This is a genomic window from Salinicola lusitanus (genome assembly GCF_003206045.1).
In the GTDB taxonomy this organism is placed as follows: Bacteria; Pseudomonadota; Gammaproteobacteria; order Pseudomonadales; family Halomonadaceae; genus Salinicola; species Salinicola lusitanus.
The window spans coordinates 226,704-284,178 of record NZ_PZJM01000002.1; the positions used below are offsets into that span (position 1 = coordinate 226,704).

Genomic DNA, 57,475 nt, shown 5'->3' on the forward strand with positions numbered 1-57,475 from the left:
TCGCCGCCGCGGCAGCGGTGGCCGCCAACTCAGGCATGATGAGCGCGGCCGAGGCGCAGAGCTATCATGACCTGGTCAACATCGCCACGTCGCAAATCTCGATCGCCACGCTGACGACCGCCATCCTGGGGCCGATCGCCGTGATGCTGGTCGACCGCTGGCAGAAGAGACGCGGTATCGACGGCACCCTCGAGGACGAACCGCACCTTCGGGCCGGCGAGGAGCTGGGCACGGCGCGCGAGGGCTGAGCGACGCCACGTCGATATCGTGGCATGCTGAAAACCACGCGATTCCCCGACGGCGCGCCAGCGCCGTCAACCTGGAGCTCTCATGAAAATCTCTCTGCTCTACGGCAAGGGTGAGCTGGCACTCGACTTGCCGGACGACGCCTTCGTCGTCGAACCGCCGACGCAACACGCCATGATGGATCCCGCGGCCGGGGTTCGCGAAGCGCTCGACTCGCCGATCGGCACGCCCCCGCTCAAGGAGATGGTCAAGACCAGCGATACGGTCGCCATCGTGATCAGCGATATCACCCGGCCCACGCCCAACCATCTGCTGGTGCCGCTGCTGATCGAAACGCTCGATCACGTGCCGCACGAGAATTTCGTCATCATCAACGGCACCGGTACCCACCGCGACCAGACGGTCGAGGAGCTCCGCGGCATGCTGGGCGACTGGGTGGTGGACCACATCGAGATCATCAACAACCACTGCGACAACTACGACGAACTGGTCAACGTCGGCGACAACAGCTTCGGCTGCCCGTCGTGGCTCAACCGGCGCTGGGTCGAGGCCGATTTTCGCATCGTCACCGGCTTCATCGAACCGCACTTCTTCGCCGGCTTCTCCGGTGGCCCCAAGGGCGTGATGCCGGGCATCGCCGGTCTCGAGACGATCATGACCTTCCATAATGCCCGCATGATCGGCGACCCGCGGTCGACCTGGGGCAACATGGACGACAACCCGCTGCAGGCGATGACCCGCGAGATCAACGCGCTGTGTCCGCCGCATTTCATGCTCAACGTCACGCTCAATCGCGACAAGGCGATCACCCGGGTGTTCGCCGGCGACCTGACCGAGGCCCACCGTCAGGGCTGCGAGCACGAACTCGAACACGCGATGGTGAAGGCCGATCGGCGCTTCGACGTCGTGATCACCGGCAACTCCGGCTACCCGCTGGACCAGAACCTCTATCAGGCGGTCAAGGGAATGAGCGCCGCGCACAAGATCGTCAAGCGCGGCGGCACCATCCTGATGGCCTGCGAGTGCTCGGACGGCATTCCCGATCACGGCAAGTTCGCCGAGATCCTGGCCATGGCCGACTCGCCCCAGGCCCTGCTCGAGATGATCGAGGAGCCGGGGTTCGCCATGCTCGATCAGTGGCAGGTTCAGAAGCAGGCGGTCATCCAGAGCTGGGCCGACGTCATGCTCTACTCCACGCTGAGCGATGCCCAGGCGCGCGCCGCCCTGATGGAACCGGTCCACGATATCGCCGAGACGCTGCAGACGTTGAAGACGCGTTACGGCGAGGAGATGACCATTGCCGTGATGCCGCTGGGGCCGCTGACCGTGCCCTATGTCGATGAATGAGCGGCGACCACCACCTGACGGGAGGGAACCCATGACCTCGCTGGCCCGAACCGAACGGATCGATGCCTTGACCGTGGACGCGGCGTCGTCGCACTCGCCTGGCGTGCCGCTGACAGCCGATGTGGCCCAGGGCGCCGAGCTCGACGCCAAGCTCGAGCGGCTGCGCCAGGTGCTGCGCGAGATGGGCGACGTGGTGGTGGCATTCTCCGGCGGCGTCGACAGCACCTTCCTGCTGGCCATCGCGCTGGAGACGCTGGGCCGCGAACGCGTCCTGGCGGTGACCGCCGATTCGGAATCCTATCCGTTCGAGGAACTCGATGCCGCCCGCGACCTGGCCCGGCGCCTGGAGGCGCCGCACCGGGTCATCGAGACCTCGGAGATCGCCATTCCCGGTTACGCCGACAACGACGCCAACCGCTGCTACTACTGCAAGTCCGGCCTGTTCACCCACCTGGCGCCGATCATGGTCGATGCCGGATTCCACAATATCGTGTTCGGTCTGATCGCCGACGATGACGGTGAGCACCGGCCCGGTACCCAGGCCGCCCGCGAGTATGGCGTCCGCGGCCCGCTGCACGAAGTCGGGCTCTACAAGGCCGAGATTCGCGAACTCTCTCAGGCCATGGGCCTGCCGACCTGGAACAAGCCGTCGCTGGCCTGCCTGTCGTCCCGGGTCGCCTACGGCGAGCGCATCACGCTGGAGAAGCTGGAGCGGATCGCCGAAGCCGAGCGCCGCGTCAGAGCCCTGAACATCGGACAGCTCCGGGTGCGTCATCATGGCGAACTGGCCCGAATCGAAGTCGAGCCCCAGGACATGACGACGGTGCTCGCACACCACGACCGGCTGGTCGCGGAGCTCACGGCACTGGGTTATGCCTGGGTGACGCTGGATCTGGCCGGCTATCGCAGCGGCAGCATGAATCGGCTGCTGTCTTGAATCCGGATCGACAGGATAAGGCATGACCGAACGCTCCATCTCCGACCTGGGGTTCGCCCGCGTCGACCATGACCGTGAAGCCCGCAACGGTGTCCCCGAAGTCGTGTTCGGCGAAGGCAAGCAGGCCGACCAGATCAGCGCCATCGTCGGGCGCCTGATCGCTCGGCACCAGCGCGCGCTGGTCACGCGCGTCGACGCCGAACGCGCCGAGCGGGTACTACGGGACCATCCCCACGGCCACTACGATCCAATGAGCCGCTTGCTTTGCTGGGGCGCGCCCCCCAGGCGCCTTCCCGGGACCGTGGCAGTGATCTGTGCCGGCACCTCCGACCTGCCGGTGGCGGAAGAGAGCGCGGGCACCCTCGAATGGCTGGGGGCCGACGTCGCCCGACTCAACGATGTCGGCGTGGCCGGGATCGATCGACTGCTGGCCCACCGCGAGGCACTGACCCGGGCCGACGTGCTGATCGTGATCGCCGGCATGGAGGGCGCGCTACCCAGCGTGGTCACCGGGCTGGTCCGCAACCCGGTGATCGCGGTGCCGACCTCGGTGGGCTACGGCGCCAGCCTGCAAGGCGTCACCGCCCTGCTCGGCATGCTCTCGGCGTGTGCCACCGGCATGAGCGTGGTCAACATCGACAACGGTTTCGGCGCCGCCTGGCAGGCCGCCAGCATCCTTTCACTGCTCGAACGCGGCCCCGACCCGCGCTCCGCCAGCTTCGAGGGCAGCGCGTCCACCGCGCCGACCTCTCAAACCCAAGCCTCCACCGAGCCCCGGACCTCATGAAGACGCTTCATATCGACTGCACCTTCGGTATCGCCGGCGACATGCTGCTGGCGGCGCTGGTGGACCTCGGCGCCGATCTGGACGAGATCGCCGTGGCGTTGCGGCGCTTGCCGATCGATCCGTTCGCACTCGAGACCCGGCCGGTGGATCGTTGCGGTATCCGCGCGCGACTGCTCAGGATCGCGCTCGAGCCCGAGGGTCACGATCACTCCCACGGCCATGACCACCACGAGCATGCGCATGGCCACCGCCGGGCCGGTGACATTCTGGCGATGGTCGCCGATGCCGATCTGCCCCCTCGCGTGAGGCGCCGGGCGACGGCGATCTTCACCGCGATCGCCGAGGCCGAGGGGCGAATCCACGGCATCGACCCGGCCGAGGTGCATCTGCATGAAGTGGGGGCGATGGATTCGATCATCGATATCCTCGGCGTCTGCCTGGCGCTGGAAGCCCTCGATATCGAGACGATCACCGCGACCCCGGTGCCGGTGGGGTACGGCGTGGTCAGCATGGCCCATGGCCGCTTCCCGATCCCCGCGCCGGCCACGCTGGAACTACTCAAGGGCGTACCGCTGTCCCCCTTCGAGCCCGATGTCGCGGGCGAACTGACCACCCCCACCGGTGCCGCGTTCCTGGCAACGCTGGTGGAGTCGTTCCACCCCGCGCCATCGGGGACCCCGGTCGAGATCGGCTACGGGGCCGGCAACCGCGACTTCCCCCACCCCAACGTACTGCGCGTGATCTCGCTGGAAACGGTCGCACCGGGCCAGGGCAGAGAGACCATTGCCGTGCTGGCCTGCCAGCTCGACGACGTCACCGGGGAGCAACTGGGCCACCTGATGGGCGTACTGCTGGATGCCCGGGCGCTCGACGTGTTCTACACCCCGGTGACGATGAAGAAGTCGCGCCCGGGAACGCTGGTCACGGTACTGGCCCCCTGCCACGAAGCCGATCGCCTGGAGACGCTCATGCTGCGCCACTCGCCGACGTTCGGCGTACGCCGTCACCACACCACGCGACGCATCCTCGAGCGCCGGACCGAAACGGTGGAGACCCCATGGGGAAGCGTCCGGATCAAGATCGGTAGCCTGGACGGCGAAGAGATTAGGGTCGCGCCGGAGTATGAAGACCTGCATCGGATAGCACTGGCGCAGGGCTGCAGCTTGGCCGAGGCCCACGCCGTCGCATTGGCGGCTCATGATCAGCGGAAGCAGTCGCGGCCCGGACCGAACGACCTGCAATAATGATCGATTCGCTCACCCACTGATCATTTCCAGATCAGGGTATCGAGGCGGCCTCGTACCGGATATTGGTGAAATCCCGGAGAGCGCCACTTTAGTCGACTTGCCATTTATGATTGAAACGATCATTTTATGCGGCAAAATACTATCGATTCAATCACGAGCGATGACGCCAATGCTTCCCGATCGCCACTCTGATCCCACCAAGAGCCAGCTGACGTCGCTACTGATTCTGGCCGACGATCTCACCGGAACCGCCGACTCGGCGGTCGGCTGCACGCTGCTGGGCCTGTCCACCGAGGTCATGCTCTCTGCCACCGCCGTCAGTGGCTGCGATGCGGTCGCCATCGATCTCGACTCCCGCGCCTGCAGCGCTGAAGAAGCCGCGGAGCGACATCGCGCCTGCCTGACCCAGTGGAAGCATCGCTACCGCTATCTGTTCAAGAAGGTCGACTCGACCCTACGCGGCAATGTCGCCGCCGAGATCGCGAGCCTGGTGCCCAGCGCGGGCATGGCGATTGTCGCGCCCGCCTACCCGGCTACCGGCAGGACCACGCGCGACGGCCGCCAGTGGCTTCACGAGCGTCCGGTCGAAGAGACCGAAGTCTGGACCAACGAAGACATTGGCGGCCGCGCGGATCTGGTCGAGATGCTGGAGTGTGCCGAGCTGACGACACGCCGACTCGATCTATCGACGCTCCACGAAACGGACGCCGTGGTATCGGATACCTTGCGCCAGTATCAGCAGGAGGGCGTCCAGGCCGTGGTCTGCGATGCGCTGACGGCGGGCGACCTGGAGCGTGTGGCAATGCTTTCCGCGCCACTCGCCGGGGTGTTCTGGGTCGGCTCGGCCGGGCTGGGGCTGGCGCTACCAGGCGCTCTGGGTCTCTCGGGCCGGCCGCAGCCGGGCCCACCGCCGGTTCCGCGTCGACGCCCGACGATGATCGTGGTCGGCAGCATGAGCGGCATTTCACACGCGCAGGCCGATGCGCTGGTTGCCGCCGATCCCGCCCTGGAGGTGGTCGTGGTGGAAGCCGGCGATCTCTCGAATGGCGCGAGTGATGCCCCAGCCTCGCCCGCTCTGACCTCGCTTCATCAACGCATCCAGCAAACGCTGCAGGCCGGCAACGACATCATGGTTCGTCTGGCCCAGCCCGACAATCGCGATGCCGCGGAGGGGCCCAGACTCAGCCGCGAGCTCGGCGAGCTGCTCGCACCACACCTGGCGGCGCTCGATCGCCTGATCGTGACGGGCGGCGCGACCGCCCGGGCACTGCTGATGGCGGCGGATATCACCCAGCTCGGCCTCGTCGACGCGCCCGATACCGGAATGGCACGACTCACGGCGCCTCACCGCGGCCGGACGCTGGAGGTCATCACCAAGGCTGGCGGCTTCGGCGACACCGAAGCGTTCCAGCGAATCTGGCGCGACGCGGGACCTACCGCCCACGCTAGACCCGCCACCCGTTTTCGAGACACAGAGGATATGCGCATGACCGATCGTCCCATTATCGGCATCACCATGGGGGATGCCGCCGGTGTCGGGCCGGAAATCATCGTCAAGGCACTCGCCCAGGAGACGGTCCATGCTGGCTGCCGACCGCTGGTCATCGGCGATGCCGGTCGCCTGCGCCAGGCGATGGAGATCGTCGGCTCGCCGCTCGAACTGCACGCTGTCGAGACTCCGGCCCAGGCCCGCTTCGAGCCCGGCACGCTCGAGTGCATCGATCTCGGCCTGATTCCCGCCGACCTGCCCTGGGGCAAGGTCTCCAGCGTCGCCGGCGATGCCGCCTACCAGTACATCGCCAGGACCGTGGAGCTGATCGAGGCCGGCGAGCTCGATGCGATCTGTACCGCACCGCTCAACAAGGAGGCGCTACATGCCGGCGGGCATGTGTTCCCGGGGCACACCGAGCTGCTGGCGCACCTGACCGGTACCGAGGAAGTCTCGATGATGCTGGTGACCCCCAAGATGAAGGTGATACACGTCACCACTCATATCGGCATCATCGATGCGATCGCACGTATCGAGCCGGGGCTGGTCACGCGCACCATCGAACGCGCCCACGCAACGCTGGTCCGCGCCGGTCAGAACCAGCCGCGCATCGCGGTCTGCGGCATCAATCCCCACGCCGGCGAAAACGGCCTGTTCGGCTATGGTGAGGAGGAAGAGAAGATCGTTCCGGCCATCAAGGCGCTCCGCGAGCGCGGCTGGGACGTCGAGGGGCCGCTGCCCGCCGACACCCTGTTCTTCCGTGCCGGGCGCGGCGACTTCGACTGCGTGGTGGCGATGTACCACGATCAGGGCCATGGGCCGGTCAAGGTGATGGGACTCGAGGCCGGCGTCAACGTCACCGTCGGGTTGCCGGTCATACGCACCTCGGTCGATCACGGCACCGCCTTCGATATCGCCGGCAAGGGCATCGCCGACGACCGCAGCCTGATCGAAGCCCTGCGCCAGGCGGTCGAATTGGCGAGCCGTCACGGCGCCGAGACTTGAGCGACAGGGCGCCGTCGACAACGATCCATCGATACCCAGGAGAGACATATGCCGATCATCGGTTTTGCAGGACTCGGACTCATGGGCGCCGGTATGGCCGGCAACATCCTCAAGGCGGGTTACCCGCTCAAGGTACTGGCGCACCGCAATCGCCAACCCATCGACGACCTGGTCTCCAGAGGGGCCGCAGAAGCCGCCAATGCGGCAGCGCTGGGCGCCGAATGCGATATCGTCTTTCTGTGCGTGACCGGCGCGTCCCAGGTCGAGTCGCTGATCGATGGCGAGCATGGCATCCGCGTCGGGGCCAGACAGGCGGGACGCGACAACCTGGTCATCGTCGACTGCTCGACGTCCGAACCGACGCTGACGCGCAAGCTCGCCGAATCACTGGCCCAGGATCGCATCACACTGATCGACGCCCCGCTGGGCGGCATCCCGGCCCAGGCCGAGAGCGGCGAACTCCAGGCGATCATCGGTGCCGACCCAGCGACGCTCGAGCGAGTGCGCCCGGTCATCGAGACCTGGGCCGCCAGAATCATGCATGTCGGCCCGGTGGGTGCGGGCCATACCATGAAACTGCTCAACAACTTTCTGGCCATGGGCTACGGGGCGATCTTCGCCGAGGCGCTGACCATCGGTGCCAAGGCCGGCATCACGCCGCAGACCTTCGACAGCGTCATTCGCGGCTCGCGCATGGATAGCGGTTTCTACCGCACCTTCTTCCAGTACGTGCTGGAACGTGACCGTAATGCGCACCGTTTCACCCTGGCGAACGCCCACAAGGATACGCGCTACCTGGCCTCGCTGGCCGAAGCGATGAACGTGGACGCCGGCGTCGCCAGGGCCGTGCGCGACCTCTACGCCGGCGCCGAGGCCCAGGGCGATGGCGAGAAATACGTTCCCGAGCTCTCCGATATCGTTGCGGCGCGTCATCAGTTGTCTCTAGCCGACTGAGCGCCGCCACGATCCACGGTGGGGCGCGAGCCATAGCGATGGCACAATAGCCCGCGATCACTGGCCAGGAACAGGAGTCGAACCCGCCCAGGCGGGTTCGTTCGATTGCGGGGATACCTCCATGAAAGTCGCCAAACGCCGCCACGACATGCTCGAAGCCGTCCATGCCGGCATTACCAGCATCGAGGCCCTCTGCCGCCATTTCGGCATCTCCGAGGCGACGGCTCGACGCGACCTGGGCGCGCTCTCCGAACAGGGGCTGCTGGTTCGAACCTACGGTGGTGCGGCCACGACGATAGGCCAGCGCGAGCCCGAGCTGACACTGGAGCAGCGCCGCATGCGTCAGGGTGACGTCAAGGCGCGGCTGGCGGCGTGCGCGTTGGCGTGCATCGAGGATGGCGACACCCTGCTGCTCGATGGCGGCACCACGACGGCGGCACTGGCGGCTCGCCTCAACGAACGTCACGGACTGCATGTGGTCACCAACAATCTGGCCGCCCTGCCCTGGCTGACGCAGTTACCGGAGGGGCACACCACCGTGCTGGGCGGCGACCTGCGCGCCTCGAGCATGACCGCCTATGGCCCGCTGGCCCACGCGGCCCTCTCTCGCCTGACCGTCGATCGGCTGTTTCTCAGCGCCGACGGTGTCACCGAACTCGGGCTGTGCGAGGCCAGTCCGGAACAGGCCTGGCTCAAGGAGGCGATGATATCGCGTGCCGCCGAGGTCTACGTGATGGCCGATGCCACCAAACTGGGCCATGCCAGCCAGCAGCACTGGACGCCTTTCCCGCGGCAGTGGACGCTGATCACCGATGCCACGGACGAACGGCTGGAGACGTTTCGCGCACTGGGCGCCAGCATCAGGCACCCCGCCGCGGCAGAGCGCTGATCGCCAGGCCAGCGCCCTGCCACCCAGTGAAGACCGCAAACGCCGTGATCGATGTGTGCTGACGGGCCGGCGCCGGCCGGCATGGTGTCCGACCGGGATGGCGGGCACAATGAATGGCATTGGCGCCGCCGCGCCCAAGACCGACTTTGCCCGGAGCGCCCCCATGCAAACCGATACATCACAGGAAGCCAACGCGCCACTCGCGCGTTACATCGAACAGCTGCGTGCCATGGAGATCGACATCGAGGCGATGGACACCCACGCGGCACGCATACGCCAGGACCAGCTGGAGTTCGTGCTGGTCGTCGCCGCCGACGAGCCGGCGTTCTTCCAGTTGATGCTGCCCGGCGTGTGGCAGGCCGCGGAGACCACCACCCGGACGCTGTTACTGGAAACCGCCAACGAGGTGATGAATACCCTGAAGGCCGCCAAGCTCGTCGTGCACAACGAGGCCGTGCACGTCAGTGTCGAGCAGTTCGTCGAGGGGCCGGATCAGGGCGTTGCGCTGATCCCCGGATTGCTGGAACTCCTCAAGAGCGCAGTGGCCGAATTCCAGGAGCGTCTCGGCATGGGCGAGGCACCTCGCGTCCACTGATCGGGCCGGCGGCTTTCGCCCTTTCCGTCGCGCGCCTAGACTGCCTGCAACACATCCATTCCCACAAGGAGGTTCCCATGGCCGACACCACTCACTTCGTGGTCATCGCCGAGTTCCAGGTAAAGGCTGGGCAGGTACCGGCCTTTCTGGCGCTGGCGCACAACGATGCCAGCGAGTCGCTGGCCAACGAGGAGGGCTGCTTCGCCTTCGACGTGCTGACCCCGGAAGGCAGCGAGGACATCGTCGTGCTGCACGAGGTCTACCGCGATCGCGCCGCCTTCGAGCACCACACCCAGATGCCGCACTACAAGCCGTTCAAGGAAGGCTCCGCGCCGTTGCTCGCGGCCGACCCCTCGGTTCGGTTCTTCTACACGGCGGTCCGGCCAGGCTGATCGCGAGGACCACCGCCCGGCCTGCGGTTGCGCCAGCCTGTCGTGACAGCCCCTACACTCGACCTTTGTCGTACGCCATCCGCTGGTTCGTGGCCCGATCGCCGGGCTAGACTCGGCGATCCTCGAACCCCGGATGTCGCTTTCATGTCACTCCCCGCCTCTCCTGTCGTCTTCGGCCCCGAGCCGCTCTCCATCGATGCGATCGACGCGCTCTCGAAGCGTCGAGCGAAATCGTGCCTCGATGCCGATCCGCAATGGCGCGAGCGAATCGACCGGGGGGCGGCGGTCGTCGACGGCCTGCTCGACCGCGAGGGGCAGATCTACGGCATCACCACCGGCTACGGCGACTCCTGCGTCACCGCGATCCCCCTGGCCCAGGTGGCGGCGCTGCCGCGTCAGCTCTACACCTTCCACGGCTGCGGCCTGGGCCGCTTTCTCGAGCCCGAGGCGGCCCGGGCGGTGCTCGCGGCACGCCTGCAGTCGCTGTGCCAGGGCGTCTCCGGAGTGCGCTTCGAACTGCTCGAGCGGCTCCACGCCTGTCTGCGGGAGGACCTGCTGCCAAGAATCCCCGAAGAGGGCTCGGTGGGAGCCAGCGGCGACCTGACGCCGCTCTCCTACGTCGCCGCCATGCTCTGCGGCGAGCGCGAGGTGATCTGGCGCGGCGATGTCCGGATGGCGGCCGATGTCCACGCGGAGCTGGCCTGGGAACCGCTGACCCTGCGCCCCAAGGAGGCGCTGGCGCTGATGAACGGCACTGCGGTGATGACCGCGCTGGCGTGCCAGGCCTTCGTCCGCGCCGAGTACCTGCTGAAGCTCGCCACCCGCATCACCGCCCTCAATGTGGCCGCGCTGCGCGGCAATCCGGACCACTTCGGCGCCCGGCTGTTCGCCGCCAAGCCGCATCCCGGCCAGGGCCAGATCGCCACCTGGCTGCGCGCGGATCTGGAGAGCGAGACCGCCGCACCGCAGCAGCGCCTGCAGGATCGCTACTCGCTGCGCTGCGCGCCCCACGTGCTGGGAGTGCTGGCCGATAGCCTCGGCTGGCTGCGCGGCTTCATCGAGACCGAACTCAACAGCGCCAACGACAACCCGCTGATCGACCCGGACGTCGGCGACGTCATGCATGGCGGCCACTTCTACGGCGGCCATATCGCCTTCGCCATGGACAGCTTGAAGACGCTGACCGCCAACGTCGCCGACCTGCTCGACCGCCAGCTCGCGCTGCTGGTCGACAGTCGCTACAACCACGGCCTGCCGAGCAATCTCTCCGGCGCGCCGGCGGCCCGGGCGATGATCAATCACGGCTTCAAGGCAGTGCAGATCGGCGCCTCCGCCTGGGCCGCCGAGGCGCTCAAGGGCACCCTGCCGGCGAGCGTCTTCTCGCGCTCCACCGAGTGCCACAATCAGGACAAGGTGAGCATGGGCACCATCGCCGCCCGCGACGCCCTGCGCGTGCTCGAGCTCACCGAACAGGTCGCCGCGGCGACACTGCTGGCGGCGCTGCAAGGGGTGCATCTGCGCGCTGACCCGCTACCCGCGCCGCTGGCGGCGATGGTCGAACACCTGCGTGAGGATTTCGCCCCGGTGGCCGAGGATCGCGCCCTGGATGGCGAGCTGCGCCACTGCCTGACGCGGATCCGCTCACGCCACTGGCCGCTGTATACGTCCGCGGCCTGAGGCGACAGCGGTCGAACCGACCAGCCAATGGGCACTCAGCGTAGCGAGCGCCCAGGGCGGGCGCCGCTCAGAGGGTGTTTACAAATTCGACGAGCGAAGGCCAGACCGGGGCGCGTCGCCAAGGCAAAAATCGGCGAAAACGGACCGGGCTGACGCTCCAGTTTACGGGATCTACATGAGCCTTTTGACGGGGGCGCCGAGCTCGGGCTGGCGCTCCAGCCGACTTTCAACGCCGTATTGTCGAGCGCAGGCACTTTGTAGACACCCTCTCAGTTCACCAGACGCAGACACTGCCCCAGGTGGTAGAGCGAGAAGCCGCTTTCGTAGGCGGCGCTCCATAGCCCGCGCCCGCGTATGGCGCGGTAGGACTTGAGCGGCAGCGGCAGCAGGCTGTCGTCGCCACGGCTGAGATACTCGGCGAAGCCCTCACCCACCACCGTGCCGGTGGTGTTGCCACGGCCGTTGTAGCCGCAGGCGGCGACGATCCCGGGCAGCGGTTCGAACAGGCGCAGGGTGTGATCCGGGGTGAAGGCGACGCGGCCGCTCCAGGTGCACTCCCACTCGACCGGGCCCAGCTCGGGGAAGTAGTGGCCGGCGATGCGATCGGCCCAGCTCTTCAGGTAGACCCGTGGCCGCCCTTCGCCACGCCCCAGACTGCCCAGCACCAGCCGCCCGGCGGCATCGCGGCGAATGCTCGAGAGCACCGTGCGGGTATCCCAGGCGCCCTGGCGCTCGGGCAGGATGGCATCCGCCGCGGCCCCGGAGAGTGGACGCGAGGCGACCTGCATATAGTGGCCGGCGAAGAAGTGCTGGCGCGTCTGGTTCCAGCTGTCCTGGGCGTAGGCATTGGTGGCGATCACCACCCGATCGGCGGTGACACTGCCGCGGGGGGTGCTCAGGCGCCAGCCGTCACCCTCGCGCTGTATGCTCGACACCGGGCTGTGGGTAAACAGCCGGGTGCCCTGGGCCTGGGCGACGCGGGCCAGCCCACGGGTGTACTCGGCGGGGTTGATCGTACCGGCACGGCGGTCGCACAGCGCGGCGCGAATCCGCCGGGTCCCGGTGAGCCGTTCGCACGCCTCGCCTTCGATCAACTCGACCGGTGCCCCGCGTGCGACGAGCTGGTCGCGCCGCCGGGCCAGCTCGTCGCAGCCCTTGGCGTTGTGACCCAGGTGCAGGGTCCCGGTGCGCGTAGGATGACACTGGATACCATGGCGTTCGATCAGTGAGAACGCCTTGGCCGGGGCGCCGCCGAGTACCCGGTTGGCGCGCTCGCCGTCGGCCTCGCCGAGCGCCTTGACGATATCGTCCGGCGGCACCCACAGGCCGGCGTTGACCAGCCCGACGTTGCGTCCGGACCCCCCGGTGGGAATATCCCCCGCCTCCAGCACACACACCTCGGTGCCACCAGCGCTCAGATGCAGCGCCGTGGAGAGACCGGTGATCCCACCGCCGACGACGCACACGCGGGTGCGCAACGCGGTGTCCAGCGTCTCGGTGACGGGCGCCGGCTCCTGCGCACCCTGGGTCCATAGACATTGCTCTTGCATGACCGCTCCTCGCCTGAACGCTTGTCGCTCGCTGCTTTCCACCTGACTCACGGGGACACAGCCACTGTCAGGCTGGCCATGCCCCGTTTTCCCTCTCGACCGCCACCGATCGCACCTTGCCCGCTCAGGCCTCCGCCGGCGTCGCACTCCCGGACGACGACGCTACCCGGCCCGCCTGAGTGGCCTGGCGCGCTGGCGCGGACTCCCGCGGGACAAAGCGGCCGAGCAGTGCCCACAGCAGGCCGAACAGCGGCGACAGCCAGCAGGCAAAGGCGAAGGGCGCATAGAGCAGCGTGGGCACGCCGGTGGTGGCGGCGACGAAACTGCCGCCCATGTTCCACGGGATCAGCGGCGACAGCAGCGTACCGTTGTCCTCGATGGTGCGCGACAGCACCGAAGTGCGGTAGCCCAGCTGCTGGTACTGCCCATGGAGCAGCCGCCCCGGCAGCACCAGGGTGGTATAGACGTCGCCGACCACGGTGCCCACCGAGGCGGTGGTGACCGAACTGGTCAGTACCATGCTGAAGCGGCCACGCATCAGCTTGGCCAGGTGCAGCATGATCGCGTCGATGGTGCCGTAGGCTTCGAGCATGCCGGTGAAGCCGAGCGCGAACAGGGTGAGCGTCACCACCCAGGTCATCGACATCGCGCCCCCTTTGGAGAGCAGCGTATCCATCGCCGCGCTGCCGGTATCCGCGACGTAGCCGTTCTGCATCACGTCGAACACCGCCTGCACGTCGCTGCCCTGGAGCAGGATCGCAATCACGCCACCGAGCGCGGCACCGCCGAAGATGGTGGGGAACGGCGGAAATCGGGCCATCGACAGCGAGATCACCACTACCGGCGGGATCAGCGTGATCCAGCTCAGGGTGAAGTGCTCGGCCAGCGTGCGGCGCAACGTATCGATACCGCCGACGTCGATCAGCTGATCGGCGTAGCCGGCACCGAGCCAGGCGTAGGCCAGCAGCGCCAGCGTCATCGCCGGCACCGTGGTCGCCATCATGCTCTTGATATGGGTCCACAGGTCGGTCTCGCAGACCGCCGGGGTGAGATTGGTGGTATCGGAGAGCGGCGACATCTTGTCACCGAAGAAGGCCCCGGAGACCAGCGCGCCCGCGGTCAGATAGACCGGGATGCCGAGGCCATGGCCGATCCCCATCAGCGCCAGACCGACGGTGCCCACCGTGCCCCAGGAGGTCCCCACGGCGAGCGAGATCAGCGAGCTGATCAGGCAGGTGGCGACCAGAAACCAGCCCGGCGAGACCAGGTTGATGCCGTAGTAGATCAGCGTCGGCACCGTTCCCGCGAGAATCCAGGTACCGATCAGCATGCCCACCGCGAGCAGGATCAGGATCGCCGGCAGGCCGAGCTTGATCACCTTGAGCATCGAGGCCTCCATGCGCGTCCAGGGGATGCCGCGCAGGCGCGCGAAGAAGGCGCAGATCAGGATGCCGCAGGCGAGCGGAATGTGGGGCGTGAAGTCGCCGAAGACGAAGAACTGCGTCATCAGCAGCGCCACCGTGAGCAGTAGCGGCGCCAAGGCCATGGGCAAGCTGGGAATGGCGCCCACGCGAACGTTGTCACTCATCGACCTTCTCCCGGAGTTGTTATTGGTGCGCGTATCGGGGATCGCGTTGGAGACTGCGGAAAGGCGTGCCGGAGCGCAGGAGGGCGCTCCGGCGAGGCGTCAGTCGAACTTGATGCCCTGGGCCAGCGGCAGCTCGCGCGAGTAGTTGACGGTATTGGTCTGGCGGCGCATGTAGCTCTTCCACACGTCGGAGCCGGACTCACGCCCGCCGCCGGTCTCCTTCTCGCCGCCGAAGGCGCCACCGATCTCGGCGCCGCTGGGGCCGATGTTGACGTTGGCGATGCCGCAGTCGCTGCCCTGGTCGGAGACGAAGGCTTCGGCCTCGCGCACGTCGGTGGTGAAGATGCACGACGACAACCCCTGCGGCACGTCGTTGTTGAGCGCCAGGGCCTGATCGAAGTCGCGGTAGCCGAGCACGTAGAGGATCGGCGCGAAGGTCTCGTGCCTGACCAGTTCGTCCTGCTCGGCGACCTCGACGATCGCCGGCGAGACGTAGTAGCCATTGGGGTAGGTCTCGGCCAGCTGGCGCTCTCCGCCGAACACCTTGGCCCCCTGCTGGCGCGCCTTCTCCAGCACCGACTGCATCTGATCGAAGGCCTGGGCGTCGATCAGCGGGCCGACCAGGTTGCCCTGCATCGGGTCGCCGATGGTGACGTTGGCGTAGGCTTTCTTGATCCGCTCGACCACTTCGTCACGCACTGACTCGTGGACGATCAGGCGGCGCAGGGTGGTGCAGCGCTGGCCTGCGGTGCCGACCGCCGAGAACAGAATGCCGCGCACGGCCATGTCGAGATCGGCACTGGGGGCCAGGATCATGGCGTTGTTGCCGCCCAGTTCGAGAATGCTGCGGCCGAAGCGCGCGGCGACCCGGGGCGCGACTTCACGCCCCATGCGGGTGCTGCCGGTGGCGCTGATCAGCGGCACCCGCGGATCGTCGGTGAGGGCTTCGCCGGCCTCGCGCTCGCCGATGATCACTTGGCTCAGATCCTGCGGGGCGTCGTCGCCGAAGTCGGCCATGGCGCGCTCCAGCAGCGCCTGGCAGGCGAGCGCACACAGCGGGGTCTTCTCGGAGGGCTTCCACAGCAGGCTGTTGCCGCACACCAGCGCCAGCGCAGCGTTCCAGGCCCAGGGCGCGACCGGGAAGTTGAAGGCGGTGATCAGGCCGATCGGCCCCAGCGGATGCCAGCTCTCGCGCATGTGGTGGCCGGGGCGCTCGGAGGCGATGGTCAGGCCGTAGAGCTGGCGCGACTGACCCACGGCGAGATCGCAGATATCGATCATCTCCTGGACCTCGCCCAGCCCCTCCTGCAGGATCTTGCCGCACTCCAGCGTGACCAGCGCGCCGAGATCCTCCTTGTGCCGGCGCAGCTGCTCGCCGAACAGCCGTACCAACTCGCCGCGCCGCGGAGCCGGCACCTGACGCCAGGCCGCGAAGGCGCGCTCGGCGCGGTCGATACGCGCGGTCACTGCTGCCGCGGATTCGGTGCTGACCCGGCCCAGCTCGCCGCCGTCGGTGGGCGAGGTGACCACGTAGTCGCCGTCGCGGTAGGCCGAAGTCGCCACGCCGAGGCGTCCGAGGATCTCGTCGATCATGTTGTTCTCCTGCTGCCGGAACGAAAAAGGTGTCGCGGCAGTATTGCGCCGGCCATTGACGCGCCACAAACGACGTTTTATACCGACGTCATTCCTTTTTTTCCTGTCAGCAGGCTGCCATGAATCGTCGTCACCTCCCCACCCTCACCGCCATGCAGTGCTTCGAGGCCGCGGCACGCCATTTGAGCTTCACCCGCGCCGCCGACGAGCTGAGCCTGACCCAGAGCGCAGTGAGCAAGCAGGTCGCCCAGCTCGAGGCGATTCTCGAACATCCGCTGTTCCGCCGCGTGCGACGCCGGCTGCAGGTCACCCCGGAGGGGTCGCTCTATCTCACCGAGGTGCGCAAGGTGCTGGCCCAGGTCGAGATGTCGACCCGCTACATGCAGTCCTACGGCGGCGAGAGCGAGGTGCTCAATGTCACCACCCTGCCGACCTTCGGCGCGCGCTGGCTGGTGCCGCGGCTCAACGGTTTCCGCCTGCGCTACCCCGGCGTCTATCTCAATATCGGTATCCGCACGCAGCCGTTCGATCTCGAACAGGAGCGGGTCGACGCCGCCTTCTTCTACGGCCGCGGCGTCTGGCCCAAGGCGGAGTGCATCCATATGCTCGACGAGGAGATGGTGGCGGTGTGCGCGCCCTCGCTGGTGCCCACCGGCGGCTTCGACGACCCGCTCGCGCTCACCCAGCAGGTGCTGCTGCAGAGCGATTCGCGTCCGGAGGCGTGGCACGCCTGGTTCGCCGATCAGCGGCTCTACACCCAGCACAGCTATCACGGGCCGCGCTTCGATACCTTCGAGATGCTGCTGCGCGCGGCGCGGGTGGGCTGCGGGGTGGCGCTGGTGCCACAGGTTCTCGCCGCCGAGGAGCTCGATCAGGGCCAACTGGCGCAGGCCTGGCCCCACGCGCTCGCGAGCCGCGACGCCTATTACCTCGCCTATCCCGAACACAAGGGCGAGGTGGCCAAGGTGCGCGGCTTTCTCGACTGGATGTGCGAGCATCGCGACCGCCCCACCCTGGGGCCGGTGCAGGCGCCCGCACCGACCGACGCATAGCCGGCGGGAGAGTCCAGAATTTTTGGAATGATACCGCGGCTTTTTTTCGTTTGAAGCGCCGCCTGCCGGGCTGCTTTGATGACCCCGAACCGTCATCGTCGCCACCGCAGGTAGCCGCCCATGGAGTTTCCCCACGTCAGCCACGCCCTCGGGGTGGTCCACCCGATCTGTCTGGAGCGCGGCGCCAACGCCGAGGTCTGGGATGAGCAGGGCCAGCGCTATATCGACTTCATCGCCGGCATCGGCGTACTCAACCTGGGGCACGGCCACCCCCGCGTCCTGGCGGCCATCCAGGCGCAGTTAAGCAAGCTGACCCACTCGGCCTTCAACGCCCTGCCCCACCGCGGCTATCTCGATCTGGCCCAGGCGCTCGATGAGTTCGTGCCGGTCAGCTATCCGCTCAGCTGCATGCTCACCAACAGCGGCGCCGAGGCGACCGAGAACGCGCTCAAGCTCGCCCGCGCCCATACCGGGCGCACCGCGGTGATCGCCTTCGACGACGCCTTCCATGGACGCACCCTGGCGGCACTCAACCTGGGCGGCAAGGTCGCCCCCTACAAGCAGCGTCTGGGCAGCCTACCCGGCCCGGTGCATCACCTGCCGTTCCCGGGGCCGGATAGCGGGGTCGACGCCACCACGGCCCTGGCCGCGCTGGAGCGGCTGTTCACGGTCGAGGTCGACGCCGAGGAGGTCGCCGCGATCATCGTCGAACCGGTACAGGGCGAAGGCGGCTTCCGCCGGCTCTGCCCCGAGTTCGCCCGCCAGCTGCAAGCGCGCTGTCAGGCGCTGGGCATCGTGCTGATCTTCGACGAGATCCAGTCCGGCTTCGGGCGTACCGGGGCGCGCTTCGCGTTCTCGCAGCTGGAGGTCGAGCCCGACCTGCTGCTGCTGGGCAAGAGCATGGCCGCGGGGCTGCCGCTGGCGGCGGTGGCGGGCCGCGAGACAGTGATGAACGCCCTGCCCCGGGGCGGGCTGGGCGGCACCTACTCGGGCAACGCCCTGGCCTGCGCGGCAGCCCTGGCGGTGATCGCGGAGATGAGCGACGCCAACCTGGCACGCTGGTCGCAGGCAATCGAGTCGCGCGTGCTGGCCCACCACCGCGAGTGGCAAGCCAGCGGCCGCTACCCCATGGTCGGCGCCCTCACCGGGATCGGGGCGATGCGCGGCATCATGCTCGAGGACACCCCCAACGCCAGCGGCGCCGAGCACCTGAGCGCGCTGCTCGCCGCGGCACGCGAGCGCGGCCTGCTGCTGATGCCCAGCGGGCGCAAGCGCAACGTGCTGCGCCTGCTGCCGCCGCTGACCAGCGAGCCCGAGATTCTCGATGAGGGCCTGACGCGGCTCGGCGAGGCCCTGGCCACGCTGCGCGCCTGAGCGCGTCACGTCCACGTTTTCGCCCCCGCCACACCCTGACGCGCCCCTTTTTGACACGCCCCCTTGCAGGAGACTTGCCATGCCCTCTTTTCTCTCCCCCGACGCGATTCGCGATCGCTTCTCGCGCGCCATGTCGGCGATGTACCAGGCCGAGGTGCCCCAGTACGGCACGCTTCTCGAACTGGTCGAGACCGTCAACCGCGAGACCCTCGCGGGCGACCCCGAGCTGGCCGCCAAGCTGGATGCCCACGACGACCTGGCGCGCCTCGACGTCGAGCGCCACGGCGCCATTCGCGTGGGCACAGCGGCAGAGCTAGCCGGCCTGCGCCGGCTGTTCGCGGTGATGGGCATGCAGCCGGTGGGCTACTACGATCTCGCCGCGGCGGGGGTGCCGGTCCATTCCACCGCCTTCCGCCCGGTGGACGATGCCGCGCTGGCACGCAATCCGTTCCGCGTCTTCACCTCGCTGCTGCGCCTGGAGCTGATCGAGGATAGTCAGCTGCGCGAGCGCGCCGCAGACATCCTTGCGTCACGCCAGATCTTCACCCCGGAGGCGCTGGCGCTGATCGAGCGCCACGAAGACCAGGGCGGGCTGAGCGAAGAGGACGCCGAGCGCTTCGTCGCCGCCGCGCTGGAGACCTTCCGCTGGCACCGCGAGGCGACCGTGGACTGGCCCACCTACTGCGCCCTGCACGACCAGCACCGGCTGATCGCCGACGTGGTCTGCTTCCGCGGCCCGCATATCAACCACCTGACCCCGCGCACCCTCGACATCGATTCGGTCCAGCGCCGCATGCCCGAGGCCGGGATCACGCCCAAGGCGGTGATCGAGGGTCCGCCCCGGCGCGCCTGCCCGATTCTGCTGCGCCAGACCAGCTTCAAGGCGCTGGAGGAGGAGATTCGTTTTGCCGACCGCCAGCAGGGCTCGCACAGCGCGCGCTTCGGCGAGATCGAGCAGCGCGGCATGGCGCTGACGCCGGCCGGGCGCGAGCGCTACGACCGCCTGCTGGCGACCGCCCGCGAGCGCAGCCAGGGCCTCGACAACGCCGCCCACCAGCAGCTGCTCGACGACGTCTTCACGGCGTTTCCCGATGATGCTGCTCAGCTACGTCACCAAGGGCTGGCCTACTTCGATTACCGCCTGACCCCGGCGGGCGAGGCGGTCAGAGAGGCGGCGGTGAGTGGGGAGAGGGCGGACCTGGCGGCCGTGGATCTGGCCACAGTGGACCTGGAAGCAGCGATCGCCCGCGGCTGGGTCAGCGCCCAGCCGATCACCTACGAGGACTTCCTGCCGGTGAGTGCGGCCGGCATCTTCCAGTCCAATCTCGGCGATGCGCGCAGCGACGGCTACGCCGGCCACGCCAACCGTGACGACTTCGAGCGGGCGCTGGGGGCGCCGGTCATCGACGAGCTTTCGCTCTATGCCCGGCGCGAGAATGCCTCGCTTGAGAGACTACGCGCCTTGATAGGATTCGAGCGATAACGGATCCAAGCACTAGAGGGGCGGACACACTCCACTCCAAGAAGAGACCCATAAAAAACCGGCTTGCTCCAGGATAGTGATCCCAGGGCAAGCCGGTTTTCGTCATAACGCCGCTGGCGTCACGTCTTTACATCATCCGACCCAGACACGGGCATTGCGGAACATCCGCATCCAGGCGCCGTCCTGCTTCCACTCCGGCGGCCGCCAGGAGTTGGTCACCGCGCGGGCGACCCGCTCCGGGTGGGGCATCATGATGGTGACGCGGCCGTTCGGCGTGGTCAGGCCAGTGATACCGGCCGGCGAGCCGTTGGGGTTGGCCGGATAGCGCGTCGTCACCTGGCCTTCGTTGTCGATATAGCGCATCGCGATCTGGCCGCTGGTCTGCATGCTGCGCAGGTGCCCGCTATCCTCGAACAGCGCCTGGCCCTCGCCGTGGGCGACGGCGATCGGCAAGGTCGAACCGGCCATGCCGGCGAGCAGGATCGACGGGCTCTCCTCGACCTGGACCATCGACACGCGGGCCTCGAACTGCTCCGAGCCGTTGCGGACGAAGCGCGGCCAGCGCTCGGCGCCGGGAATCAGCTCCTTCAGCTGCGAGAACATCTGGCAGCCGTTGCAGACGCCGAGGCCGAAGGTGTCTTCACGTTCGAAGAAGGCCGCGAACTGATCGCGCGCAGCGGCATTGTAGAGCGCCGACTTGGCCCAGCCGCCACCGGCACCGAGCACGTCGCCGTAGGAGAAGCCGCCGCAGCCGACCAGGCCCTTCATGTCGTCGAGGGTGAGGCGCCCGGCGAGAATGTCGCTCATGTGAACGTCGACCGCCTCGAAGCCGGCACGGTCGAAGGCCGCCGCCATTTCCACGTGCCCGTTGACCCCCTGCTCGCGCAGGATCGCCACCCGTGGCCGTACGCCGGTCTGGAGGTAAGGCGCGGCGATGTCGTCATCGACATCGAAGGTCGGGCTGGCCGACAGCCCCGGATCGCGCAGGTTGAGCAGCCCGTCGAATTCGCTCTTGGCGGACTCCGGGTTGTCGCGCAGCGCCTGCATCCGATAGCTGGTTTCCGACCAGACACGCTGGGTCATGGCCCGGGTGGTTTCCAGCAGCGGCTCCTCGAACAGCGTGACGCGGACCTGATCGTCATAGCGCGGACGGGCGATGACGCCACAGGTCTCGAGGCCGGCCGCGGCGAACTGCGCCAGCACGAACTCGGTGTCCTGGCGGTTGACCTGGATCACCGCGCCGAGTTCTTCGGCGAACAGGGCATCCACCGCGCCGACGGCATCGTCGGTGAGCCAGTCGAGCTTGATCTCGAGCCCACCGCGGCCGGCGAAGGCCATCTCCAGCAGGGTCACGATCAGGCCGCCGTCGCTGCGGTCGTGGTAGGCGAGCAGCTTGCCGTCGGCGTTGAGTCCCTGAATGACGCTGAAGAACGCCACCAGATCCTCGGCTTCGTCCAGATCCGGGCAGACGTTGCCGACCTGGCCATAGACCTGCGCCAGGGCGGAGCCGCCGAGCCGATGCTGGCCGCGACCGAGATCGATCAGGATCAGGTCGCTCTCGTCCTGGTCGAGGCGCAGCTGCGGGGTGAGCGTGCGCAGCGCGTCGGTGACCGGGGCAAAGCCGGTGATATTGAGCGTCAGCGGTGCGGTAATGCTTTTCTCGTCACCCGCTTCCGTCTGCCAGGCGGTGCGCATCGACATCGAGTCCTTGCCCACCGGCACGGCGATGCCAAGCCGAGGGCACAGCTCCATGCCCACCGCGTGCACGGCATCGTAGAGCGCCTGGTTCTCGCCGACGTGATCGGCGGCACTCATCCAGTTGGCGGAGAGCTTGATGTCGGAGAGCTTTTCGATCGGCGCGGCGGCGAGGTTGGTGATCGCTTCGGCCACCGCCAGGCGCGCGCTCGCCGCCGGGTCGATCAAGGCCACCGGCGGCCGCTCGCCCATCGCCATCGCTTCGCCGGCATGGGTATCGAAGCTGGCAGTGGTGACCGCACAGTCGGCGACGGGCACCTGCCACGGGCCGACCATCTGGTCGCGGGCGACCTGACCGGTAATCGAGCGGTCGCCGATGGTGATCAGGAAGCTCTTCGATGCCACGGTCGGCAGGCGCAGCACGCGATCCAGCGCTTCCCGCAGGTCGAGATTGTCGAGCCCGAGGCCGGGCAGGTTGAGGGTGTGACGTTCGAAGCTGCGCTGCATCTTGGGCGGCTTGCCGAACAGTACACTCATCGGCAGGTCGACCGGATCGGCATCGAAATGACCGTCGCGAACCGCCAGGTGATGAGACTCGGTCGCCTCGCCGACCACCGCGTAGGGGCAGCGCTCGCGGGCACACAGCGCGTCGAAGCGCTCGAGCTGCGCCGGCGTCACCGCCAGCACGTAGCGCTCCTGGGCCTCGTTGCACCAGATCTCCAGCGGGCTCATGCCGGGCTCGGCATTGGGCACCGCGCGCAGATCGAACAGGCCGCCGCGACCGCCATCCTTGACCAGCTCCGGCAGGGCGTTGGAGAGCCCGCCGGCGCCGACGTCATGGATGAAGGCGATGGGGTTGTCGTCGCCCAGCGCCCAGCAGCGATCGATCACTTCCTGAGCGCGGCGCTCCATCTCCGGGTTGTCGCGCTGCACCGAGGCGAAGTCGAGGTCCTCGCTGGAGGCACCCGACGCCATCGACGATGCTGCGCCGCCGCCGAGGCCGATCAGCATCGCCGGGCCGCCCATCACGATCAGCTTGGCGCCAACGGGAATCTCGCCCTTGAGCACGTGAGCGTCGCGCACGTTGCCGTAGCCGCCGGCCAGCATCACCGGCTTGTGATAGCCGCGGCGCTCGATGCCGGCGGCGCCGACGGCGTCGAGCTCGAAGGTGCGGAAGAAACCGTTGAGATTGGGCCGGCCGAACTCATTGTTGAACGCCGCCCCGCCAATCGGACCTTCGAGCATGATGTCGAGGGCCGACTGAATCCGCTCGGGCTTGCCGTAGTCGAACGCCTCCCACGGCTGCACGAACTCGGGGATGCGCAGGTTGGAGACGGTGAAGCCAGTCAGCCCCGCCTTGGGCTTGCCGCCACGCCCGGTGGCGCCCTCGTCGCGAATCTCGCCGCCGGCACCGGTGGCCGCCCCCGGATGCGGCGCGATGGCCGTCGGGTGGTTGTGGGTCTCCACCTTCATCAGGATGTGGATCGGTTCCCGAGTCGCGCCGTAGACCTGATCTTCGGGCGAGGGGAAGAAGCGCCCCGCCGTCGACCCCTCGATGATCGCGGCGTTGTCGCTGTAGGCCGAGAGCACCTTGTCGCCGGACTGCTCGAAGGTGTTCTTGATCATCTTGAACAGCGAGCGGCTCTGCGGCTCGCCGTCGATGACCCAGTCGGCGTTGAAGATCTTGTGGCGGCAGTGCTCGGAGTTGGCCTGGGCGAACATCATCAACTCGACGTCCGTCGGATTGCGGCCCAGCGCCTCGAACGCTTCGACCAGATAGTCGATCTCGTCTTCCGCCAGTGCCAGGCCGAGCTGGCCATTGGCATCCGCCAGCGCCGGGCGTCCGCCCTCGATCACGTCGATGGTCGCCAGCGGTGCCGGCTGGTGATGGGAGAACAGCTTGGCGGCATCGCTGGCGTCGTACAGCACGGTTTCCGTCATGCGGTCATGCAGACGCGAGACAAGGATGTCGTAGGCATCGGCGGTCGGCGCACTTTTCAGCGTCAGCCGATAGGCGATGCCACGCTCGATGCGCGCGACCTGCCCGAGCCCGCAATTGTGGGCGATGTCGGTCGCCTTGGATGACCACGGCGAGATGGTGCCGATACGGGGCACGACCAGGAACAGATGCCCCTCGGGCGGCGTGTCCCGTCCGGGTTCGGCGCCGTGGCCATAGTCCAGCAGCCGCTCCAGCACCCGACGTGCCTCATCGTCGAGCTCGTCATGGTGGTCGACGAAATGAACGTAGTGCGCCTTGAGAGACTCGACTTCGGGAACGGCGGCGCGAAGATCGGCGAGCAGTTTGGCGTGACGGAATGCAGATAGCGCGGGGGCGCCTTGCAATTCGAGCATGGCGTGGAAAGCCTCCAGGACGGTCGAGGATCGCATTTGTCTCGTGCGAGACGGGCAGCAATGCCGGGATCAGGGCGACATGATACTGGAAAGCGACGACGCTCGCTAAGGCAACGGAACCGGCGCCGGCCGATGCCCCCGCGGGGCGCCAGGCCGTCCCTTGCACCGAAGCCGCGCCCCCGCCTTGCGGGACGTGTAGCGTGGTAGCCAATAGATGACAGCGGGACGGCGGCCGGCTATGGTGTGCCGTCACGCTCTCACCGATCCGACTGCATGGCCAAGCTCCTGACACGTCTGCGGCGCGCACTGGTACTGCTGTTGGCGCTGACGATCGTCCTCTGCCCCGCTCAATGGGTACCGCCTTTCAGCGACGGACTCGAGCCGATCCAGAAGCGCGGTTTCCTGCAGGTGGCGACACGCGGCGGGCCGATCACCTTCTATTCCGGGGGCCATGGCCCGACCGGCTTCGAATACGAGCTGATGCGCCGTTTCTCGGCGTCGCTGGGAGTCAGCCTGTCGGTCGATACCGAAGCCAGTATCGGAAGCGTCATCGGCCAGGTGAGGCGTGGCGACGCAGACGTGGGGGCCGCCGCCCTGGCACTCGACCTGGATCGGGAAGGCATCCGCTACAGCCAGCCGATCCTGACGCTGCAGCCGCTGGTGGTCTACCGCCGCGGTCTCCCTCCGGTACGCACACTGGACGATCTTCCGGGGTTGCGTATCGGCGTCATTGCCGATTCCGGCAATGCCGCGGCGCTGCGCACGCAGCAGCGAAATCTGCCGGGGCTGGGCTGGAAGGAAGCCGAAGGCCTGACCATCGCCGATCTGATGGAGATGGTCGAGCGTGGCGACCTCGATGCCGCAGTGGTCTACACCCAGCAATTCAGGCTCAACCGGTTGTTCTTTCCCAATGTCGAGCGCGGTTTCCCACTGGGCAAGCCCGTGAGCCTGGCCTGGGCCTTCTCGGCGAATCAGCCGATCGACCTGCTCAGCGCCGCCAACGATTTCCTGGAAGACCAGCGTCGCAACGGCAAGCTCGACGAACTCGTGGGGCGCTACTTCGGCCACGACGACTATCTCGAATACGTCGGCGCCCGACTGTTCATTCACCATGTCGGGACGCGGCTGCCGCGCTTCGTGCCTTACTTCAAGGAGGCCGCCCGGGAGACCGGCTTCGACTGGCATCTTCTGGCCGCGCTCGGCTTTCAGGAGTCGCACTGGGAGGCCGATGCCGAATCGCCGACCGGCGTTCGCGGGCTGATGATGCTGACGCACCCCACCGCCGAAGAGGTCGGCATCGACAATCGTCTCGACCCGCGACAGAGTATCGACGGTGGCGCCAGATACCTGCTTCAAGTCAAACAGCGCCTGGCCGATAACATACCTGAGCCCGATCGAACCTGGATGGCGCTCGCCGCCTACAATGTCGGCCTGGGACACCTGTTCGACGCCCAGGAAATCGTCCGCATGCGCGGCGGCGATCCCGAGCGCTGGGCCGACGTCCGCGAAGCGCTGCCGCTGCTGCAGGAGCGCGAGTGGTACTCCCGGGTGCGCCACGGTTACGCTCGTGGCGGCGAACCGGTAATCTACGTTCGTAACATCCGCCGTTATTACGAGATACTGAAGTACGTCAATCGCAGCCAGCAACAGTTTAACCAACTGGGCGAGCGCGCGCTGGACGACGAGGGCACCACGCCCTTCGAAATCGTCGCTCCGCTGCTGTAATCGGCGACCGCGCCGTGGAGAACCATAACGCCTATGCCTATGGTGGTGTCTCGTCTGTCGCTGTACCTGGCGTTTCCGGTCGCGCTAATCGCCCTCCTCCCCGCCGGCGGACCGGATCAACGCTGGTTGCTGATGCCACTGCTGGGCGCGCTCTGGCTAGGCCAGATCTCCGCATTGCACCAGTGGATCCGGGCCAGTCGCTGGCTGCTGATTCCCACCGGGCTCCTTGCCCTGACCATCCTTGCCAGTTATCTGGTGGCGGAGACCTGGCTCAGTGTCGATATCTGGCAGCGCTGGCTCGATCATCTGCCAGGCGGCTGGGAGCTCTTCCGCAGCCGACCGCCGGTTCTCTCGCTCTGCATGATCTTCGGGCTGACCCTCAACGTGCTGTTGCTGTCGCGCCTGGGCCTGGGCTCACCGATTCTGCTGCTGCTGGTCGCCATGGGCGGCGTCTGGCTCAGCTACCGCTCGTTGGCTCCGCCGCCGCAATACGCCTCCAGCACGACGGCAGTGCCCCTGGCGATCCTGGCGGCGTTATGGCTGCTCTGGTCCGCCCAAGGCCTTGCGCTTCTTCCCACGCTCCGCCGCTACTGGCGGCGGATCCTGCCACCCTTGGCAGCCGGCGGGCTGATCGCGCTGCTGGCCATGGTCAGCTGGCAGGAGCAACGTCAGACCGACAACCTGCGCCTGTATGACCTTGCCGCCGACGAAGGCGACGACATCGCCACCTGGATGGCTTCGGAGACGGCCTCCCATCTCAAGGCGATGCGACGCTTCACCAGTTTCTGGAACATGCTGGGCTATATTCCGTCCCGCTCCGAGTGGGAGCAACAGGCCAGGCGATACCACGACGACTTCGGCTACTTCCGCAACATCGCCTTCATCGACCTTGAGGGCACCGTCATCCGCGTCTACCCGCTAAGAGGCAATCAGAAGGTGCTCGGCTCCAACCTCTACCTGGCGGACTCACAGGACCGGGAGGCACTGGATCACCCGCTGGTCTACGGCATCGAGGGGCAGACCGGGATCGTCGACTTCATTCAGGGTGGGCGCGGCGTGATCAGCTATATCCCGGTACGCGATGTCGTCGATGGAACCCTGCGCGGTGCCGTGGGGATGGTGGTGAGCGTCGACGAGCTGCTCAATTCGCTACTGGCGCAGACGTCCAACCAGGATCGCGCGGTGACCCTCAGTAGCGACCGCCAGCTCTACTTTCACTACGGCCCGCTGGGCAATCTCGCGGACTGGCGGTATCAACAGTCGGTCGCCCTGGGTGCCGACCGGCTGACCCTGAGCGTGGCGCCGTCTCTGCACTGGTTACAGGTCCAGCGGAGTCGGCTGCCGGAGATCACCCTCGTCTTCGGCATCCTGCTGGCCTACCTGCTGCACATGGTGCTCTATATCTACAGGAGACTGGCCCATCAGCATCGCCTGGCGAACCGGGCCAACACCTCTCTGCGCGAGGAGATGAAGGAGCGCGAGCGCCTTCAGCAGGAGATCGAATGGATCGCCCGCCACGACGAGTTGACCCAACTGCCCAATCGTCGCGAACTGCTGCGCTGGATGGACGATCATCGGGACCCGCTACCGCTGGCACTGCTGATCTGCGATCTGGACCACTTCAAAAGCGTCAACGACCACTTCGGCCACCTGGAGGGGGACCGTTATCTCAAGACGATCGCCCAGCGCTGCCGGCTACCGGTCGAACGGGCGGGCGGGCTGTTCGCCCGTTACGGAGGAGAGGAGTTCGTGGCCTGCCTGCCGAACTGCGATCGCCGGACCGCCGGAGAGATCGCCGAGGCGCTGCGCCGGGCGGTGGCCGAGAGTGGCCTGCTCCTGCCGGGCGACGTGCCGGTGACGCTCAGCATCGGCGTCAGTATCACCGACGAGCCTCCGATCCGTCGCGATCGACTCTTCCAGGCCGCCGACGAGTCGCTCTATCGCGCCAAACAGGGCGGACGCAATCGCGTGGTCCTCACCGACGCCAGCTGATCCGGGTCACGGCTACGGGTCAGCCCGCCGGCGTTCCCGGAAGAATTGCTGAAGCAAGCGCTTCGCCGGCGCGGCCAGCACGCCACCCTCGATCTCGACCCGGTGGTTGAACCAGGGCTGCGCGAAGAGGTTGGCGCGGGATTCGACCATACCGCCCTTGGGCTCCGCAGTCGCGTAGACGACCCGCCGAATACGGGCATGGATGATCGCTCCCGTGCACATGAGGCAGGGCTCGAGCGTCACGAACAGCGTACAGTCGTCCAGCCGGTAATTGCCCAGCGCCCGCGCCGCGCTTCTCAGCGCCTGCACCTCGGCATGGGCGGTCGGATCCTGGCCACCGACGGGGCAGTTGTAGCCAACGCCGATCGGCTCGCCCCGGCCATCGACGACCACGGCGCCAACCGGCACCTCGCCCGCCTCCAGCGCCAGCCGGGCCTGCTCCAGCGCCCGGTGCATGTAGAATTCGTCGTTGCGTATCATGATCGTCCCGTATTGCCGCGCCGCGTCGCGGCGAGTCACCATCGAGCAGGATATACTCGTGACCAGCCATCACCGACGCGCCATCAAGGATACCCGAATGACACAAGCGCTGAACGACCTTATCCAGCTTCTTGGCCTGGAAGCGCTGGAGGAGAACCTGTTCCGCGGCCAGAGCCAGGACCTGGGACTGCCGCAACTGTTCGGCGGTCAGGCTCTGGGCCAATCCGCCGCCGCCGCGACCCGCACGGTGCCCGAGGATCGCTACCTGCACTCGCTGCACGGCTACTTCCTCCGCCCCGGCGACGCCCAGCTCCCGGTGATCTACTCCGTCGACCGCGTTCGCGATGGCGGCAGCTTCACGACGCGGCGCGTCACCGCGATTCAAAAAGGCAAACCGATATTCTTCTGCAGCGCCTCTTTCCAGGGACGGGAACACGGCCTGAGCCACCAACCCAAGGCGCCGGCGGTACCCACGCCCGAGGCGCTGCTGGCGGAAGGCAAGGCGGTCCACCAGCGCTTCCGCGGACACCCCGTCGAATTCATCACCGTGGAAGAGCGCCATGACTGTCCGCCCTCGCGGATGATCTGGTTCCGCATGGCCGGCGGCCCGATGCCGGACGACCCGGCACTGCACCGCTACCTGCTCTCCTACAGCTCGGACTTCAACCTGCTGTTGACCTCGCTGCTGGCCCACGATGTGGAGTTCGGCGATCCACGCCTGCGCATCGCCAGCCTGGATCACGCCCTGTGGATCCACGAGGACCCCAGGATCGACGAGTGGTTGCTGTACGTGATGGAGAGCCCCTGGGCGGGCGGCGCACGCGGTTTCGCTCGTGGCAGCTTCTACGACCGCGACGGCCGCCTGGTGGCCTCGACGGCGCAGGAGGGATTGGTGAGGGTTCAGCCCTGAGCCGCGAAGTCATCGGGCGCTACCCGAAACGGAAACAGCGCCAGTGCACCACTGGCTGAAAGCGGAGAGACACCAGACGCTTGTCACCGACTCCGCCAGCGATGCTTCGCTTCGAGGAGTGCCTTGCACCGCCGCTTATCTGGCTTTCACGAGCCGTTGCCACCCGAGCCCGGTAAAACGTCACGGGCTCGAGTAAAATTTGTCGAACTGCGCTGCCCACCGCACAGCATACAGGGGGAGCGACCCGACAGCTTATTGATAGAGCAGAGAGCCTCCCTCACCGCTGCGAGCCGCTACCACAGGCCAGCGAGCCATGGGCCCACAAGGAGACATCGGATAAAGGGGACAACATCCAAGCCACATTTATTCATTCACCTAGACCACAGTTCATGCACAATACTCTACCCTTTCTCGAATCGCAGCTCGTCTTTAAAGTCCATCGCCCACAACGGAATGACAAGCACGATAGCAATGACCATAAACGCGGGGGTCGGGTCTCCAGCGACATCCAGAGCCAGTCCCAACCATGACCCCAGCATAAACAAAACCGAAGAAAGTGTATGGGATAAGCCAAGTGCGCTAGCAAACTGACCACCTGAATACCTTTTTTGCCGCGCAGTAACATTCACGAAATATATCCAGCTAGCAAAAACCGAGCTCGAAAATAAATAGACTGACGACAATACAATAAATATCAATCTTCCACCGACCATGAAACAACCTGACAACGCCAGGAAAAAGGCCACAAGATTGAGCATCAACAGAACAAAAAGGCAACCAGCAACATTGGTCGAGAACTTATAAACCCTGATAAATCTTCTGCCCAACCACGGCCCGAACACCATTCCAACCCCGCCAATCATAATAAAAAAGGCGATCGCCCCACCTGCATTCTCAAAATACTGCGATATCCATATCACCAGATACATACTCGTCAAACCGGACGTTAGCGAGATCGTAGGAACCAGCAATGCGGCGCCAGGAGCATAGCTAAGCAACTCGGTGCGGAAGCGTGTTCGAGAGCTACCTTTATCCAAAGACCCGTTACCCACCTGGAGCTCAACCAAGTCAGAACACCTCAAAGAGGCCAGCCTAAAGAAAAGGCCTGCCGCAGAGAAAACGGCATTCGCCAAAATCAAGAGCAAGATTGAAGACTCTACAACCAGACTCCCCAAGGGCTTTGCTACTATTAAAGAAACGGCAGGAACCAACATGAGCACAGTGGCGTTAAAATTGAGCGCAGCGGATTCCGACACTCTGGATATGTTTTCGGCATACATCTCCTCCGCCAAATCGACCAGAGTTGGAAGAAACGATACGGACAATATGTAGATCGACAAAACCAGCGCAGGGTTAACAGGAACCGACCAAATCACGAGAATTGCCAATGCCGACAGAAAAATATCAGCACACTCACAGAACACCAATATACTGCCTGCTCTAAATCTCGCCAGGTACCTGGCAACAAAGACACTCGATGAGTCCAACAGGCGTGTAAGAGTAGAATATACTGGCACCCAGGCTAGCGGCAAGAAACCCAATGCAACCATGGAAGGCACACTACCTTCAACAAGCATCGTTCCAAAAAAAGAGGAAAGAAATCCCAGCAGCATCAAATTGCTGGAAGTTTTCAGAGCACGAAAAATACTCGTTACCGACATGCCATCACCAATTGGCGAGCGGTGTCATTCAAGACATAACCGGATATTTGCAGGGTGCCTGACCGGAAAATGAAATTCTCACTGACCTGAAAGCCAATATCAGCTGCCCCTTACCTTCATGGTCAGCATCGGACTGCTCTCTCATGGCTCGAGCGATGCAGACTATCGAGCCTCCTATTTTCTCCGACGCAGAAAGCCGAAGTAGAAAGAACACCTAGAGGATAAACATCGACCAATGATGACCCGATAGCGACAGATCCTCCAACGTTTCCAGAACTGGGAGTTCTTGCAACTCTCCAGACATCGAGGGCACCGACCTTAGCTCGTGTACGTCCCATTTTCTTTCTCTTAAAGCGATATGAATTTTCTCCTGCCCTTTCCATGTACGATTTTCATGCCAAAGAAAAGCTTTACTTTAAATTTCATGGCCTTGAATAATTATTCTACGAATGGGTATGCCACCTCTCTTTCCATTCTTGCGCTCGTTTGCCATTACCTGCACTTGCTCAGTGCAAACCTTGTGCTGGAGGAAGCACACTGCTGACGACTCACCAGCAAGGCCGAGGGGAGGGCTGGATTGGCAGATCGTTTTTAGTGGTGACTGACATGGCCAGCGTCATTGCCGGCTTAGCATGGACTCGAGATGTACAGGGTGACGGTAAAGGTGTGCCGTCCTCGAGACAGCGACCCACCGAAGCCGGCGGGCCCTTTAACCTGTCTCACGAAAAACGCCAGCGACATCGTCGCTGGCGTTCGAAGCTCGGGGCTCTTGGCTAGGAGCTCTTAGCTCTCCTTGATCGATGCCATGTCGATCACGAACCGATACTTCACGTCGCCCTTCTGCATGCGCTCCCAGGCCTCGTTGATCTGATCGATGTTGATCATCTCGACGTCGCAGGTGATCCCGTTCTCGGCACAGAAGTCGAGCACTTCCTGGGTTTCCGGCATGCCGCCGATCAGCGAACCGGCCAGCACGCGACGACGGAACACCAGGTTGGCACCAGAAATCGCCGGATCGATCGGCTCGAGCAGGCCGACGAGAATGTGCGTGCCATCCGGCTTCAGGGCATTGAGATAGGGGTTGATATCATGCTGCACCGGCACCGTGTCGAGCATGAAGTCGAAGGTTTCGGTGATCGCTGCCATCTCGTCGTCGTTGGTGGAGATGACCACGTGATCGGCGCCCTGCTTTCTGGCCTCGGCCTTCTTGGACTCGGACCGCGTGAACAGCGTGACCTCGGCACCCAGCGCCTTGGCGAGCTTGACCCCCATATGGCCGAGACCGCCCATGCCGATGATGCCGACCTTGTCACCCGGCTTGACGCCGTAGTGTTTCAGCGGTGAATAGGTGGTGATACCGGCGCACAGGATCGGCGCGGCAGACTTGAGGTCGATGCCATCGGGCATGCGCACGACGAAACGTTCGCTGACCACGACCTTGTCGGAGTAGCCGCCCTGGGTCAGGGTGCCGTCATGCTTGTCGGGACTGCCGTAGGTCATCACGAAACCTTCGGCGCAGTAGTTCTCGAGGCCTTCGTTACAGGCCTGGCACTGGCGGCAGGAGTCCACCATGCAGCCGACGCCGACCAGATCGCCGACCTGGTACTGGCTGACGTCATCGCCCACGGCCGTGACGCGGCCGACGATCTCGTGCCCCGGCACGACCGGATAGGAGGCCATGCCCCAGTCGTCGCGAGCGAAGTGAAGATCGCTATGGCAAACGCCGCAGTAGAGAATTTCGATCGAGACATCATCCGGGCGCGGCGCACGGCGCTCGAAGTCCCAGGGCGCCAACGGCGTCGTGGCGGAATGCGCAGCGTAACCCTTGGCGGGCGTGGCAGTAGCCTGAGTCATAGCGGTAACCCTTGGTCGAGAAGACGAATGATGCGCCGTGATGGGGCGCGGAAACGCGACCAGTGTGGTCGATGCGCTTGACGGCCGCCATGCCGGATCCTGTCGAACATCCGCCCTATTCTCTTGAGATGGCGCATTTTGTTATTTTATAACGCTATTTTCATGCACAATACGCTGATCCTCCGTATCGCCCCACTTTCGGGAGACGTCATGCTCGAGCACTCACTTCAGGTTTCGCCAAGCGATCAGCCAGACGCCATCGAACCGACCCGGCCGGCCCCGGACTGGGCTTCCCGTCTGGCCCGGGCACTGGCACCGCTGGCCAGGACCAACGGCTTCTCCGCCACCCACATCGACGGGGTGAAGCTGATCGCCTCGGAATGCAGCTGTCCGCGAACACCGCTGATCTACGAACCGGGGCTCTTCATCATCGCGCAGGGTGACAAGATCGGCTATCTGGAGGACCGGGTCATTCATTATGGTCCCGGCAACTATCTGGTACAGGCGATGCCGCTACCCTTCGAGTGCGAGACGCTCGCCCGCCCCGGCGCGCCGCTGCTGGGCCTATCCATCGATGTGGACCCGTTGACGTTGAGCGAACTGGTTCACCACCTGCCGACACCGGCCGATGGCAATCGTCGCTCCCCCGAGCCCATGGCGGCGGTCCCCCTCGATGCCACCATGGCGGAAGCGGTACAACGACTGGCCGACTGCCTGCAGGATGAGAGCACCAGCCGGGCGCTGGGCGCGGGCCGGGTGCGGGAGGTGCTGTTCGCGGCGCTCAACGGCCCGCAAGGCCAGTCGCTGCGGGAGCTGGTACAGCAGCAGGGACACTACGCGCGCATCGCCGAATCGCTGAACTACCTTCATCGCCATTTCGCGCTGCCGCTGACAGTGGAAGCGCTTGCCGAACGTGCCAACATGAGCGCCTCGCACTTCCACCATCACTTCAAGCGCGTGACGCAGTTGTCACCGGTGCAGTATCTCAAGCGCCTGCGACTACTTCGGGCGCGGGTCCTGCTGAGCCAGCAGCGGGTCAATGTGGCCAGGGCTGCCGGCGATGTGGGCTATCGCAGCACCTCGCAGTTCAGTCGCGAGTACAAGCGCTACTTCGGCGTCAGCCCCTCCCAGGAGTAGACTTGCCGGCCGCCCCGATCACGCCCACAGCCCCATCAGTCCCCGGATCAGGTAGTAGGCCCCCACCACGGTGACGATCCAGCGCGTCCAGTAGCGAAAGCCGGCATCCGTCAGCCGGGAGAGCACCAGATTGCCGGTGCGCGTGCCCACGAAGGCGAAAGGGATCGCCAGCGCCACCCAGCCCCACTCGCCGCTATCCATCGCCAGGGCCGCCTGCCAGTAGAAGAGGATCTTGAGGCTGTGCGCGATGACCTGGATGGTGGCCTTGGTCGCCACCACGGTGCGACGATCGAGATGGGTACGGATGAAGCCGAGGTCGATGGTCGGGCCGGATACGCCGACGGCAATGGTCAATCCCCCGGAGACGAGCCCGCACAGGACGGCATGCCCCGGCCGCGAGACATCGAAATGGAACCAGCGCTTGGGTATCCACACCATCACCGGCATCAGCCCGAGCACGATCAGCACCACCGTCTCGCTGGGAGAGTAGCGCACCAGCGCCAGCAACCCGGCCGCGATCAATACGCCGCAGGCGATCATGGCGACGATACGCCAGTCGATGAAGTGACGCGACAGCCAGGCGCGCGATCCGTTGGCGGTGAGCTGGATCACCCCGTGAACGGCGATCGCCGTCGCCGCCGGTAACCAGGCGAGCAGAAAGCCAAGCAGAATCAGTCCGCCGGCCATGCCAAAGACGCCGGACAACACCGAGGTCGAGAACACCACGGCCAGAAACAGCAATCCAACGGGTAGTGCCATACGAGGTCTATACTCCAGTGGCGGGCCAACAGTGCCCGAGAAAGATCCACGACCGCTGACGCCGTGGACAATGTGCCAGCTCGACGGGCGCGATGCGCTCACACCACTGGCAGCCGGTAACACGCTACCGGCATCGCCCCTTCCACCGGCAACAAGGACCGTATCCCTCATGCGCCGTTTCACGCCCTACACCGTCCCGACCTGCCTCGCCACGGCCCTGCTCGCCATGGCCGGCCCCGCCCAAGCCTCCAGCGATGCCGCCTGGGAGGAGCACGACCGGGCGGTCATCGAACAGTGCCAGCAGGCCAGCCAGTTTCCGGATGCCGCCCCGGCCGGCGAGCCGGTGCTGTTCGACGACGAGGCCGGCATGACGGCTCTGCTGATCCAGGGCCATTACCCGCAGGACCACATGAACGATCAGGCCGGCCAGGAACTCTGCCTGTTCCTGCGCAGCAGCCAGGAGGTCTATATCGCCGACGCCGACAAGCTGGCGATAGGTTCCGATGCGCTGCCGAGCACGCCGACGGAGGCCATCAACGGCGACGCCGACAGCGGTAGCGCAGGCCAGTCGGACAAGCCCGGCGATGCCCCCTGATCACTCCGCGCGAGGGCGCTCCGGCGTCGCCAGGATCCGCTGGTAGAAGGCCAGATCGAGCCAGCGCCCGAACTTGAAGGCGGCCTGACGGACAGTGCCGGCGTGTTCGAAGCCCAGCCGTTCGTGCAGCACGATGCTGGGGGCGTTGGCGGCATCGATGCCGCCGATCAGGGTGTGGTACTGCTGAGCCTCGGCGCGCGCGATCAGTGCCGTCATCAGCTGCCTGGCGACGCCCCGCTGGCGGAAGTCGCCATCCACGTAGACCGAGTGCTCGACGCTGTAGCGATAGGCGGCATGGGGCCGAAACGGGCCATAGCTGGCGAACCCCATCAGCCGGCCGCTATCGTCGTCGAGCATGCCGAGGATCGGAAAGTCCCCTGCGCGCTTGGTCTGGAACCATTGCTCGACGACAGCCCTCGTCCGTGGCTGATACTCGTAGAGCGCAGTGGTATTGAGGATGGCGTCATTGAAGATCGCCAGCACGGCATCGCCATGCCGGTCGAACTCGCAGTCGATCAGGGTCAAGGTACGGTTCTCACGGTCGAATCGGGGAGCTTGCGCGTCGCTCAATACAGCGCATTGGCCTTGAGTCTGGCCAGCGTTCTGTCAGCCGCGTCCTTCAGCACGAGCGACTGCCCGGAAATCGAGTAGTGCGCCGTTTCGGAGAGTGTCGCCAGCCACCCCTGCTCGAGGGTCGCCATCTCCCCGGGACACGCCATTCGGGTCGAGGCCAACTGCGAGAAGGTCAGCGTATCGCCCTCCATCCGGTAGCCCCCCATCAACCGGTTGCATCCGGTGGAGCCGGCAACGCGCCCCTGCGCATCGAGTACCAGGTGCGCTTCGCGCTGGTTGTCCGCCACGGGCACCGGCTCGCCGTCGAGCGTCATCAGTTTCCAGTAGGTACCGACCAGGGCTTCGCTGGCGGCCGGTGCGTTGGCGCCGGTTGCGGCGTCATCCGGGTTCGAGGCACAACCGGCAACGCTCACGACGATGGCGGCGGCGAACAGGGAAAGGCGTGACAGCACTTGGACGTCCTCATGTGGGAAGCGTGGAGCAAACGGTACGATTTTGCGCGCGGGCGACCACGGAGGCAATCCGGGCCGCCCGCCTCGGCGAAAACGCCAAGGCCTCACCACACGATTCACCCGGCTCACGACCTCGCGGGTGAACACGTCCTAGTGGCGCTCGATCATCGCGGTCAGGTCGTCGGCGACCATCGGCAGCGTCTCGCGCCAGGAGAGATACGGCGTCGACGCGGTACCGTTGACCAGCACGGCGAAGCTGCCCCAACGCCCGCTGTCGGTGCGGAAATAGCCAGCCACCGCGCGTACCGTCACCGGCTCGTTGAGCGTGCCCGTCTTGAGCATCACGTGGTCCTGGAAGGTCTGGCTGCCACGACGGATGAAATGCATCGGCCCGTTGGCGGGTACCTGCATGCCGGCCACGAACGTGGGAAACAGCGAGGCATTGCCATACATCGCGCCAAGCAGCGAGTTGACGCTCTGCGCCGACACCCGGTTTTCCGGCGTCAGCCCGCTACCGCTGCGCAGTATCGCCGCACCGTGTCCCGGCAGGCTGGTGGCGAAACGCTCGAGCTCCCGCCCGGCGTCCGGCAGATTCTGCTGAGTGCCGGAGGTCAGATCCAGGGCTAGGGTGTCGGCCATGAAATTGTTCGAGTAGTTGAGCGTGCGCAGCAGCAGCTCCTGCAGCGGCTTGCCCTCGACGGCGGCCAACTCCTTGGCGATCGACGGCGGAGCCTGCCGACTCACGGCGTAGCCGCCGCCGACCGGCACCCCCGCCTGGCGCAGCAGTGACAGCAGCGTCTGCCCGGTCTGGTCCGCCGGATCCGAGCTCGCCTTGTAGATGGGGCGGGGATAGGTCCCGGCGGGAATCTGCCCGCTGACCTTGAGCGTGTCCCCCTGGCTGTCGGTCACCCGCTTGGCGTAGAGGTCGGCGGAGCCGCCCGCGGCGACCGTGGTCACGTCGTTCTGGATTCGCAGGGTCGGCGCCACCGTGTCGCAGCTGGTGATCCGTGCCGGCTGGCCGACCACCCCCGGCATCACCGTGGCGCACCAGCTGCCATAGTTGACCGCCGCGGAAGAGAGCAGCGAGGCGTAGGCGTTGGTGCCCTCCGTCTGCGTCTTGCAGCGATCGCTGGTCTGGCAGGTCACCGGGCCGAAGCGCCACTGGCTGATCACCAGTTGCCCGTCGACGCTGGAGACCCCGAGCTCCCGCAGCTTCTGGATCAGCCGCCAGAGCTCTTCCGACGTCAGCGCCGGGTCGCCGCCGCCCTCGAGCACCAGGTCGCCGTGCAGGACGCCGTTGCCATCGAGCGTTCCGGTAGAGACGAAGCGGGTGGTGAACCGGTGCTGCGGTCCCCAGCGATCCAGGGCGGCGGCGGCGGTGTAGAGCTTGGTGACGGATGCCGGCGACAGCGGTTGCGAGGGATTGAGGGCGCCCAGCACCTCCCCGCTATCCAATAACCGCGCCTGGGCGCTGATCACGAAACCCTTGTCGGCGAGCCGGGCGACATGATCGAACCCGGCTGCCTGGACGACGACAGAGACCACCGATAGTGACAACGCACCGAGAAACAGAGAACTCCGACCTAGCCACTGCCGCATAATGGATGCTCGCTTCAAAGAAAAATGAGGGCCAATCTGGTCCAGAGCGTACCAATTAACGCCCCTCGGAGGCGATGCCTGGTGTCATGTCAAAGTACCAAAAGACGAAAGCGCTGAAAGAGAGGAGGCACCACCGCACGTCAGTGCGACGACAGCCGCGAAAAAACCTGGATGACGACGACGCCGGCGATGATCAGCCCCATGCCCAGGTAGGCGGGCAGGTCCGGTTTCTCGCCGTAGAATACGATACCGATCAGCGTCACCAGCACGATACCGAGGCCGGCCCAGATCGCGTAGGTGATGCCCACGGGCAGCGACTTCAGCACCAGCGACAGCGCATAGAACGAGAAGCCGTAGCCCACGACCACCACGAGGCTGGGCAGCCAGCGTGTGAAACCGGCCGAGGCTTTCAGCGAACTGGTTGCCACGACTTCGGCGACGATCGCCAGGGCGAGGAGCAGATAACTCATCGGGCGGGCTCTCCGTTGGGTAGCGAAGCGGCGAGATCGACGCGATAGCGCCACAGCGTCTGGCCGCTCTCGCAATATTTTCGCTCGAATGGCGTCATGAACGTGACGCCGGGAGTGAAGGGAGCGATCTCGCCCTCGACCCCGAGCAGCGCCTCGACCCCGAGGGCGAACTCCTCGACATAGATGGCCCAGTTGGAGCGCAGCTCCAGCACCCCACCGAGCGCGAGCAGCGAGGGAAAGACCGGATGGCCATGCCAGCGCTTCTTGAGTTGCGTGCTCTTGGGGTAGGGGTTCGGGTAGAGCAGGTAGTGCCGCGCCGGCCGCCACCCGGCGGCGAGCGCCAGGCGCCAGAAATCGACCAGATCGGCACGCACCAGTCGCGCATTGTCCGGCAAGGCACCGTGATCTCGCGACAGCCGCAGCTCGCTGCGGTCCACGCCGATCACGGCATGATCGGGATGACGTTCGGCGAGCCGGCGCGTGGAGAGCCCCACGCCACAGCCGGCGTCGAGGATCAGCGGCCGGCACTGCGCCTCCAGCCATCGAGCCGCTTCCACGAAGGCCAGCCGCGTATGCTCGGCCGGCGGGCGTTGCCACTCGCTATCGCGAGCACGCTGGACGCGGCGCATCAAATCCTGGTGCGGCCCCTGCTGACTTGAGACGATGGCGCGCGATGAGGCTTGCATGAGAACACCGATGATAAAGCTGCGACAGGCCGGGTATTCTAGCAGCCGGCTGCCCGACCCATGCATCCGGAACGCACGATAGCTTACCTGGCGTGGCATGACGGCGCGCGCGCGCAGGTGTATCATCCCTGCCCACATTCAGCCAATCCTGGCAATACGGCCTTCGATGGCATGTACGATCACTGTTTTCCCTGTTCGCTCGGGGGCTTTTCTCCACCGGTCTGGACCGAAAGCTGAGTCCCCGGCGGGAATATCCTTTCATCGCAGTCGATCCATCCCCATGTCATGGTCACCGATTGCCCCAATGTTCACGAGGGACGTGGCTTGTCACATTTACCGGTAATCGTCGGTATGGGCGGCGTCAACGCCGCGGGAAGAACCTCCGGGCACCAAGCCTACCGCCGCACGATTCTCGACGTTCTGCCAGCCGCCGAGCAGACCCGTACGCTCGTTGCCCTGGCGACCCTGATGCAGTTGGTCACCCCGTGCGGCGAGGGCCAATGGCAGAGTCCCGATGGCGAGACGCTCGGCGAGGCCGCGGTCGTCGATCGCTACCGCGAGCAGATTCTCAAGCAGACGCTGATCCGGCGCATCGAGGACGACGCCTTCCGGGAGGCCGGTATCCCCGGCAACCGCGAGATGCGGCTGACGTTCTCGCAGCCCGTGAGCTTCACCACGTCACGGCGCCAACTGCCGCAGCCACTGCCCGATGGCTGGGAGATCCGCGAGCTCGACAGGCAGACCGTCGAGGTCAACGTGCCTGCCGGTACGCTGAACGCGCTGCTGCCCGAAAGGCGGCAGGCGCTGGTGCGGGCTGCCGGCTGCCTGCCGTCGGGCTTCTCGCCGGAAACCTTCTACCGCAGCGTTCACCACCCGCGTGGCCTGTCGATGGCGATCTTCGGCGTCAGCGACTGCCTCGGCCAGAGCGGGCTCGACTGGGAATCGCTGCGTGACCGGGTGGATCCGGATGCCATCGCCGTCTACGCCGGCAACTCCATCGGCCAGCTCGACGACGCCGGCTGGGGCGGCATGCTGAAGAGCTTCGTCACCGGCCAGCGGACCACCTCCAAGCAGATGCCGCTGGGCTATGGCCAGATGCCGGCGGACTTCCTCAATGCCTACGTACTCGGCAGCGTGGGCGCCACCGGCGCGATCCAGGGCGCCTGCGCCACCTTCCTCTACAACCTGCGACTCGGCATCGACGATATCCGCCAGGGCCGTCGCCGCATCGTCATGGTCGGCACCAGCGATGCGCCGGTGACGCCGGAGATCATCGAAGGCTTTCGCGCCATGAGCGCGCTCGCCGACGACCAGAGCCTGATGGCGCTGGACGCGCTGGAGCTGCTGACCGACGAGGATTACCAGCGCGCCTGCCGTCCGTTCGCCCGCAACTGCGGCTTCACCATCGCCGAGGCGGCACAGTTCGTGCTGCTGATGGACGACTCGCTGGTGCTGGAGACCGGCGCCCAGATCCTGGCCGCCGTGCCCGAGGTGAACGTCAATGCCGACGGCTGGAAGCGTTCGATCTCCGCCCCCGGTATCGGCAACTATCTCACGCTGGGCAAGTCGGTGGCCCTGGCCACCTCGATCCTGGGTGAACAGAGCGTGCGGCAGCGTAGCTATCTCCACGCCCATGGCACCAGTACGCCGAAGAACCGCACCACCGAGTCGCATATCTTCGACCAGGTGGCGCGGGCCAACGGCATCGAAAACTGGCCGGTCGCCGCGATCAAGGCGTTCATCGGCCATTCTCAAGGCACTGCCGCCGGCGACCAGATCGCCAGCGCCCTGGGCACCTTCGCCCATGGCTGGGTGCCGGGCATTCCGACGCTCGATGCGGTGGCGGACGATGTCTACGCCGAGAAGCTACGCTTCTTCCAGGCGCCACTCGCGTTCGAGGCGGACTGCAGCTTCATCAACGCCAAGGGGTTCGGCGGCAACAACGCCACCGGCCTGCTGCTGTCGCCGCAAGTGACCGAGCGCCTGCTGGCCCAGCGCCACGGCCAGCGCGCACTCGACGACTGGCGGCACCGCCGCGAGCGCACACTCGCCGCCGCCGCGCAGTACGAAGCCGAGGCCGATGCGGGACGATTCGAGGTCATCTATCGCTTCGGCGAGGGCGTGCTGGAGGGGCCGGAGCTGGAGGTCGGTCGCGATGCGATCCGGATTCCCGGCTATGCCAACCCCGTATCGCTGAAGGTCGACAATCCTTTCGGTACACTGGATTGAGTTCGGATCGTCAACGACACCCGGACAGGAAATCGACTTCGGCCGAGCAGTCGGCCGTCCGCCATGCTCTCGATCAGCGCGGAGTCTTGCGAATGCAGAACATCGTCGTCTACCCCGGCACCTTCGACCCGATCACCAACGGTCATCGGGATCTGATCCAGCGCGCCGCGAGGATCTTCGACAAGGTCGTGATCGCCGTCGCCGAAAGCCCGCGCAAGCAGCCGACGCTGTCGCTCGAGGTGCGCGAGGCACTGGCTCGCGAAGTGGTCGCCGACTGGCCCAATGTCGACGTGGTCGGCTTCGACGGCCTGCTCACCGAACTGCTGGTGCAGCAGCGGGCGAGGATCATCCTGCGCGGGCTCAGGGCGGTATCGGACTTCGAGTACGAGATGCAGCTGGCCAACATGAACCGCGCCCAGGCACCGGACGTCGAGACGCTGTTTCTGACCCCCGAGATCGAAAATTCGTATATCTCCTCGACCCTCGTGCGCGAGATCGCGCGCCTCGGCGGGGACGTTTCCCAACACGTATCGCCGTGCGTTGTCGATGCACTCCGCCGGCGGTTCGCGGCAGACGGCGCGTGAGCGCCGCGAGGACGGTTACATGGCACTGATGATCACCGATGAATGCATCAACTGCGATGTCTGCGAGCCGGAATGTCCCAACGACGCGATCTCGCCCGGGGAAGAGATCTACGTGATCGACCCGGGCCGCTGCACCGAGTGCGTCGGTCACTTCGACGAGCCCCAGTGCCAGCAGGTCTGCCCGGTGGACTGCATTCCGCTCGACCCCGAGCGCGAGGAGAGCAAGGAGCAACTGATGGAAAAGTACCGGATCATCACCGCAGCCTGAGCCCGCTCGTCCCGCTCCCGTGACCCGTGAATGAGCCCACCGCAAATCCGGGTCGCGCCCGTTATCCGCGAAACGCCCACCATGAAGATCAACGTCGTCGGCACCAGTGGCAGTGGCAAGAGCACGCTGGCGAGAAAACTCGCCAGCGTGCTCGACGTTCCGCATATCCAGCTCGACCAGCTTTACTGGCAAGCCGACTGGCAAGGCACTCCCGACGACGAGTTCTTCGCCCGTCTCCGCCAGGCCATGGCGGCATCGCCGGACGGCTGGGTCATCGACGGCAACTTCGATCGCACACGTCATATCAAGTGGCCCGAAGCGGATATCGTCATCTGGCTCGACCTGGGCTTCTGGCGAGTACTGAGCCAATCCGTGCGCCGCGCCATCGAACGCATCGTCACCCGCGAGGAGCTCTGGCCCGGTACCGGCAACCGGGAAAGCTTTCGTCAGACCTTCCTCAGTCGCCGTTCGATCCTGCTCTGGTCGCTGGGGACCTGGCGTCAGAATCGCAGGCGCTATCTGGCCGCCATGATCGACCCGGCCTACCGGCACATCCGCTTCATTCGCCTGACCCATCGCCACGAGCTGGCGACCTGCGTCTCCGCGCTGGTCCAGCGCAACCGCTGAAAACGCCGGCGCCGCGCCGATTTCCGGGTCGGAGCGGTGCTGGCATTCTCGCATTCTCGCATTCACGGCATCGCGTTCGCGGTGCGGCTAGAACGTGTAGGTTGCGTAGAGCTCGAACAGCTGAGCGGTGTCGTCGTTGCCACCGAAGCGCTCCTCGGCCCCCTGCTGCGGGTCGGCGATGGCGTAGATACCCGACAACGAGAGACGCTCGGTGATCGACCAGTCGGCATAGAGATTGAGTTCGTTGGCGAAGTCGCTATGGCTCGTACCCGCCGCTTCGGTGTCGTGATAGCGGAACCGGTAGCCGATCGCCCCGACCTCCAGATCGTCCCGCGGCGCCACCGAAAAGCGCAGCATGTCGACATCCAGATTGGCGTTGAACAGCATGTACTCGCCGACGATCTCACCCATGAACCAGTTGCCCCAGCCGCCGGCGAAGTCGTAGAACAGCGTGTCGTAGTCCTCGCCGAATTCGGCGTGGCGATAGGCGATCTGCGGCGTCCAGGGCGCCTCGGAGAAGTCGTAGGTCGCCTGTATATACCAGCCGTTGTCGTCGATGCCTTCATCGCTGTTCTTCTCGCGGACGATCTGGCCCCCCAGCGAGAAATCGGGCACGGCGGCGAACGGCTTGCCCTTGGCTCGCAGGTTGTAGACGTCCATGCCGTCGCGGCCGGCGATGTCGCTGTCGGAGACTCGCAGGTAGGCCGCGCCCACCTTGGCCCGATCGCCCCAGGTGTAGTCGACGTTGACGCCATTGGTGCTGGTTTCGTCATCCGGCCCGCCGCTGACGTACTGATCGGCCTCGAGGTGGAACAGGTCGCCGTGCCAGCCGTGACTCTCGATCGAGGCGACGGCGCTGTTCTTGAAGCCTTCGCTGGGGCCGATGTAGTAGCCCGCGTACTTGCCGGTATCGGTAAAGCCGTCTCCGACCAGAAAGCCGTCGCCGAATTCGAACTTCTGGCGTCCGGCCGAGAGCGTGATCGCGTCCTCGCCCAGCGTATCGGCCCACAGATCGCCGCTGCGCCATCCGAGGTAGGCGCGATCGAGGCGCGCATGCTCGGGATGTCCGGGTGTCGCGCCGGCCGCATCGCCGTAGGCGCTGCCGCGAGTCAGCGCGTAGCTGCCCTGAACACCGGTAAACCAGGTGCCACCGTCGGGGATATCCCACTCCGCCGTCAGCGCCGGCTGGCCTGCGGCTTCCATCCAGTCAGGGCTGGTCCCGGTGGGCGCGCCGCCATCGATACTGGACCCTGATCCGAAATTGACGTTATCGGTCGCGGCGCCGAAACCGTAGAGGGTCAGCCCGCCGTTGAGGCGAAGACGTCCATCGTCACTCTCGTAGAGCGAATGCGGGGCGCTCGGTGTGGCGATGCCGGCACCGAGATAGTCGATATCGGTGACGGCAGTGATGGCGTGGGCCTGGGAGGAGAACATTCCCCCCATCAGAAAGGCGCACGTGAGTGCACGACGACCGGGCAAGGCCGGCTGCTCGCTGCTTGGCGACATGGTCAGGTTCCCTTGGCTCTCGGCTTTTGTTCAACCGTTGGCGATAGCGAATGCGGTCTCCGGGATCGGCCGGTCAGACGACGATGGCATTCGCGTGACATCGAGCTAAGCCTAGAAAATTTCGCCGACAGCGCAACTCGCGACCCGCACGGGGCCGAGTTGCGAGTATGCTGGCGGACGCCGCTGGCTGGATTTCGACGAACCGCAGGAAGCACGACTTGGCCTCTCAATATACGACCCGCCACATCTGGAAGCTGGCGTGGCCGATCATCCTCTCCAACATCACCGTCCCGCTGCTGGGGCTGGTGGACACGGCCGTCGTTGGCCACCTCCCCGACTCGCGCTATCTGGCAGCAGTAACGCTCGGCGCCACGCTGTTCAGCTTCCTCTACTGGGGGTTCGGCTTTCTGCGAATGGGCACCACCGGCCTGACCTCCCAGGCGGTGGGTCGCGAGAACGACAGCGACGTGCGTCTGCTGCTGGCGCAGTCGCTGGTCATGGCCGTCACGATCGGATTGATGCTGATCCTGCTGTCGCACCCGTTGATCGATTTCGGCCTGTGGCTGCTCGACGGCAGCGAGACGGCGATGCGGCTTGCCGCCGACTACGCGCACATCCGGATCTACTCGGCCCCGGCGGTGCTGGCCAATTACGCCATCCTGGGCTGGTTCATCGGCCAGCAGAAGACGCGCATCACGCTGGCGATCCTGCTGCTCACCAATGGCGTCAATATCATCCTCGACCTGCTGTTCGTGGTCGGCTTCGGTCTGGCCAGCGACGGGGTGGCCTGGGCCTCGCTGATCGCCGACTACAGCGCGCTGGCCTTCGGCCTGTGGCGGGTCGCCGTTCACTGTCGGCAGTTGGGCGGATCGCTGTCGCGCCAAGCGCTGTGGGTGTGGGGCCACTACTCGGCGTTGATTCGCGTCAACCAGCACCTGTTCGTACGAACGCTGGGGCTGCTGTTCGCCCAGGCCTTCTTCACCGCCCAGGGGGCCAATTTCGGCGACACCGTCCTCGCTGCCAATGCCGTGCTGCTGCAGTTCATCATGCTTGTCTCGTTCGCCCTGGACGGCTTCGCCAACGCCGCCGAGGCGCTGACCGGACGCTCGGTGGGACGCCGAGACTGGAACGACTTCGGCGCCGCCGTCGGTGCCGCCGGCAAGCTGTCGCTGCTGGTGGCGGGCGGCTCGATGCTGCTGTTCGCGGTGGCCGGGAATGGGCTGATATCGCTGCTGACCGACCTGCCGGAGGTCCGCGCCACCGCTGCCGACTACCTGCCCTGGATGATCGCCATGCCGGCGCTGGCGGTATGGAGCTACCTGCTCGATGGCGTCTTCATCGGCGCGACCGAAAGTCGTGCGATGCGCGATACCGTATGGCTGGCCATCGCCTGCTATCTGCCGGTGTGGTGGCTGACCCAGGGCTACGGCAATCATGGCCTGTGGTTCGCGTTCCTGTTTTTCACCCTGGTGCGCTCGACCTCTCTCGGCCTCTGTTACCTGTACTACCGAAGGACGCGCTGGTCGCCGACCGCCGGCAGCGAAACTTCCCCGGAAACAAGTCGCTAGACCAAGGTTGACTAATGGAGAGTGCGGGGATGCGTTAGGCTCGCGCCAATCGAACGCTGCATGAATCGATGAGCAGGATGAAGTGGGCGGCACGCCGTCGCACAGAGCGCAGACTCGAAGCGAAGCGGAGATAACGTCCCAAGGACGGCCTCGAAGGAGCGAGAAACCGCAGGTTCCGAGTCAACCGGAGCATATGGGTGATAGGCGAGGATTGCGCTCGGACTGGCACCGCGCAACGAAACCGATTCGCCTGCTTGGCCATTGATGCAGTGTTTCCCTAACGTTCACCGACGAGATACCCCTCATGCTGCAGCGCCTCTCCCGCCCGGCGGTCAAGCTGGTCGAGCGCTATCTGCCCGACCCTTACATCTTCGTACTGCTGCTGACGATCGTCGCCGCACTGGCGGCGATGCTGCTCGAACGACAATCGCCACTGGCGGTCATGCAGTACTGGGGCGACGGGTTCTGGGGACTGCTGTCGTTCTCGATGCAGATGCTGATGGTGCTGGTGACCGGGTTCATGCTCGCCAACTCGCCGCCGATCAAGCGCCTGCTGGACAGGCTCGCCGCCACCGCCCGAACGCCCGCTGGCGCGATCATTCTGGTGACCCTGGTATCACTCGCCGCGAGCTGGATCAACTGGGGCTTCGGGCTGGTCATCGGGGCGCTATTCGCCAAGGCGCTGGCACGACAGATAAGGGTCGATTACCGCCTGCTGATCGCCAGCGCCTACTCCGGTTTCGTGGTGTGGCACGGCGGCCTGGCCGGCTCGATCCCGCTGACCATCGCCACGCCGGGGCACTTCAGCGAGGCCCAGATCGGCATCATCCCCACCTCGCAGACGATCGTCGCCGGCTACAACCTGGCCATCGTCGTGGCGCTGTTCGTCATCATGCCGTTGATCAATCGCTGGATGCTGCCACCGGAGAACGAGAGCGTCTTCGTCAGCCGTGACCAGCTCTCGGAACCGGAGGCCCCGGACGCCACTCGGGCCCAGCGACCCGCCGAGCGACTGGAGAACAGTACCCTGCTGTCGCTGCTGGTGGGCGTGCCGGGACTGCTCTACCTGATCCACTACTTCGTCTTTGCCGGCGGCGGGCTCAATCTCAACAGCGTCAACTTCCTGTTCCTGTCACTCGCCATCGTGTTCCATCGCACGCCGCGCAGCCTGCTTGCCAGCCTCAACGAGGCCATCAGGGGCGGCGCCGGGATCGTGATCCAGTTTCCGTTCTATGCCGGCATCATGGGCATCATGATGCAGTCCGGTCTGGCGCAGTCGCTCTCGGAGATGTTCGTCGCCATCGCCACTGCCGATACGCTGCCGTTCTGGTCGTTCATCAGTGCCGGTATCGTCAACCTGTTCGTGCCCTCCGGTGGCGGCCAGTGGGCGGTTCAGGCGCCGGTCATGTTGCCCGCGGCCCAGGCGCTGGGTGCCGATGTCTCGCGCGTTGCCATGGGCGTGGCCTGGGGCGATGCCTGGACCAATCTGCTGCAGCCGTTCTGGGCCCTGCCGGTGCTCGCGATCGCCGGTCTCAAGGCCAAGGACATCATGGGATTCTGCCTGATCCAGCTGGCGGTCACGGGGGTGGTGATCGGGCTGGGGCTGACCCTGATCTAGCTCGCCGCCCTCGCGCCCGAGAGCCGGCGCGAGGGAACCGGCGGGACGATCGATGGGCAGTCCGGGCCAAACGTGGTACATCTGGCGCATAACAACACGCACCAGACGACCCCGAGGATACCGTGACGCCCGATGACCTGCCCCGACAGCACGAGCTGTCGATGACCGTACTCATGACCCCCGACATGGCCAACTTCAGTGGCAAGGTGCATGGCGGGGCGATTCTCAAGAAGCTCGACGAAGTCGCCTACGCCTGCGCCAGCCGCTATGCCGGCAGCTACGTGGTGACGCTTTCCGTCGACCAGGTCCTGTTCAAGCAGCCGATCCACGTCGGCGAACTGGTGACCTTCCTGGCGATGATCAATCACGTCGGCCGCTCGTCGATGGAGGTCGGCATCAAGGTGCTGGCCGAATCGATTCAGGAACGGGTGATACGCCACACCAACAGCTGCTACCTGACCATGGTCGCCGTCGACCATGACGGCAATCCCGTCCCGGTACCGTCGCTGGAATTGAAGACCCCACTGCAGAAGCTACGCTTCGAGAAGGCGGCACTGCGCAAGAAGCTGCGCAAGCAGGAAGCCGAGGAAGAGCGCAACGCCATGGCCGAGCATCTCAAGGCCTATCCGGCCGGACAGTGACATTTCACCCTCCCGCGATATCGTCGCCGGCCTGAACGCCCGACGAACAAGGATGTTCGATGCCTGAAACCGAATTCCATCAAGCCCGCACCGCCAGGCGGTCCAGTCCGCTCGGCGAGCGCCTGTTGATGATCTGGGATCTTGCCGTCGTCGTGCTGGTGGCGATCAACCTGGCACTGCTGCTGTTCGACAGCCTGTTCCTGATCCCGCCGCTCAATAGCGCTTTCGGCGCCGTGGCGCCGGGTCTTCATGCCGCCTACGACACCTACATCAGAGCCAATTTCGTCGAGATCGACCTCTGTTTCGTCGCCATCTTCCTGCTCGACGTGCTGCTGGGCTGGGCCATCGCCATCGCTCAGCGCCGCTATGCCCGCTGGTTCTTCTATCCGTTCGTGCACTGGTACGACGTGCTCGGCTGCATCCCCCTGGCCGGATTCCGCCTGCTGCGCGTGCTGCGTGTCATCTCGCTGCTGATCCGGCTGCAGCGCCTGGGCCTCGTCGACGTGACGCGCTGGCGTCTCTATCGCTTCTATCGCACCTATTACGGTGTGCTGATGGAAGAGATCTCCGACCGGGTCGCCATCAACCTGCTCGGCGATCTGCAGAAGGAGATCCGCAACAGCAAACACCTGACCCAGCGCATTTCGAACGAGGTGATCCAGCCGCGCAAGGCGGCCCTCGTCGACGAGATCGCCAGCCGGCTGGAGCGCACCGTCAGCAAGGGCTACGCCGAGAATCACCAGCAGGTGCACCGCTATGTCGCGGCGCTGGTGGCCAGGACGATGGAGGAGAACGAGGAGCTGCGGCGGCTACGGCGCCTGCCCATGGGCGATGCCGTGGCGGAGAGCATCGAACGCAGCCTCAGCGACATTGCCAGTCGCGTCGTCCACGAGGCCATCGATGGTCTGCGCTCGCCGCATTTCCACTCGTTGATGACCGACCTGGTCGGCAGCGGTCTCGACGCCTGGCTGCAGGTCGACGACAAGACCGACCGGGTGACCCAGCAGGTGCTGATCGACATGCTGGAGCTGCTCAAGGAGCAGGTCGCCATCAAGCGCTGGAAAAGTGAGCTCAGCGAGCCGCGAACCCGGCACGACGACACCGCCGAACCGACTGGCGGGGGCTGAACCGGCGAATCAGTCGGGCGCCGGCCCCAGCATCCGGCGCAAGGTGCCATCTCGAAGCCGGAAGTGGTGGTACAGCGCCATGCAGACATGGCCGACGATCATGAGCGTCAGCAGCCAGGCAAACGTGCCGTGCAGGCCACCGAAGCTGGCGGCCCAGGGCGCATCGGCGCCTTCGAACCAGGCCTTGCCGAAGAGATGGACGCCGTACCCCATGCCCCAGGTCATCAAGGCACCCGACAGCGGCATCAGTATCAGCAACGCATACATCACCACGTGGCCGACGATGGCCAGGCGCTGCAGCCCGCCTTCGTGGCGCGGGCGACGCCGGCGCTGGGAAAGCGCCCACAGCGTGCGAACCGCCATCAGGATCAGCACGCTCACCCCGATGGTGGTATGCCACGGGAAGATCGCCTGGCTGAAGGCGTTGTCCTTCCACAGGGCGTTGACGAACACACTGCTCAATTGCGTGACGATCAGCACCGCGACCAGCCAGTGCAGGATTCGCGTCACTCGACCGTAGGCCCGCGGGGCATCCTTCAGCATGATGATCTCGCTCTCCCGTCGTGGTCTGCGGCAAGGCGCCTCGGCGCACATCGGATCGCCAGCGTTGCCGCCGTCATGGCACGATTCGCAATAGCGTGTAGGGCGCTTCGCACGCTTCCCGTTCGTCCCGCTGGTCGATTCGGCCCAGCGACATGTCGCGATCGTTGTCGTAGGCCACGAACAGCCGCTCGGCGTCGAGCACCGCCAACCCCTCAGCCTTGTGCTCGAACTCCAGCACATCCCCGTGAACGTCCTCCACGATCGAGGGCGGGGTCCCGCGACTCAGATCGGCCAGTGCCATCGACCACAGGTAGCCGCCGATCTGCTCGCCATGCTCGTCCGCCACCTCGAAACTGGCCATGAGATAGAGGCGATCGTTGAAGGGATCGTATTCGAGGCTCGATAGACCGCAGATGTGGCGGACACCCGCGTACTCCGAGGGGTCGAAGCGGTAGCGCTCGCGGAGTTCGTCGACGAACTCCAGATTGCCGGCGGCCGTCGTCCGATAGTGAACGCCCACCACGCGAGCCACGTAATCGAAATCATCGTGCGCGCGCCCCTGCTCTCGAACGCCGAACAGCAACAACCCATCGCAGGGCTCGTCCAGCTCAGGCGAAGCCGGAACCGCCGCCAGCCCCTCGATCTTGTAGTACGGCAGGCCGATGGCATCGTCGAGCTTGCGACGCAGCTCCAGCGACCCCTCGACACCGTCGCGGGGATCCGGATCCACGACCTGCACCCGCTCCGGCTCGCCCACCGGCCAGATCAGCAGGTGATTGTAGACGTTGAGATCGTGACTCTCGTCGTCGATGCGGTCGAATCCGGTGGTCGCCAGGATGTAGCGCCCATCGACGGTCAGGGCGAAGTCCTCGTACTTGACCGCGCGCCGGATGGCATCGGCGGTCAGGAATCGATGGCTATCGGGATCCGGCACCCCCTCCACCAGATCGAAGGCGAAGACGGCCGAGCGCCCCTCTCCCGGAATCGGCTTGTCGCTGGCCAGCAGCAGACGATGGCCGTCGAAGACCACCGCCGACACCTCGACGTTGACCGGCGAGCCGTCCTCGTATTGCAGTCCGGGAGAAAAACAGGTCAGCGTTCCCTCGGCGATGATCTCGGTACGTAGCATGGCAACCTCCCCGGCAGGGCCCGCTGCGTGAAAGAAAAGGGCCGAATGGTTCGGCCCTCGAAGTCCGCTGTTGCCGCGATCAACCGCAGGAGATATCCGTGATCATGCGCTGATCGTCGACCTTGATATCGAGCCGCTCCGCACGGTAGTCCATGGTGTAGCCCTTGCCGGGCTCGATGACTCGAATCTCGGAGGCCCGTGATCGGTCCGCGATATCCGCCCGCAGCGCATCGGTGAGGGTTTCCCCGACCAGGCTACCCACCGTCTGAGCACCGCAGGCATCCTCGGGAACCGGCTTCACGTCGGGGGGCAGAGGCGCCTCGTCGGGCTTGGGTGCCGTGCTGCAACCCGCCAATAGAAAGCCACTCACGATCAGCGCCGCACCGGAAATTTTCATGCCTTGCTCCTTGCTGGAGAAACCGCTCTCGTTGATTGAGGCGCGCCGAGCCGGGCGCCACATCGGATTCGCCAAGCCTAGCAGGTCACGCCGAACTCGGCATCGGCTGGTCGACCCGGCGCAGTGCCGCTAGACTCAAACTCTCATTGACCGGCCCTTGTCCCGGTCAGCCACGCAGAGCCGTCCCGGACGGACGACCCAAAACAACCGAGTCTTCAAGCTCATCGATCGCAAAGGAACGCCACCATGCGCCCGTCGCTCTCCGTTCGCCTCATCACCTCCATCGCCGCCGCGGCGATCACCGCCAGCCTCGGCGTGGGCCAAGCCGTGGCGCAGGACGACCAGCAGCCGATTCGCGTCGCCTCCAAGATCGATACCGAGGGCTCCCTGCTCGGCAACATGATCGTCGACGTCCTGGAAAACGCCGACCTGCCGGTCGATAGTCGGCTGCAGCTCGGCCCCACCAACATCGTGCGCCAGGCGCTGGTGGCGGGCGATATCGATCTCTACCCCGAATACACCGGCAACGGCGCGTTCTTCACCGACACGACCGACGATCCGGCCTGGAAGGACGAGCAGGCGGGCTACGACAAGATCAAGGCTGCCGACAGCGAGGCGCATCAGCTGGCTTGGCTGACGCCGGCGCCGGCCAACAACACCTGGGCCATCGCCGTACGCCAGGACGTGGCCGACGACAACGACCTGTCCACCATGGCCGATTTCGGCCAGTGGGTCAGTGACGGTGGCGAGATCAAGCTGGCCGCCTCGGCCGAATTCGTCGAGAGCGATGCGGCGCTGCCCAGCTTCCAGCGCGCCTACGACTTCACGCTCGACGAAGACCAGTTGCTGGTGCTCTCGGGCGGCAACACCGCCGCCACCATCCGTGCCGCTGCCGAAGGCACCAGCGGCACCAACGCCGCCATGGTCTACGGCACCGACGGCGCCATCGCCGCCGCCGAACTCAAGGTGATGGACGATCCCAAGGGCGTGCAGATGGTCTACGAGCCGGCCCCGGTGGTGCGTCAGTCGGTGCTCGACACCTATCCCCAGATCGCGGAACTGCTGAAGCCGGTATTCGAATCCCTCGATCGCGAGACGCTGCAGACGCTGAACGGCAAGATCCAGGTCGACGGGCTGCCGGCCGATCAGGTCGCCCATGACTACCTGACCGAGCAAGGCCTGCTGGACTGAGTTCGATCGTGGCGCTTCCCGAACGACGCCGATGGGTCGGCAACCGGGTGCTGGCGACGCTGCTGATTGCGGCCGTCGCCAGCGTCGTGCTGCTGCCGTTTGCCAGCCTGTCCCCCAATCGGCTGGTGTCGGGCCAACCGGTCATGCTGTGGCAGGCGCTGGCCGGCTGGCAACTCGCGGCCTTCGCGCTGATCGGACTCCTGCTGCTGGTCGCGGCGCTGGCCGGACCGCTGCCCCGACGCCTCGCGCTGTGGCTGTCGCTGGGCGCCACGCTACCGCTGCTGGCGCTCGATCTCCAGGCGCTCGGGGCCTACGCCCATGGCGCCCTGGCCGACGCCTCGCCGGCCGCGCGCGTGTCGCAGGGCGCGACCTTCTGGATCCTGCTGTTCGCCAGCGCGCTGATCGCCATCGATGCGCTGCAACGGCTGCGTCTCGGCCCGGCGGGGCGCGCCCTCTACGGCGTCGCGGCGCTGGCGGTGATCGGCGTCTGTTTCTCCGGCGAGCTGCTCTCGCCGCTGTCGATCATGCGCGAATTCGCCAACCAGCGGGACAACTTCATCGACCAGTTGGTGCGACACCTGCTGCTGGTCGGCGGTGCGCTGCTGCCCGCCCTGCTGGTCGGTCTGCCGCTGGGCCTGCTGGCCAATCGTCGGGCCCGCCTGCGCAACGGCCTGTTCAGTGTGCTCAACGTGTTCCAGACGCTACCGTCGATCGCGGTGTTCGGACTGCTGATCGCGCCGCTCTCGGCGCTCGGCCGGGCGGTGCCGTGGCTGGGCGAGCTGGGGGTCAGCGGTATCGGCGTGGCGCCGGCGATCATCGCCCTGGTGCTCTACTCGCTGCTGCCGATCGTGCGCAACACCTACTCCGGCCTCGCCGGTGTCTCGACCGGCGCCCTGGAGGCGGCCCGCGGCATGGGCATGACGCCGCGCCAGATCTTGTGGCGGGTGGAGATCCCGCTGGCGCTACCGGTGATCCTGTCGGGGCTGCGCATCGTCACCGTCCAGGCGATCGGGCTGGTGGTGGTCGCCGCCCTGATCGGGGCCGGCGGCTTCGGCACCTTCATCTTCCAGGGGCTGGGCCAGTACGCCATAGACCTGGTGCTGCTGGGCGCCATCCCGACCATCGTGCTGGCGGTCATCGCCGACTTTGCGCTGCAGATTCTGGTCAGCCTGAGCCGCCCTTCCGGTACTCGCTGACGCTGTTTCAGGCACCGATCAGGAAAGACCCATGATTGAATTGCAAGGGCTGACCAAGACCTACGCGGGCAAGAACGTCGTCGAGGACGTCTCGATGACGCTGGAGACCGGTGAGTTCGGCGTGCTGATCGGCCCTTCCGGCTGTGGCAAGTCGACCACCCTGAAGATGATCAACCGGCTGGTGCCGCTGAGCAGTGGCCGGATCATTCTCAACGGCGACGACGTGACCGAGCTACCGGCCGAGCAGCTCAGGCGACGGATCGGCTACGCCATCCAGTCGACCGGGCTGTTCCCGCACTGGAGCGTGGCCCGGAATATCGCCACCGTGCCGCAGCTGTTGAAATGGTCGAAGTCCCGTATCGACGACCGGGTCGACGAACTGATGGCGATGTTCCACCTCGACCCGGCCGAGTTCCGCCACAAGTACCCGCACCAGCTCTCCGGCGGCCAGGCGCAGCGCGTCGGCGTGGCTCGCGCGCTCGCCGCCGATCCGGAAGTGCTGCTGATGGACGAGCCGTTCGGCGCGGTCGACCCGATCACCCGCGAGGCGCTCCAGGCGGAGATGCGTCGGGTTCATGGCCAGACCGGCAAGACCATCGTCTTCGTCACCCACGACATGGACGAGGCGCTGCAGCTGGCGACCCGGATCGCGCTGCTCAACAACGGCAGGCTGGTCCAGTACGACCGCCCCATCGAGATGATGGTGAAACCCGCGGACGACTTCGTTCGCGAGTTCTTCGGCCAGGCCGACCTGGGGCTCAAGCTGCTCTCGCGGCGCTGGGTCCATCAGTACCAGCGGCCTCCGAGCCTGACCCATCACGCCACGCTTCCCGGCCTCGATCACTGCTGGCGACTCGACGAGGCCGGCCGGCCGATCGTTCTCGAGGGCGCCCGGCTGGACGACCAGCATCAGCACACCGACGTCAGGTCGGAGTGGATCGCCACGCCGGAGATGAGCATGAAGGAAGCGCTCTCGCGGATGGTCTGGTATCGCGTGATGGTGCTGCCGGTCGTCGATGAAACCGGCAAGCTGGTCGGCGAGGTGGGCATGCAGGGCATCATGGGAATCGAGTCGAACGGCGGGCTGCACGCCGGAGGGCCGGCGTCATGAGCGGCGCAGCTCGAAGCGCGCGACAGTGGCGGGCGGCTTCCGCCGGCAACGGCGTACTGTTTGTGCTGATCGCGTTGCTGATCGCACTGACGCTGGGAATGGCCCAGCTCGAGCCGCTGTTTCGGGCGCTGTTTCCCGATCTCGGCAACCCGCTCTACGCCCGCGACAGCTTCCTCAACCTGATGCTGGCCCATATCGGGCTGGTGCTGGTGTCGTCGCTGATCTCGGTGACGATCGGCATCGCCGCCGGCCTGTTCGTCACTCGCCCGGTCGGGCGCGAGTTCGAACCGATGGTGTCGTCGCTGGCCGCCATCGGCCAGACCTTCCCGCCTGCCGCGGTGCTCGCCATCGCCGTCCCGCTGGCCGGCTTCGGCTTCGCCCCGACCATCATCGCCCTCTCCCTCTACGGCCTGCTGCCGGTGATCCAGAACACCATCGCCGGTCTCGGCACGGTACCGCAGACCACGCTGGAGGCCGCCCGCGGCAACGGCATGAGCCGTTGGCAGATTCTGCGCCGCGTCGAACTGCCGCTGGCGATGCGGGTGATCATCGCCGGCATTCGCGTCTCGGTGATCATCAACATCGGCACCGCCACCATCGGCTCCACCGTCGGCGCCAAGAGCCTGGGCACACCGCTGATCGCCGGCCTGGTCGGCAACAACCTCGCCTACGTGATCCAGGGCGCGCTGCTGGTCGGGCTGCTGGCGATCGTCACCGACCTGCTGTTCGAGCGGCTGGAGCGACGCTACTCGTTCGGCGGCCAAGCCTAGTCGGCGCCGAGGGAATTGACGAGCGGCGTAACGCACGAAGCGTAAGGCGCGCGAAAGCGCAGCGGAGAGAACGTCTAGAAAGCGGCCTCGAATGGCAGGTTTCGCATCAGCCCGAGTCTATGAGGTACCGGTGAGGAGTTGCGCTCCGGCACCCTGAACCGACGTGACTTGCCCATCCAGCCCTTTATGCCGTGTTTCCCCGACCGGCGGTACTCTCCGCCTCATCGGACGAGAGGTCATCGGTGGGCGGGATCTGCTTGCGCAACTGACGAAGGAAGGCTTCCAGCGCCGGCGAGGCGTGCAGCGGCTTGCGCCGGAGAATGCCGATTTCCCGTGGCTCCTGCATGTTGACGGGCAACCGGGTGATGTCGTCGAGATTGAAGACGTCGACGCTGGAGGCCGGCAGCAGCGCGTAGCCGAGCTTCGCTCTCACCATCGCGATCGCCGAGCTCATGAAGCTCACCTCCCAGCTGGGCGCGACCTGCCTGCCGGCGTGCTCCATCGCCAGATCCGCGTAGTGCCTTGCGCTCGAGCCCGGGGCCATGGCGATGTAGGGCATCTGGTCGAGCCCGTACCAGGGCGATTCACTGCGTCTTACCACCCGTGGCGGCGTGATCAGCAGGAGATCGTCGTGAAACAGCGGCTGGAAATCGAGCTCCCGGTCCCGTTGCAGAGGCGACCCCAGCCCCATGTCGACCTCACCGCGACGCACCCACTGGTGAACCTGGTCGGCCAGGCCGTCGCGCAGGACGACGGTCACCTTGGGATGACGCTTGCGAAAGGCGGCGATGGCCCGCGGCAGCAACGACGAGGCCACCGAAGGCAGCCCGGCCACCGTGACCTTTCCCTGCTCGAGTTCGCGCACGTTGCGGGTGTCGTCCAGCGCCAGCGACATGTCGGCGAGGATACGCCGGGCGTGGCCCAGAAACAGCGCCCCACCCTCCGTCAGGACCACGGTACGGGTATTGCGCGCAAACAGCGCAATGCCCAGTTCTCCTTCCAACTTTCGTATCAGATAGCTCAACGCTGGCTGCGACAGGTGAATGTCCTTCGCGGCCCGCGTGAAGCTGGCCAACTCGGCGGTTCGCACGAATGCCTGCAGCTGCCGCTGATGAAACATCTCGCCCTCGAATCGAAATTTTTTATCAATTCATAAGATATATGGCTTTGCCTGATCCTGTCGCGCTACGCCATTGTTTTTCGATCTTCGATGCCATGGAACCCTCATGCTCCCCTCCCCTCGACGTGTAGCGCATATCGGCTGCGGTGCCGGTTTTGCCGGCGATCGCCCCGACGCGGCGATCGCGCTGGTGGCGGCACTCGCCGAGCGCGACGGCCCGCGCTATCTGTTCTTCGAACTGCTGGCCGAACGCACTCTCGCCGAAGCCCAGTTGCGGCGGCTGGAAGACCCCGATCTTGGCTACGCCACGCACCTGTTCGCGTTTCTCGCGCCGATCCTCCGGCCCTGCCTGACTCACGGCATCCCGATCATTACCAACGGCGGTGCCGCCAACCCGGTGGCGGCGGCGCGTCGGCTGCGACGAGAACTCGAATCACAGGGGCTCGAGGCCCGCATCGCCTGCGTGCTGGGCGACGACCTGGGCGAGGCGCTCGACGACACGGCCGATTGGCTTCCCGCCGACTGTCCACGCGAGGAGATCGTCTCCTGCAACGTCTACATCGGTGCGGAGGCGGTCACGGAGGCGCTTCTCGGAGGGGCGGACATCGTCATCGGCGGGCGGCTGGCGGACCCTTCGATGGCGGTCGGTGCCTTGCGCCACGCCCACGGCTGGGCGGCCGACGACTGGCAGCACCTGGCGGTGGC

Annotated in this window: 50 protein-coding genes (2 of these 50 only partly in view); 32 read left to right on the plus strand and 18 right to left on the minus strand. The window is 65.8% G+C overall.

The genetic code is table 11. From position 1 onward, the window contains the following. From DOM45_RS02890 to DOM45_RS02940, 11 genes are all read left to right on the plus strand, one after another. Positions 1-248, plus strand: the 3' end of a protein-coding gene (locus DOM45_RS02890) for a 2-keto-3-deoxygluconate permease (protein ID WP_110598011.1). It extends 877 nt beyond the left edge of the window; the window shows 248 of its 1,125 coding nt (coding positions 878-1,125); its start codon lies off the left edge, out of view; the stop codon is at positions 246-248. A gap of 82 nt (positions 249-330) precedes the next feature. Beyond that, positions 331-1,593 carry a nickel-dependent lactate racemase gene (larA, locus tag DOM45_RS02895; protein WP_110598012.1) on the plus strand — a complete coding sequence of 421 codons (1,263 nt, stop codon included), beginning with the start codon at positions 331-333 and terminating at the stop codon, positions 1,591-1,593. Between the two features lie 31 nt (positions 1,594-1,624). Then, on the plus strand, positions 1,625-2,530 hold the full coding sequence (gene larE, locus DOM45_RS02900) for an ATP-dependent sacrificial sulfur transferase LarE (RefSeq protein ID WP_110598013.1): 906 nt from the start codon (positions 1,625-1,627) through the stop codon (positions 2,528-2,530). Between the two features lie 22 nt (positions 2,531-2,552). Next, positions 2,553-3,317 carry a nickel pincer cofactor biosynthesis protein LarB gene (gene larB, locus DOM45_RS02905; RefSeq protein WP_110598014.1) on the plus strand — a complete coding sequence of 255 codons (765 nt, stop codon included), beginning with the start codon at positions 2,553-2,555 and terminating at the stop codon, positions 3,315-3,317. Continuing rightward, positions 3,314-4,561 carry a nickel pincer cofactor biosynthesis protein LarC gene (gene larC / locus DOM45_RS02910; RefSeq protein WP_110598015.1) on the plus strand — a complete coding sequence of 416 codons (1,248 nt, stop codon included), beginning with the start codon at positions 3,314-3,316 and terminating at the stop codon, positions 4,559-4,561. Before larB ends, larC begins: the two co-directional genes overlap by 4 nt. 172 nt (positions 4,562-4,733) lie before the next feature. Beyond that, positions 4,734-7,058 carry a 4-hydroxythreonine-4-phosphate dehydrogenase PdxA gene (gene pdxA / locus DOM45_RS02915; RefSeq protein WP_110598016.1) on the plus strand — a complete coding sequence of 775 codons (2,325 nt, stop codon included), beginning with the start codon at positions 4,734-4,736 and terminating at the stop codon, positions 7,056-7,058. 48 nt (positions 7,059-7,106) lie between these two features. After that, positions 7,107-8,012, plus strand: a complete 906-nt coding sequence (locus DOM45_RS02920; RefSeq protein WP_110598017.1) for an NAD(P)-dependent oxidoreductase — start codon at positions 7,107-7,109, stop codon at positions 8,010-8,012. A gap of 121 nt (positions 8,013-8,133) precedes the next feature. Next, positions 8,134-8,901: a DeoR/GlpR family DNA-binding transcription regulator gene (locus DOM45_RS02925; protein ID WP_110598018.1), complete on the plus strand. Its 768-nt coding sequence runs from the start codon at positions 8,134-8,136 to the stop codon at positions 8,899-8,901. A 163-nt stretch (positions 8,902-9,064) separates the two neighbouring features. After that, a complete protein-coding gene (locus DOM45_RS02930) occupies positions 9,065-9,496 on the plus strand; it encodes a hypothetical protein (protein WP_157958333.1) in 432 nt (143 codons plus the stop codon). A 77-nt stretch (positions 9,497-9,573) separates the two neighbouring features. After that, positions 9,574-9,888 (plus strand): putative quinol monooxygenase, encoded by a 315-nt coding sequence (locus tag DOM45_RS02935; protein ID WP_110598020.1) that lies wholly within the window; start codon positions 9,574-9,576, stop codon positions 9,886-9,888. A 144-nt stretch (positions 9,889-10,032) separates the two neighbouring features. After that, entirely contained in the window at positions 10,033-11,565 is a 1,533-nt protein-coding gene (locus DOM45_RS02940) for an HAL/PAL/TAL family ammonia-lyase (RefSeq protein WP_110598021.1), read from the plus strand. A 269-nt stretch (positions 11,566-11,834) separates the two neighbouring features. On the opposite strand, the gene amaA is transcribed toward DOM45_RS02940, so the two are convergent. From amaA to amaB, 3 genes are all read right to left on the minus strand, one after another. Next, entirely contained in the window at positions 11,835-13,115 is a 1,281-nt protein-coding gene (gene amaA, locus DOM45_RS02945; RefSeq protein WP_110598022.1) for an L-pipecolate oxidase, read from the minus strand. A 124-nt stretch (positions 13,116-13,239) separates the two neighbouring features. Next, the gene (nhaC, locus tag DOM45_RS02950) at positions 13,240-14,703 is read right to left on the minus strand and encodes a Na+/H+ antiporter NhaC (RefSeq protein ID WP_110598023.1); all 1,464 of its coding nucleotides are present in this window, start codon (positions 14,701-14,703) and stop codon (positions 13,240-13,242) included. Between the two features lie 99 nt (positions 14,704-14,802). Next, the gene (amaB, locus tag DOM45_RS02955; RefSeq protein WP_110598024.1) at positions 14,803-16,296 is read right to left on the minus strand and encodes an L-piperidine-6-carboxylate dehydrogenase; all 1,494 of its coding nucleotides are present in this window, start codon (positions 16,294-16,296) and stop codon (positions 14,803-14,805) included. A gap of 119 nt (positions 16,297-16,415) precedes the next feature. Between amaB and DOM45_RS02960 the strand changes: the two genes are divergently transcribed. The 3 genes from DOM45_RS02960 to hglS all read left to right on the plus strand — a co-directional run bounded on the left by DOM45_RS02960 (position 16,416) and on the right by hglS (position 20,205). Continuing rightward, positions 16,416-17,348: a LysR substrate-binding domain-containing protein gene (locus DOM45_RS02960; RefSeq protein ID WP_110598025.1), complete on the plus strand. Its 933-nt coding sequence runs from the start codon at positions 16,416-16,418 to the stop codon at positions 17,346-17,348. 120 nt (positions 17,349-17,468) lie between these two features. Next, a complete protein-coding gene (locus tag DOM45_RS02965; RefSeq protein WP_110598026.1) occupies positions 17,469-18,722 on the plus strand; it encodes a 2-aminoadipate transaminase in 1,254 nt (417 codons plus the stop codon). Positions 18,723-18,801: 79 nt separating this feature from the next. After that, positions 18,802-20,205, plus strand: coding sequence for a 2-oxoadipate dioxygenase/decarboxylase HglS (gene hglS / locus DOM45_RS02970; protein WP_110598027.1), 1,404 nt, complete (start codon positions 18,802-18,804; stop codon positions 20,203-20,205). Between the two features lie 132 nt (positions 20,206-20,337). Here the strand turns inward: hglS and purL are convergent, their stop codons facing one another. Continuing rightward, positions 20,338-24,252 carry a phosphoribosylformylglycinamidine synthase gene (gene purL, locus DOM45_RS02975; RefSeq protein ID WP_110598197.1) on the minus strand — a complete coding sequence of 1,305 codons (3,915 nt, stop codon included), beginning with the start codon at positions 24,250-24,252 and terminating at the stop codon, positions 20,338-20,340. A 273-nt stretch (positions 24,253-24,525) separates the two neighbouring features. Here purL and mltF point away from each other — a divergent pair, with 273 nt between their 5' ends. Continuing rightward, positions 24,526-25,977: a membrane-bound lytic murein transglycosylase MltF gene (gene mltF / locus DOM45_RS02980; protein ID WP_110598028.1), complete on the plus strand. Its 1,452-nt coding sequence runs from the start codon at positions 24,526-24,528 to the stop codon at positions 25,975-25,977. Between the two features lie 33 nt (positions 25,978-26,010). Further along, positions 26,011-27,969, plus strand: a complete 1,959-nt coding sequence (locus tag DOM45_RS02985) for a sensor domain-containing diguanylate cyclase (RefSeq protein ID WP_110598029.1) — start codon at positions 26,011-26,013, stop codon at positions 27,967-27,969. A 12-nt stretch (positions 27,970-27,981) separates the two neighbouring features. Here DOM45_RS02985 and tadA read toward each other — a convergent pair whose 3' ends face one another. Further along, complete coding sequence (gene tadA / locus DOM45_RS02990; RefSeq protein ID WP_110598198.1) at positions 27,982-28,446, minus strand: tRNA adenosine(34) deaminase TadA; 465 nt, start codon at positions 28,444-28,446, stop codon at positions 27,982-27,984. Positions 28,447-28,546: 100 nt separating this feature from the next. Here tadA and DOM45_RS02995 point away from each other — a divergent pair, with 100 nt between their 5' ends. Then, positions 28,547-29,359 carry an acyl-CoA thioesterase domain-containing protein gene (locus DOM45_RS02995; protein WP_110598030.1) on the plus strand — a complete coding sequence of 271 codons (813 nt, stop codon included), beginning with the start codon at positions 28,547-28,549 and terminating at the stop codon, positions 29,357-29,359. A 401-nt stretch (positions 29,360-29,760) separates the two neighbouring features. Here DOM45_RS02995 and DOM45_RS03000 read toward each other — a convergent pair whose 3' ends face one another. Both DOM45_RS03000 and DOM45_RS03005 read right to left on the minus strand, forming a co-directional pair. Then, positions 29,761-31,020, minus strand: a complete 1,260-nt coding sequence (locus DOM45_RS03000; RefSeq protein WP_157958335.1) for an MFS transporter — start codon at positions 31,018-31,020, stop codon at positions 29,761-29,763. Between the two features lie 783 nt (positions 31,021-31,803). Next, on the minus strand, positions 31,804-32,874 hold the full coding sequence (locus DOM45_RS03005; protein WP_110598032.1) for an NAD(P)-dependent alcohol dehydrogenase: 1,071 nt from the start codon (positions 32,872-32,874) through the stop codon (positions 31,804-31,806). A gap of 210 nt (positions 32,875-33,084) precedes the next feature. On the opposite strand from DOM45_RS03005, the gene DOM45_RS03010 reads away from it, so the two are divergent. After that, positions 33,085-34,011 carry an AraC family transcriptional regulator gene (locus tag DOM45_RS03010; RefSeq protein WP_110598033.1) on the plus strand — a complete coding sequence of 309 codons (927 nt, stop codon included), beginning with the start codon at positions 33,085-33,087 and terminating at the stop codon, positions 34,009-34,011. Between the two features lie 18 nt (positions 34,012-34,029). On the opposite strand, the gene DOM45_RS03015 is transcribed toward DOM45_RS03010, so the two are convergent. Continuing rightward, entirely contained in the window at positions 34,030-34,770 is a 741-nt protein-coding gene (locus DOM45_RS03015; RefSeq protein WP_110598034.1) for a TSUP family transporter, read from the minus strand. Positions 34,771-34,939: 169 nt separating this feature from the next. Here DOM45_RS03015 and DOM45_RS20205 point away from each other — a divergent pair, with 169 nt between their 5' ends. Continuing rightward, positions 34,940-35,365, plus strand: a complete 426-nt coding sequence (locus DOM45_RS20205) for a hypothetical protein (protein WP_205909378.1) — start codon at positions 34,940-34,942, stop codon at positions 35,363-35,365. Here DOM45_RS20205 and DOM45_RS03025 read toward each other — a convergent pair whose 3' ends face one another. The 5 genes from DOM45_RS03025 to trmB all read right to left on the minus strand — a co-directional run bounded on the left by DOM45_RS03025 (position 35,366) and on the right by trmB (position 39,145). Further along, the gene (locus tag DOM45_RS03025; RefSeq protein WP_110598035.1) at positions 35,366-35,890 is read right to left on the minus strand and encodes a GNAT family N-acetyltransferase; all 525 of its coding nucleotides are present in this window, start codon (positions 35,888-35,890) and stop codon (positions 35,366-35,368) included. It lies immediately after the preceding gene. Positions 35,891-35,931: 41 nt separating this feature from the next. After that, on the minus strand, positions 35,932-36,390 hold the full coding sequence (locus DOM45_RS03030) for an META domain-containing protein (protein WP_232822194.1): 459 nt from the start codon (positions 36,388-36,390) through the stop codon (positions 35,932-35,934). Between the two features lie 150 nt (positions 36,391-36,540). Then, the gene (gene dacB / locus DOM45_RS03035; protein ID WP_110598036.1) at positions 36,541-37,989 is read right to left on the minus strand and encodes a D-alanyl-D-alanine carboxypeptidase/D-alanyl-D-alanine endopeptidase; all 1,449 of its coding nucleotides are present in this window, start codon (positions 37,987-37,989) and stop codon (positions 36,541-36,543) included. Between the two features lie 140 nt (positions 37,990-38,129). Beyond that, positions 38,130-38,459, minus strand: a complete 330-nt coding sequence (locus tag DOM45_RS03040) for a DMT family transporter (protein ID WP_110598037.1) — start codon at positions 38,457-38,459, stop codon at positions 38,130-38,132. Further along, positions 38,456-39,145 carry a tRNA (guanine(46)-N(7))-methyltransferase TrmB gene (gene trmB, locus DOM45_RS03045; protein WP_110598200.1) on the minus strand — a complete coding sequence of 230 codons (690 nt, stop codon included), beginning with the start codon at positions 39,143-39,145 and terminating at the stop codon, positions 38,456-38,458. Before trmB ends, DOM45_RS03040 begins: the two co-directional genes overlap by 4 nt. Before the next feature lie 351 nt (positions 39,146-39,496). Between trmB and DOM45_RS03050 the strand changes: the two genes are divergently transcribed. From DOM45_RS03050 to DOM45_RS03065, 4 genes are all read left to right on the plus strand, one after another. Continuing rightward, entirely contained in the window at positions 39,497-41,374 is a 1,878-nt protein-coding gene (locus DOM45_RS03050; protein ID WP_110598038.1) for a beta-ketoacyl synthase, read from the plus strand. A gap of 92 nt (positions 41,375-41,466) precedes the next feature. Beyond that, entirely contained in the window at positions 41,467-41,958 is a 492-nt protein-coding gene (coaD, locus tag DOM45_RS03055) for a pantetheine-phosphate adenylyltransferase (RefSeq protein WP_110598039.1), read from the plus strand. Then, positions 41,915-42,226, plus strand: coding sequence for a YfhL family 4Fe-4S dicluster ferredoxin (locus DOM45_RS03060; RefSeq protein ID WP_232822195.1), 312 nt, complete (start codon positions 41,915-41,917; stop codon positions 42,224-42,226). Before coaD ends, DOM45_RS03060 begins: the two co-directional genes overlap by 44 nt. Before the next feature lie 81 nt (positions 42,227-42,307). Then, entirely contained in the window at positions 42,308-42,853 is a 546-nt protein-coding gene (locus DOM45_RS03065) for a P-loop NTPase family protein (RefSeq protein ID WP_110598040.1), read from the plus strand. A gap of 87 nt (positions 42,854-42,940) precedes the next feature. On the opposite strand, the gene DOM45_RS03070 is transcribed toward DOM45_RS03065, so the two are convergent. Further along, a complete protein-coding gene (locus DOM45_RS03070) occupies positions 42,941-44,359 on the minus strand; it encodes an alginate export family protein (protein ID WP_110598041.1) in 1,419 nt (472 codons plus the stop codon). Between the two features lie 218 nt (positions 44,360-44,577). On the opposite strand from DOM45_RS03070, the gene DOM45_RS03075 reads away from it, so the two are divergent. From DOM45_RS03075 to DOM45_RS03090, 4 genes are all read left to right on the plus strand, one after another. Next, a complete protein-coding gene (locus DOM45_RS03075) occupies positions 44,578-45,927 on the plus strand; it encodes an MATE family efflux transporter (RefSeq protein WP_240612271.1) in 1,350 nt (449 codons plus the stop codon). A 304-nt stretch (positions 45,928-46,231) separates the two neighbouring features. Then, a complete protein-coding gene (locus DOM45_RS03080; RefSeq protein ID WP_110598043.1) occupies positions 46,232-47,545 on the plus strand; it encodes a short-chain fatty acid transporter in 1,314 nt (437 codons plus the stop codon). Between the two features lie 161 nt (positions 47,546-47,706). Next, a complete protein-coding gene (locus DOM45_RS03085) occupies positions 47,707-48,186 on the plus strand; it encodes an acyl-CoA thioesterase (RefSeq protein WP_110598044.1) in 480 nt (159 codons plus the stop codon). A 59-nt stretch (positions 48,187-48,245) separates the two neighbouring features. Further along, positions 48,246-49,313, plus strand: coding sequence for an ion transporter (locus tag DOM45_RS03090; RefSeq protein WP_240612272.1), 1,068 nt, complete (start codon positions 48,246-48,248; stop codon positions 49,311-49,313). 9 nt (positions 49,314-49,322) lie between these two features. Here the strand turns inward: DOM45_RS03090 and DOM45_RS03095 are convergent, their stop codons facing one another. From DOM45_RS03095 to DOM45_RS03105, 3 genes are all read right to left on the minus strand, one after another. Continuing rightward, positions 49,323-49,856: a cytochrome b gene (locus DOM45_RS03095; protein WP_157958336.1), complete on the minus strand. Its 534-nt coding sequence runs from the start codon at positions 49,854-49,856 to the stop codon at positions 49,323-49,325. Between the two features lie 73 nt (positions 49,857-49,929). Further along, the gene (locus DOM45_RS03100) at positions 49,930-50,985 is read right to left on the minus strand and encodes a hypothetical protein (RefSeq protein WP_110598046.1); all 1,056 of its coding nucleotides are present in this window, start codon (positions 50,983-50,985) and stop codon (positions 49,930-49,932) included. Positions 50,986-51,064: 79 nt separating this feature from the next. Further along, a complete protein-coding gene (locus DOM45_RS03105) occupies positions 51,065-51,382 on the minus strand; it encodes an I78 family peptidase inhibitor (RefSeq protein WP_110598047.1) in 318 nt (105 codons plus the stop codon). A gap of 246 nt (positions 51,383-51,628) precedes the next feature. On the opposite strand from DOM45_RS03105, the gene osmF reads away from it, so the two are divergent. The 4 genes from osmF to DOM45_RS03125 are packed head-to-tail and all read left to right on the plus strand — an operon-like array spanning position 51,629 to position 55,650. Then, complete coding sequence (osmF, locus tag DOM45_RS03110; protein WP_110598048.1) at positions 51,629-52,573, plus strand: glycine betaine ABC transporter substrate-binding protein OsmF; 945 nt, start codon at positions 51,629-51,631, stop codon at positions 52,571-52,573. 8 nt (positions 52,574-52,581) lie between these two features. Further along, complete coding sequence (locus DOM45_RS03115; RefSeq protein WP_162302591.1) at positions 52,582-53,769, plus strand: ABC transporter permease; 1,188 nt, start codon at positions 52,582-52,584, stop codon at positions 53,767-53,769. A gap of 31 nt (positions 53,770-53,800) precedes the next feature. Next, positions 53,801-54,880: an ABC transporter ATP-binding protein gene (locus tag DOM45_RS03120; RefSeq protein WP_110598050.1), complete on the plus strand. Its 1,080-nt coding sequence runs from the start codon at positions 53,801-53,803 to the stop codon at positions 54,878-54,880. Continuing rightward, positions 54,877-55,650 (plus strand): ABC transporter permease, encoded by a 774-nt coding sequence (locus DOM45_RS03125; protein WP_110598051.1) that lies wholly within the window; start codon positions 54,877-54,879, stop codon positions 55,648-55,650. Before DOM45_RS03120 ends, DOM45_RS03125 begins: the two co-directional genes overlap by 4 nt. A 184-nt stretch (positions 55,651-55,834) precedes the next feature. On the opposite strand, the gene DOM45_RS03130 is transcribed toward DOM45_RS03125, so the two are convergent. Beyond that, a complete protein-coding gene (locus DOM45_RS03130) occupies positions 55,835-56,770 on the minus strand; it encodes a LysR family transcriptional regulator (RefSeq protein WP_110598052.1) in 936 nt (311 codons plus the stop codon). A gap of 106 nt (positions 56,771-56,876) precedes the next feature. Between DOM45_RS03130 and DOM45_RS03135 the strand changes: the two genes are divergently transcribed. Then, on the plus strand, positions 56,877-57,475 hold the start of the coding sequence (locus DOM45_RS03135) for an acyclic terpene utilization AtuA family protein (protein WP_110598053.1). Its footprint extends 763 nt past the window's final position; 599 of the gene's 1,362 nt are visible here — the first part of the coding sequence; it begins with the start codon at positions 56,877-56,879; its stop codon lies beyond the right edge, outside the window.

What these genes read in the sequence shown, in the direction of transcription:
- larA (WP_110598012.1), top strand. Translation starts at nt 331, where the DNA reads ATGAAAATCTCTCTGCTCTACGGCAAGGGTGAGCTGGCACTCGACTTG.
- larE (WP_110598013.1), top strand. Translation starts at nt 1,625, where the DNA reads ATGACCTCGCTGGCCCGAACCGAACGGATCGATGCCTTGACCGTGGAC.
- larB (WP_110598014.1), top strand. Translation starts at nt 2,553, where the DNA reads ATGACCGAACGCTCCATCTCCGACCTGGGGTTCGCCCGCGTCGACCAT.
- larC (WP_110598015.1), top strand. Translation starts at nt 3,314, where the DNA reads ATGAAGACGCTTCATATCGACTGCACCTTCGGTATCGCCGGCGACATG.
- pdxA (WP_110598016.1), top strand. Translation starts at nt 4,734, where the DNA reads ATGCTTCCCGATCGCCACTCTGATCCCACCAAGAGCCAGCTGACGTCG.
- DOM45_RS02920 (WP_110598017.1), top strand. Translation starts at nt 7,107, where the DNA reads ATGCCGATCATCGGTTTTGCAGGACTCGGACTCATGGGCGCCGGTATG.
- DOM45_RS02925 (WP_110598018.1), top strand. Translation starts at nt 8,134, where the DNA reads ATGAAAGTCGCCAAACGCCGCCACGACATGCTCGAAGCCGTCCATGCC.
- DOM45_RS02930 (WP_157958333.1), top strand. Translation starts at nt 9,065, where the DNA reads ATGCAAACCGATACATCACAGGAAGCCAACGCGCCACTCGCGCGTTAC.
- DOM45_RS02935 (WP_110598020.1), top strand. Translation starts at nt 9,574, where the DNA reads ATGGCCGACACCACTCACTTCGTGGTCATCGCCGAGTTCCAGGTAAAG.
- DOM45_RS02940 (WP_110598021.1), top strand. Translation starts at nt 10,033, where the DNA reads ATGTCACTCCCCGCCTCTCCTGTCGTCTTCGGCCCCGAGCCGCTCTCC.
- amaA (WP_110598022.1), bottom strand. Translation starts at nt 13,115, where the DNA reads ATGCAAGAGCAATGTCTATGGACCCAGGGTGCGCAGGAGCCGGCGCCC.
- nhaC (WP_110598023.1), bottom strand. Translation starts at nt 14,703, where the DNA reads ATGAGTGACAACGTTCGCGTGGGCGCCATTCCCAGCTTGCCCATGGCC.
- amaB (WP_110598024.1), bottom strand. Translation starts at nt 16,296, where the DNA reads ATGATCGACGAGATCCTCGGACGCCTCGGCGTGGCGACTTCGGCCTAC.
- DOM45_RS02960 (WP_110598025.1), top strand. Translation starts at nt 16,416, where the DNA reads ATGAATCGTCGTCACCTCCCCACCCTCACCGCCATGCAGTGCTTCGAG.
- DOM45_RS02965 (WP_110598026.1), top strand. Translation starts at nt 17,469, where the DNA reads ATGGAGTTTCCCCACGTCAGCCACGCCCTCGGGGTGGTCCACCCGATC.
- hglS (WP_110598027.1), top strand. Translation starts at nt 18,802, where the DNA reads ATGCCCTCTTTTCTCTCCCCCGACGCGATTCGCGATCGCTTCTCGCGC.
- purL (WP_110598197.1), bottom strand. Translation starts at nt 24,252, where the DNA reads ATGCTCGAATTGCAAGGCGCCCCCGCGCTATCTGCATTCCGTCACGCC.
- mltF (WP_110598028.1), top strand. Translation starts at nt 24,526, where the DNA reads ATGGCCAAGCTCCTGACACGTCTGCGGCGCGCACTGGTACTGCTGTTG.
- DOM45_RS02985 (WP_110598029.1), top strand. Translation starts at nt 26,011, where the DNA reads ATGCCTATGGTGGTGTCTCGTCTGTCGCTGTACCTGGCGTTTCCGGTC.
- DOM45_RS02995 (WP_110598030.1), top strand. Translation starts at nt 28,547, where the DNA reads ATGACACAAGCGCTGAACGACCTTATCCAGCTTCTTGGCCTGGAAGCG.
- DOM45_RS03000 (WP_157958335.1), bottom strand. Translation starts at nt 31,020, where the DNA reads ATGTCGGTAACGAGTATTTTTCGTGCTCTGAAAACTTCCAGCAATTTG.
- DOM45_RS03005 (WP_110598032.1), bottom strand. Translation starts at nt 32,874, where the DNA reads ATGACTCAGGCTACTGCCACGCCCGCCAAGGGTTACGCTGCGCATTCC.
- DOM45_RS03010 (WP_110598033.1), top strand. Translation starts at nt 33,085, where the DNA reads ATGCTCGAGCACTCACTTCAGGTTTCGCCAAGCGATCAGCCAGACGCC.
- DOM45_RS03015 (WP_110598034.1), bottom strand. Translation starts at nt 34,770, where the DNA reads ATGGCACTACCCGTTGGATTGCTGTTTCTGGCCGTGGTGTTCTCGACC.
- DOM45_RS20205 (WP_205909378.1), top strand. Translation starts at nt 34,940, where the DNA reads ATGCGCCGTTTCACGCCCTACACCGTCCCGACCTGCCTCGCCACGGCC.
- dacB (WP_110598036.1), bottom strand. Translation starts at nt 37,989, where the DNA reads ATGCGGCAGTGGCTAGGTCGGAGTTCTCTGTTTCTCGGTGCGTTGTCA.
- DOM45_RS03040 (WP_110598037.1), bottom strand. Translation starts at nt 38,459, where the DNA reads ATGAGTTATCTGCTCCTCGCCCTGGCGATCGTCGCCGAAGTCGTGGCA.
- trmB (WP_110598200.1), bottom strand. Translation starts at nt 39,145, where the DNA reads ATGCAAGCCTCATCGCGCGCCATCGTCTCAAGTCAGCAGGGGCCGCAC.
- DOM45_RS03050 (WP_110598038.1), top strand. Translation starts at nt 39,497, where the DNA reads ATGGGCGGCGTCAACGCCGCGGGAAGAACCTCCGGGCACCAAGCCTAC.
- coaD (WP_110598039.1), top strand. Translation starts at nt 41,467, where the DNA reads ATGCAGAACATCGTCGTCTACCCCGGCACCTTCGACCCGATCACCAAC.
- DOM45_RS03065 (WP_110598040.1), top strand. Translation starts at nt 42,308, where the DNA reads ATGAAGATCAACGTCGTCGGCACCAGTGGCAGTGGCAAGAGCACGCTG.
- DOM45_RS03070 (WP_110598041.1), bottom strand. Translation starts at nt 44,359, where the DNA reads ATGTCGCCAAGCAGCGAGCAGCCGGCCTTGCCCGGTCGTCGTGCACTC.
- DOM45_RS03080 (WP_110598043.1), top strand. Translation starts at nt 46,232, where the DNA reads ATGCTGCAGCGCCTCTCCCGCCCGGCGGTCAAGCTGGTCGAGCGCTAT.
- DOM45_RS03085 (WP_110598044.1), top strand. Translation starts at nt 47,707, where the DNA reads ATGACCGTACTCATGACCCCCGACATGGCCAACTTCAGTGGCAAGGTG.
- DOM45_RS03090 (WP_240612272.1), top strand. Translation starts at nt 48,246, where the DNA reads ATGCCTGAAACCGAATTCCATCAAGCCCGCACCGCCAGGCGGTCCAGT.
- DOM45_RS03095 (WP_157958336.1), bottom strand. Translation starts at nt 49,856, where the DNA reads ATGCTGAAGGATGCCCCGCGGGCCTACGGTCGAGTGACGCGAATCCTG.
- DOM45_RS03100 (WP_110598046.1), bottom strand. Translation starts at nt 50,985, where the DNA reads ATGCTACGTACCGAGATCATCGCCGAGGGAACGCTGACCTGTTTTTCT.
- DOM45_RS03105 (WP_110598047.1), bottom strand. Translation starts at nt 51,382, where the DNA reads ATGAAAATTTCCGGTGCGGCGCTGATCGTGAGTGGCTTTCTATTGGCG.
- osmF (WP_110598048.1), top strand. Translation starts at nt 51,629, where the DNA reads ATGCGCCCGTCGCTCTCCGTTCGCCTCATCACCTCCATCGCCGCCGCG.
- DOM45_RS03120 (WP_110598050.1), top strand. Translation starts at nt 53,801, where the DNA reads ATGATTGAATTGCAAGGGCTGACCAAGACCTACGCGGGCAAGAACGTC.
- DOM45_RS03125 (WP_110598051.1), top strand. Translation starts at nt 54,877, where the DNA reads ATGAGCGGCGCAGCTCGAAGCGCGCGACAGTGGCGGGCGGCTTCCGCC.
- DOM45_RS03130 (WP_110598052.1), bottom strand. Translation starts at nt 56,770, where the DNA reads ATGTTTCATCAGCGGCAGCTGCAGGCATTCGTGCGAACCGCCGAGTTG.